Origin of the sequence: Sporosarcina sp. YIM B06819, from assembly GCF_033485175.1 — a bacterium.
Taxonomy (GTDB): Bacteria; Bacillota; Bacilli; order Bacillales_A; family Planococcaceae; genus Sporosarcina.
In genome coordinates, this window is the sequence record NZ_JAWLIQ010000013.1 from 57,672 (window position 1) to 115,342 (window position 57,671).

The 57,671-nt window shown below is 40.6% G+C and carries 64 protein-coding genes and 1 riboswitch (2 of these 65 cut by a window edge); of the genes, 41 read left to right on the top strand and 23 right to left on the bottom strand.

The genetic code is table 11. The annotated features are described in order from the left end of the window. The 8 genes from R2B72_RS10300 to R2B72_RS10335 all read left to right on the top strand — a co-directional run. Positions 1–50, top strand: partial view of a sensor histidine kinase gene (locus tag R2B72_RS10300; protein ID WP_318616427.1) — the 3' end only. The gene continues 1,744 nt to the left of window position 1, outside the view; 50 of the gene's 1,794 nt are visible here — the last part of the coding sequence; its start codon lies beyond the left edge, outside the window; the stop codon is at positions 48–50. Then, positions 43–1,557 carry a response regulator transcription factor gene (locus R2B72_RS10305; RefSeq protein WP_318616428.1) on the top strand — a complete coding sequence of 505 codons (1,515 nt, stop codon included), beginning with the start codon at positions 43–45 and terminating at the stop codon, positions 1,555–1,557. The genes R2B72_RS10300 and R2B72_RS10305 overlap by 8 nt, the downstream gene beginning before the upstream one ends. A gap of 57 nt (positions 1,558–1,614) precedes the next feature. Next, positions 1,615–3,000, top strand: a complete 1,386-nt coding sequence (locus R2B72_RS10310) for a glycoside hydrolase family 1 protein (protein WP_318616518.1) — start codon at positions 1,615–1,617, stop codon at positions 2,998–3,000. A 35-nt stretch (positions 3,001–3,035) separates the two neighbouring features. Continuing rightward, entirely contained in the window at positions 3,036–3,959 is a 924-nt protein-coding gene (locus R2B72_RS10315; protein WP_318616429.1) for an ROK family protein, read from the top strand. 17 nt (positions 3,960–3,976) lie between these two features. Continuing rightward, positions 3,977–4,852, top strand: a complete 876-nt coding sequence (locus tag R2B72_RS10320; RefSeq protein WP_318616430.1) for an ROK family protein — start codon at positions 3,977–3,979, stop codon at positions 4,850–4,852. 377 nt (positions 4,853–5,229) lie between these two features. Next, positions 5,230–5,481, top strand: coding sequence for a phage holin (locus R2B72_RS10325; protein WP_318616431.1), 252 nt, complete (start codon positions 5,230–5,232; stop codon positions 5,479–5,481). Between the two features lie 261 nt (positions 5,482–5,742). Further along, positions 5,743–5,961 (top strand): hypothetical protein, encoded by a 219-nt coding sequence (locus R2B72_RS10330; protein WP_318616432.1) that lies wholly within the window; start codon positions 5,743–5,745, stop codon positions 5,959–5,961. A 249-nt stretch (positions 5,962–6,210) separates the two neighbouring features. Beyond that, the gene (locus R2B72_RS10335; RefSeq protein ID WP_318616433.1) at positions 6,211–6,432 is read left to right on the top strand and encodes a hypothetical protein; all 222 of its coding nucleotides are present in this window, start codon (positions 6,211–6,213) and stop codon (positions 6,430–6,432) included. Here the strand turns inward: R2B72_RS10335 and R2B72_RS10340 are convergent. The 4 genes from R2B72_RS10340 to R2B72_RS10355 all read right to left on the bottom strand — a co-directional run bounded on the left by R2B72_RS10340 (position 6,410) and on the right by R2B72_RS10355 (position 10,671). Further along, the gene (locus tag R2B72_RS10340) at positions 6,410–6,697 is read right to left on the bottom strand and encodes a phospholipase (protein WP_318616434.1); all 288 of its coding nucleotides are present in this window, start codon (positions 6,695–6,697) and stop codon (positions 6,410–6,412) included. The two genes, R2B72_RS10335 and R2B72_RS10340, sit on opposite strands and share 23 nt — an antisense overlap. A gap of 933 nt (positions 6,698–7,630) precedes the next feature. Further along, a complete protein-coding gene (locus R2B72_RS10345) occupies positions 7,631–8,443 on the bottom strand; it encodes a MurR/RpiR family transcriptional regulator (protein WP_318616435.1) in 813 nt (270 codons plus the stop codon). A 3-nt stretch (positions 8,444–8,446) separates the two neighbouring features. Next, positions 8,447–9,130, bottom strand: coding sequence for an N-acetylmannosamine-6-phosphate 2-epimerase (locus tag R2B72_RS10350; protein WP_318616436.1), 684 nt, complete (start codon positions 9,128–9,130; stop codon positions 8,447–8,449). 2 nt (positions 9,131–9,132) lie between these two features. Beyond that, positions 9,133–10,671 carry a PTS transporter subunit EIIC gene (locus R2B72_RS10355; RefSeq protein ID WP_318616437.1) on the bottom strand — a complete coding sequence of 513 codons (1,539 nt, stop codon included), beginning with the start codon at positions 10,669–10,671 and terminating at the stop codon, positions 9,133–9,135. A gap of 379 nt (positions 10,672–11,050) precedes the next feature. Here R2B72_RS10355 and R2B72_RS10360 point away from each other — a divergent pair, with 379 nt between their 5' ends. The 9 genes from R2B72_RS10360 (at position 11,051) to qoxD (ending at position 19,132) form a co-directional block, all read left to right on the top strand. Beyond that, positions 11,051–12,037, top strand: a complete 987-nt coding sequence (locus R2B72_RS10360) for an ABC transporter substrate-binding protein (protein ID WP_318616438.1) — start codon at positions 11,051–11,053, stop codon at positions 12,035–12,037. Positions 12,038–12,055: 18 nt separating this feature from the next. After that, a complete protein-coding gene (locus tag R2B72_RS10365; protein ID WP_318616439.1) occupies positions 12,056–13,042 on the top strand; it encodes an iron ABC transporter permease in 987 nt (328 codons plus the stop codon). Between the two features lies 1 nt (position 13,043). Further along, the gene (locus R2B72_RS10370) at positions 13,044–13,823 is read left to right on the top strand and encodes an ABC transporter ATP-binding protein (protein ID WP_318616440.1); all 780 of its coding nucleotides are present in this window, start codon (positions 13,044–13,046) and stop codon (positions 13,821–13,823) included. Between the two features lie 35 nt (positions 13,824–13,858). Beyond that, a complete protein-coding gene (locus tag R2B72_RS10375; RefSeq protein ID WP_318616441.1) occupies positions 13,859–14,368 on the top strand; it encodes a heme iron utilization protein in 510 nt (169 codons plus the stop codon). A 24-nt stretch (positions 14,369–14,392) separates the two neighbouring features. Continuing rightward, positions 14,393–14,830, top strand: a complete 438-nt coding sequence (locus R2B72_RS10380) for a DinB family protein (RefSeq protein ID WP_318616443.1) — start codon at positions 14,393–14,395, stop codon at positions 14,828–14,830. Between the two features lie 419 nt (positions 14,831–15,249). Further along, a complete protein-coding gene (qoxA, locus tag R2B72_RS10385) occupies positions 15,250–16,137 on the top strand; it encodes a cytochrome aa3 quinol oxidase subunit II (protein ID WP_318616445.1) in 888 nt (295 codons plus the stop codon). 170 nt (positions 16,138–16,307) lie between these two features. Then, positions 16,308–18,266: a cytochrome aa3 quinol oxidase subunit I gene (gene qoxB / locus R2B72_RS10390; protein ID WP_318616446.1), complete on the top strand. Its 1,959-nt coding sequence runs from the start codon at positions 16,308–16,310 to the stop codon at positions 18,264–18,266. Beyond that, on the top strand, positions 18,253–18,849 hold the full coding sequence (gene qoxC, locus R2B72_RS10395; RefSeq protein ID WP_318616447.1) for a cytochrome aa3 quinol oxidase subunit III: 597 nt from the start codon (positions 18,253–18,255) through the stop codon (positions 18,847–18,849). The genes qoxB and qoxC overlap by 14 nt, the downstream gene beginning before the upstream one ends. Position 18,850: 1 nt before the next feature. Then, positions 18,851–19,132: a cytochrome aa3 quinol oxidase subunit IV gene (gene qoxD, locus R2B72_RS10400; RefSeq protein ID WP_318616448.1), complete on the top strand. Its 282-nt coding sequence runs from the start codon at positions 18,851–18,853 to the stop codon at positions 19,130–19,132. A gap of 40 nt (positions 19,133–19,172) precedes the next feature. Here the strand turns inward: qoxD and R2B72_RS10405 are convergent, their stop codons facing one another. The 3 genes from R2B72_RS10405 to R2B72_RS10415 all read right to left on the bottom strand — a co-directional run bounded on the left by R2B72_RS10405 (position 19,173) and on the right by R2B72_RS10415 (position 19,950). After that, positions 19,173–19,406 (bottom strand): hypothetical protein, encoded by a 234-nt coding sequence (locus tag R2B72_RS10405; RefSeq protein ID WP_318616449.1) that lies wholly within the window; start codon positions 19,404–19,406, stop codon positions 19,173–19,175. A 194-nt stretch (positions 19,407–19,600) separates the two neighbouring features. Then, positions 19,601–19,792 (bottom strand): hypothetical protein, encoded by a 192-nt coding sequence (locus tag R2B72_RS10410; RefSeq protein WP_318616450.1) that lies wholly within the window; start codon positions 19,790–19,792, stop codon positions 19,601–19,603. 35 nt (positions 19,793–19,827) lie between these two features. Beyond that, a complete protein-coding gene (locus R2B72_RS10415; RefSeq protein WP_318616451.1) occupies positions 19,828–19,950 on the bottom strand; it encodes a hypothetical protein in 123 nt (40 codons plus the stop codon). A 592-nt stretch (positions 19,951–20,542) separates the two neighbouring features. On the opposite strand from R2B72_RS10415, the gene R2B72_RS10420 reads away from it, so the two are divergent. The 9 genes from R2B72_RS10420 (at position 20,543) to R2B72_RS10460 (ending at position 28,462) form a co-directional block, all read left to right on the top strand. Continuing rightward, the gene (locus R2B72_RS10420; RefSeq protein WP_318616452.1) at positions 20,543–22,261 is read left to right on the top strand and encodes a methyl-accepting chemotaxis protein; all 1,719 of its coding nucleotides are present in this window, start codon (positions 20,543–20,545) and stop codon (positions 22,259–22,261) included. A 249-nt stretch (positions 22,262–22,510) separates the two neighbouring features. After that, complete coding sequence (locus R2B72_RS10425) at positions 22,511–22,744, top strand: DUF2249 domain-containing protein (protein ID WP_318616453.1); 234 nt, start codon at positions 22,511–22,513, stop codon at positions 22,742–22,744. Positions 22,745–22,764: 20 nt separating this feature from the next. Further along, complete coding sequence (locus tag R2B72_RS10430) at positions 22,765–23,091, top strand: hypothetical protein (protein WP_318616454.1); 327 nt, start codon at positions 22,765–22,767, stop codon at positions 23,089–23,091. Positions 23,092–23,122: 31 nt separating this feature from the next. Next, on the top strand, positions 23,123–23,659 hold the full coding sequence (locus R2B72_RS10435) for a DUF2249 domain-containing protein (RefSeq protein ID WP_318616455.1): 537 nt from the start codon (positions 23,123–23,125) through the stop codon (positions 23,657–23,659). A 12-nt stretch (positions 23,660–23,671) separates the two neighbouring features. Next, entirely contained in the window at positions 23,672–24,904 is a 1,233-nt protein-coding gene (locus R2B72_RS10440) for a hypothetical protein (protein WP_318616456.1), read from the top strand. Between the two features lie 23 nt (positions 24,905–24,927). Beyond that, a complete protein-coding gene (locus tag R2B72_RS10445; RefSeq protein ID WP_318616457.1) occupies positions 24,928–25,227 on the top strand; it encodes a metal-sulfur cluster assembly factor in 300 nt (99 codons plus the stop codon). A 56-nt stretch (positions 25,228–25,283) separates the two neighbouring features. After that, a complete protein-coding gene (locus tag R2B72_RS10450) occupies positions 25,284–26,195 on the top strand; it encodes a peptidase U32 family protein (protein ID WP_318616458.1) in 912 nt (303 codons plus the stop codon). Positions 26,196–26,209: 14 nt separating this feature from the next. Further along, the gene (locus tag R2B72_RS10455; protein ID WP_318616460.1) at positions 26,210–27,457 is read left to right on the top strand and encodes a U32 family peptidase; all 1,248 of its coding nucleotides are present in this window, start codon (positions 26,210–26,212) and stop codon (positions 27,455–27,457) included. A gap of 156 nt (positions 27,458–27,613) precedes the next feature. Further along, complete coding sequence (locus R2B72_RS10460; protein ID WP_318616462.1) at positions 27,614–28,462, top strand: glycerophosphodiester phosphodiesterase; 849 nt, start codon at positions 27,614–27,616, stop codon at positions 28,460–28,462. 63 nt (positions 28,463–28,525) lie between these two features. Here the strand turns inward: R2B72_RS10460 and R2B72_RS10465 are convergent, their stop codons facing one another. Continuing rightward, positions 28,526–29,596, bottom strand: a complete 1,071-nt coding sequence (locus tag R2B72_RS10465; protein WP_318616463.1) for an SDR family oxidoreductase — start codon at positions 29,594–29,596, stop codon at positions 28,526–28,528. Between the two features lie 249 nt (positions 29,597–29,845). Here R2B72_RS10465 and R2B72_RS10470 point away from each other — a divergent pair, with 249 nt between their 5' ends. The 4 genes from R2B72_RS10470 (at position 29,846) to R2B72_RS10485 (ending at position 34,358) form a co-directional block, all read left to right on the top strand. After that, on the top strand, positions 29,846–31,069 hold the full coding sequence (locus R2B72_RS10470) for an ATP-grasp domain-containing protein (protein WP_318616464.1): 1,224 nt from the start codon (positions 29,846–29,848) through the stop codon (positions 31,067–31,069). 53 nt (positions 31,070–31,122) lie between these two features. Further along, the gene (locus R2B72_RS10475; protein WP_318616465.1) at positions 31,123–32,157 is read left to right on the top strand and encodes a lipid II:glycine glycyltransferase FemX; all 1,035 of its coding nucleotides are present in this window, start codon (positions 31,123–31,125) and stop codon (positions 32,155–32,157) included. A 256-nt stretch (positions 32,158–32,413) separates the two neighbouring features. After that, positions 32,414–33,115: an aspartate/glutamate racemase family protein gene (locus R2B72_RS10480; protein ID WP_318616466.1), complete on the top strand. Its 702-nt coding sequence runs from the start codon at positions 32,414–32,416 to the stop codon at positions 33,113–33,115. A 100-nt stretch (positions 33,116–33,215) separates the two neighbouring features. Beyond that, positions 33,216–34,358 (top strand): DEAD/DEAH box helicase, encoded by a 1,143-nt coding sequence (locus R2B72_RS10485; protein ID WP_318616467.1) that lies wholly within the window; start codon positions 33,216–33,218, stop codon positions 34,356–34,358. A 57-nt stretch (positions 34,359–34,415) separates the two neighbouring features. Here the strand turns inward: R2B72_RS10485 and map are convergent, their stop codons facing one another. The 3 genes from map to R2B72_RS10500 all read right to left on the bottom strand — a co-directional run bounded on the left by map (position 34,416) and on the right by R2B72_RS10500 (position 35,795). Beyond that, positions 34,416–35,162, bottom strand: a complete 747-nt coding sequence (gene map / locus R2B72_RS10490; protein ID WP_318616468.1) for a type I methionyl aminopeptidase — start codon at positions 35,160–35,162, stop codon at positions 34,416–34,418. Positions 35,163–35,267: 105 nt separating this feature from the next. Next, positions 35,268–35,384, bottom strand: coding sequence for a hypothetical protein (locus tag R2B72_RS10495; protein ID WP_318616469.1), 117 nt, complete (start codon positions 35,382–35,384; stop codon positions 35,268–35,270). Between the two features lie 63 nt (positions 35,385–35,447). Continuing rightward, a complete protein-coding gene (locus tag R2B72_RS10500) occupies positions 35,448–35,795 on the bottom strand; it encodes a DUF4870 domain-containing protein (protein WP_318616470.1) in 348 nt (115 codons plus the stop codon). Between the two features lie 108 nt (positions 35,796–35,903). Next, positions 35,904–36,006: riboswitch (TPP riboswitch) on the top strand. Positions 36,007–36,085: 79 nt separating this feature from the next. Between R2B72_RS10500 and thiT the strand changes: the two genes are divergently transcribed. Continuing rightward, the gene (gene thiT / locus R2B72_RS10505) at positions 36,086–36,643 is read left to right on the top strand and encodes an energy-coupled thiamine transporter ThiT (protein WP_318616471.1); all 558 of its coding nucleotides are present in this window, start codon (positions 36,086–36,088) and stop codon (positions 36,641–36,643) included. Positions 36,644–36,681: 38 nt separating this feature from the next. Here the strand turns inward: thiT and R2B72_RS10510 are convergent, their stop codons facing one another. Further along, entirely contained in the window at positions 36,682–37,416 is a 735-nt protein-coding gene (locus R2B72_RS10510) for a tryptophan-rich sensory protein (RefSeq protein WP_318616472.1), read from the bottom strand. Between the two features lie 267 nt (positions 37,417–37,683). Between R2B72_RS10510 and R2B72_RS10515 the strand changes: the two genes are divergently transcribed. Then, a complete protein-coding gene (locus tag R2B72_RS10515; RefSeq protein WP_412177824.1) occupies positions 37,684–39,486 on the top strand; it encodes a M3 family oligoendopeptidase in 1,803 nt (600 codons plus the stop codon). A gap of 7 nt (positions 39,487–39,493) precedes the next feature. Continuing rightward, positions 39,494–40,039 (top strand): GNAT family protein, encoded by a 546-nt coding sequence (locus R2B72_RS10520; protein WP_318616474.1) that lies wholly within the window; start codon positions 39,494–39,496, stop codon positions 40,037–40,039. 133 nt (positions 40,040–40,172) lie between these two features. On the opposite strand, the gene R2B72_RS10525 is transcribed toward R2B72_RS10520, so the two are convergent. The 3 genes from R2B72_RS10525 to R2B72_RS10535 form a co-directional block, all read right to left on the bottom strand. After that, on the bottom strand, positions 40,173–40,748 hold the full coding sequence (locus R2B72_RS10525; RefSeq protein ID WP_318616475.1) for a carbonic anhydrase: 576 nt from the start codon (positions 40,746–40,748) through the stop codon (positions 40,173–40,175). Between the two features lie 81 nt (positions 40,749–40,829). After that, positions 40,830–40,970 (bottom strand): hypothetical protein, encoded by a 141-nt coding sequence (locus R2B72_RS10530; RefSeq protein ID WP_318616477.1) that lies wholly within the window; start codon positions 40,968–40,970, stop codon positions 40,830–40,832. A gap of 108 nt (positions 40,971–41,078) precedes the next feature. After that, a complete protein-coding gene (locus tag R2B72_RS10535) occupies positions 41,079–42,311 on the bottom strand; it encodes an aminopeptidase (RefSeq protein ID WP_318616478.1) in 1,233 nt (410 codons plus the stop codon). 188 nt (positions 42,312–42,499) lie between these two features. Here R2B72_RS10535 and motA point away from each other — a divergent pair, with 188 nt between their 5' ends. Continuing rightward, positions 42,500–43,318 carry a flagellar motor stator protein MotA gene (gene motA, locus R2B72_RS10540; RefSeq protein WP_318616479.1) on the top strand — a complete coding sequence of 273 codons (819 nt, stop codon included), beginning with the start codon at positions 42,500–42,502 and terminating at the stop codon, positions 43,316–43,318. Further along, positions 43,302–44,060 carry a flagellar motor protein MotB gene (gene motB, locus R2B72_RS10545; RefSeq protein WP_318616480.1) on the top strand — a complete coding sequence of 253 codons (759 nt, stop codon included), beginning with the start codon at positions 43,302–43,304 and terminating at the stop codon, positions 44,058–44,060. Before motA ends, motB begins: the two co-directional genes overlap by 17 nt. 73 nt (positions 44,061–44,133) lie before the next feature. Here motB and R2B72_RS10550 read toward each other — a convergent pair whose 3' ends face one another. Further along, the gene (locus R2B72_RS10550) at positions 44,134–44,355 is read right to left on the bottom strand and encodes a DUF1128 domain-containing protein (RefSeq protein ID WP_318616481.1); all 222 of its coding nucleotides are present in this window, start codon (positions 44,353–44,355) and stop codon (positions 44,134–44,136) included. Positions 44,356–44,424: 69 nt separating this feature from the next. Then, the gene (locus tag R2B72_RS10555; RefSeq protein ID WP_318616482.1) at positions 44,425–45,795 is read right to left on the bottom strand and encodes a sodium:alanine symporter family protein; all 1,371 of its coding nucleotides are present in this window, start codon (positions 45,793–45,795) and stop codon (positions 44,425–44,427) included. A 226-nt stretch (positions 45,796–46,021) separates the two neighbouring features. On the opposite strand from R2B72_RS10555, the gene R2B72_RS10560 reads away from it, so the two are divergent. Beyond that, on the top strand, positions 46,022–46,378 hold the full coding sequence (locus R2B72_RS10560) for a YtxH domain-containing protein (protein ID WP_318616483.1): 357 nt from the start codon (positions 46,022–46,024) through the stop codon (positions 46,376–46,378). Between the two features lie 27 nt (positions 46,379–46,405). Then, on the top strand, positions 46,406–47,392 hold the full coding sequence (locus tag R2B72_RS10565) for a YihY/virulence factor BrkB family protein (protein WP_318616484.1): 987 nt from the start codon (positions 46,406–46,408) through the stop codon (positions 47,390–47,392). 26 nt (positions 47,393–47,418) lie between these two features. On the opposite strand, the gene R2B72_RS10570 is transcribed toward R2B72_RS10565, so the two are convergent. The 3 genes from R2B72_RS10570 to R2B72_RS10580 all read right to left on the bottom strand — a co-directional run bounded on the left by R2B72_RS10570 (position 47,419) and on the right by R2B72_RS10580 (position 51,444). Beyond that, positions 47,419–49,323, bottom strand: coding sequence for a heavy metal translocating P-type ATPase (locus R2B72_RS10570; RefSeq protein WP_318616485.1), 1,905 nt, complete (start codon positions 49,321–49,323; stop codon positions 47,419–47,421). A gap of 385 nt (positions 49,324–49,708) precedes the next feature. Continuing rightward, positions 49,709–51,247: a fumarate hydratase gene (locus R2B72_RS10575; RefSeq protein ID WP_318616487.1), complete on the bottom strand. Its 1,539-nt coding sequence runs from the start codon at positions 51,245–51,247 to the stop codon at positions 49,709–49,711. A 20-nt stretch (positions 51,248–51,267) separates the two neighbouring features. Then, entirely contained in the window at positions 51,268–51,444 is a 177-nt protein-coding gene (locus R2B72_RS10580) for an SE1561 family protein (protein ID WP_318616489.1), read from the bottom strand. A gap of 443 nt (positions 51,445–51,887) precedes the next feature. On the opposite strand from R2B72_RS10580, the gene R2B72_RS10585 reads away from it, so the two are divergent. Then, complete coding sequence (locus R2B72_RS10585; RefSeq protein ID WP_318616490.1) at positions 51,888–53,066, top strand: MFS transporter; 1,179 nt, start codon at positions 51,888–51,890, stop codon at positions 53,064–53,066. 29 nt (positions 53,067–53,095) lie between these two features. On the opposite strand, the gene R2B72_RS10590 is transcribed toward R2B72_RS10585, so the two are convergent. Together R2B72_RS10590 and R2B72_RS10595 are read right to left on the bottom strand one after the other, a co-directional pair. Further along, positions 53,096–53,899 carry a polysaccharide deacetylase family protein gene (locus R2B72_RS10590; RefSeq protein WP_318616491.1) on the bottom strand — a complete coding sequence of 268 codons (804 nt, stop codon included), beginning with the start codon at positions 53,897–53,899 and terminating at the stop codon, positions 53,096–53,098. Positions 53,900–53,946: 47 nt separating this feature from the next. After that, positions 53,947–54,855, bottom strand: coding sequence for a TIGR01777 family oxidoreductase (locus R2B72_RS10595; protein ID WP_318616492.1), 909 nt, complete (start codon positions 54,853–54,855; stop codon positions 53,947–53,949). A 96-nt stretch (positions 54,856–54,951) separates the two neighbouring features. On the opposite strand from R2B72_RS10595, the gene recX reads away from it, so the two are divergent. After that, positions 54,952–55,764 (top strand): recombination regulator RecX, encoded by an 813-nt coding sequence (gene recX, locus R2B72_RS10600; RefSeq protein ID WP_318616493.1) that lies wholly within the window; start codon positions 54,952–54,954, stop codon positions 55,762–55,764. Then, positions 55,754–56,086 carry a YfhH family protein gene (locus tag R2B72_RS10605; protein ID WP_318616494.1) on the top strand — a complete coding sequence of 111 codons (333 nt, stop codon included), beginning with the start codon at positions 55,754–55,756 and terminating at the stop codon, positions 56,084–56,086. The genes recX and R2B72_RS10605 overlap by 11 nt, the downstream gene beginning before the upstream one ends. 237 nt (positions 56,087–56,323) lie before the next feature. Here the strand turns inward: R2B72_RS10605 and R2B72_RS10610 are convergent, their stop codons facing one another. Further along, a complete protein-coding gene (locus tag R2B72_RS10610) occupies positions 56,324–57,307 on the bottom strand; it encodes a metal-dependent hydrolase (protein WP_318616495.1) in 984 nt (327 codons plus the stop codon). 111 nt (positions 57,308–57,418) lie between these two features. On the opposite strand from R2B72_RS10610, the gene mutY reads away from it, so the two are divergent. Next, positions 57,419–57,671: the 5' portion of an A/G-specific adenine glycosylase gene (mutY, locus tag R2B72_RS10615; RefSeq protein WP_318616496.1), read on the top strand. 806 nt of this gene lie beyond the right edge of the window; 253 of the gene's 1,059 nt are visible here — the first part of the coding sequence; its start codon is at positions 57,419–57,421; its stop codon lies beyond the right edge, outside the window.

A 57,671-nucleotide genomic window follows, 5' to 3' on the forward strand; every position in this document is an offset into this window, starting at 1 on the left:
GAACGATTGTGACACTATCCATTCCGGTACAGGGGAACTATCATGTATAAGGTATTGTTGACAGATGATGAAAAGTTAATAACTCTCGGACTTCAGGCATTGTTAGACTGGGAGGATTATGGGTTTGAAATTGTCTATACGGCAGAAAGCGGGGAAGAAGCGCTTGCCTATATACAAGAACATCCTATTGATCTTTTGATTACTGATATTATGATGTTGGAAATGTCTGGATTAGAATTAATAAAAGAAGCGAAAAATATCCAACCTCACATGAAAAGTATTGTGCTAACCGGCTATCAAGAATTCGATTATATTAAAGAAGGTTTACGATTAGGCATCGAAAACTATTTGGTAAAACCGGTGGATGAGGAAGAGTTATTGGTGTCTGTTCAAAATTTAGGCCGTAAGTTGAATTCGGCATCTGAAGAAGTAGTGCATATGCCAAACGAAGATTCGATTACACTGATGGACAATACACTTTGGCGATTTCTTAATGGAGAAATTGAAAAAAATGATTGTCTAGAGCGATTAGCTCTTTATAATATCCAGTTTCACGAGCCGTACTATACGATTTCAATTGTAAGTTTCGAATATTTTCAGGACACTGCAGTGACAAATAGGATTCGAGATTTTATAGAAGAACAATATAACGCCGTCTGTCTGTATAGTCCAAACCAAGAATTGATTGTCATCTTTGGTGGGATGAGTAAGCAGGATGTCATCAACCAAAATCATTGTTTAGTGGATAAACTTAGGAATGGAAAATGGGAAACGGGTTCATTTTATGTATCTATGGGAAGAACGATTACCGCGATAGAAGCACTAGAAGAAAGCTTTTTACTTGCTAAAGAGCATAATCTCATGCAGCTATACTTGGAACCTAACGTCCTTATTTCGGATGGACTAGCTATCAATCGGCAGGAGGAAGTAAAAAGGAAACAAGAATTTAAGGAAAGTTTAGTCAAGGCGCTGTTACATGCGGATGAAGCAGTATTAGATATGATTGATATTTTCTTGGATAGTGTGACAAAGAAGTCGAAATATATTTCTCCACAAGTAGCAAAAAAATATGTTTTGGATCTGATGTCCTATATTCATTATTCGATACAGCCTGATGAATTACCACTTTATACGGCATCCGTTGAACGAATGGTTTATGCGACAGCTATTCAGCAATTGAAAGTGATTTTACAGGAGTACTGTCAGGAATTAATGTTAACAATCCAAAATCAAGGTCATATGCGGAGTCCAATCGTCCAAAATGTCTTGAACTATATTCATACCCATTATGATGAGGGATTATCATTAAAAACATTGGGACAGCAATTCCATGTCAATACGATCTATCTAGGGCAATTATTTCAGAAGGAAGTGGGCGTTGTCTTCTCTGATTATATAAACCATTATCGTCTGGAAAAGGCAAAGGAATTGTTAAAAACGACGCATTTACGAGCAGGGGAAATCGGAAAAAAAGTAGGGTATTCTGATTCGACTTATTTTTATAAGCAATTTAGAAGAGTTGTCGGAATTACGCCGAGCGAATGGAGAAAAATCTAAACGTAAATTACAAGAAACGGGTGATAACATATGGCAAATACGAATGTAGAAAGTAAAATTAGTTATCCATTTCCGGAGAATTTTTGGTGGGGGAGTGCGGCTTCTGGTCCTCAAACAGAAGGAGCAGCTCAAATGGATGGAAGAAAACCGAGTATGTGGGATTATTGGCACAGCATTGATCCAGAAAGTTTCCATAATGAAGTTGGACCCGAAAATACTTCTGATTTTTATCATCGCTACAAACAAGATATAGCACTCATGAAAAAAACGGGTCATAATTCATTCCGAACTTCGATTCAATGGTCACGGTTAATACCAGATGGTGTTGGGGAAGTGAATCAGCTAGCAGTTGATTTTTATGGGCGGGTTATTGATGAACTTATCGCCAATGATATCGAGCCATTTATCAATTTATATCATTTTGACATGCCGATGTGTATGCAGGAAAAAGGCGGGTGGGAAAGCCGGGAAGTGGTGGATGCATATGTGAATTTTGCCACAACCTGCTTCCGTTTGTTTGGAGACCGTGTGAAGTATTGGTTCACATTCAATGAACCGATTGTTCCTGTCGAAGCGAGTTATTTATATCAATGGCATTATCCGAAAATAGTCGATTTCAAACGCGGAGCGCAGGTAGCCCACAATACGATTGTTGCCCATGCTAAGGCGGTCGAGGCTTTTAAAAAAATGAAGGTAGACGGGGAAATCGGGATTATTCTTAACTTGACACCCTCTTATCCGAGAAGTGAAGACGTTGAAGATGTGAAGGCTGCCCATATTGCCGATTTAATTTTTAACCGTAGCTTCCTTGACCCGGTGACAAAGGGTGAATATCCAAAAGACTTAGTTGAGATTTTACGAGAGCGAAACATGCTCCCTACTATAGAAGTAGATGATTTAACAGTCATTAAAAATAATCCAATTGATTTGTTGGGCGTCAACTACTACCAGCCGCGTCGTGTAAAAGCGAAAGAAACACCGATTCCGGATGGGGAGGCATTTATGCCAGAGCATCTATTCGATCCTTATATTATGCCGGGCCGGAAAATCAATCCGCACCGTGGTTGGGAAATTTGTGAAGAAGTGATCTATGATATTATGGTCGATCTGCGTGATCATTATGGCAACCTTCCGTTTTTCATATCCGAGAATGGAATGGGTGTGGAAGGGGAAGAGAAGTTTCGCAATGCTGAAGGGTTCATTGAGGATGATTATAGGATTGAGTTTATCCAGGAACATTTGAAGTGGGTGCATAAAGGGCTTCAGGAAGGTGCCAATTGCCTTGGTTATCATTTATGGACATTTATGGATAACTGGTCCTGGGCCAATGCCTATAAAAATCGCTATGGATTAGTAGAAGTAGATTTACAAAAGGACTTAAAACGAACGGTAAAAAAATCGGGGAAATGGTATAAACAATTATCCGAAAACAATGGTTTTTAAGGCTAGGTAAAATTTTAGAGGCGGGGGAATGAAGGGTGAAAGCCTATATGGTATTCGATATTGGCGGGACTTACATAAAATATTCCGTCATGAACGAAGCGGCAGAAATGTTTGCAAGCGGAAAAGTTCCAACTCCTCAAGTTGGTTTGGAGAGTTTTCTGGAGGAGATTAGTGAAATTGTAAACGGGTTCAAGGCTTCGTTTGATATTAAGGGGATTGCCCTAAGTTCCCCAGGTGCCGTAAATACAAAGACCGGGATTATAGGCGGTGCAAGCGCAATTCCTTATATACATGGTGTCTGTATGACGGATCTAATACGAGAACGGACACGGCTTCCCGTAACCATTGAAAATGATGCCAATTGTGCTGCTTTGGCGGAGGGATGGATTGGCACAGCAAAAGATACGAATTATTACATTTGTATTGTCATAGGGACTGGAATTGGCGGAAGCATCGTTATGAATCAATCTATTTTGCGTGGGGCAAATCTGCATGGTGGAGAGTTTGGCTATATGATTTTGAACGACGCGAGCGGGGCATCAGGAAAAAAGGATCTTCAATCTATTTGGAGTCTAACGGCCTCTACCCGAGCACTCGTTACTGAAGTAGAAACGAAAAAATCACTGCCAACTGGGACATTAACTGGGGAAGAAGTATTTCATCTAGCCGAATCAAAAGATGTAGCTGCTCAAGAAAGTATTACGCAGTTTTATAAAAAACTAGCGATTGGCATTTACAATTTGCAATACTCGCTTGACCCTGAAAAAATTCTTATTGGCGGTGGGATTAGTAAACGCAAGGAAGTCATTGAGGGCATTAATGCTGAATTATCGTTATTAAAAGATGATACTTCAACGTTAACGATTGAAGTTGAAGCTTGTCAATTTGACAATGATGCAAATTTAATAGGAGCTTTGTTTCATTACCTAAAAGTCCATGAACCATCAATAATCTCATAATAGGGAGGCAGCTAACTATGTTTGGTGCGATTGAAGCTGGGGGAACAAAATTTGTTTGTGCGGTGGGTGATGAGAAAGGGAATATTATCGAGCGAATTTCGATTCCTACTACCGTACCGCAAGAAACGATGGCAGAGGTCATCGCTTTTTTTGAAAAATATCAACTAGATGCAATAGGTATCGGCTCATTTGGTCCAATTGATATTAATGAAGAGAGTCCAACTTATGGAATGATTACTTCTACGCCAAAATTACCGTGGCGAAACTATCATTTTGTGCAAGCGATGCAAGATGCTTTTTCAGTACCTATTGGTTTCAATACTGACGTGAATGCGGCAGCTCTCGGGGAATCTGTCAAAGGTGCTGCCAAAGGGCTGGATAGCTGCTTGTACATAACGGTTGGTACTGGAGTTGGAGCAGGTGCAGTCGTTCAAGGAAAGTTACTTCAAGGATTGTCACACCCAGAAATGGGCCATATACTTGTTAGACGCCATCCTGATGACAGTTATCAAGGTAAATGTCATTACCATGGCGATTGCTTGGAAGGTTTGGCGGCGGGTCCAGCGATTGAAGAACGTTGGGGCGAAAAAGGGATTGATTTGGTAGACAGGCAGGAAGTATGGGAATTGGAAGGCTATTACATCGCCCAAGCACTTATGCAGTACATTTTGATTCTTTCGCCCAAAAAGATTATTCTTGGCGGTGGCGTGATGCACCAGCAGCAAGTGTTTGAAGCAGTTTATAAATATTTACCGGAGCTTTTGGGAGGGTATGTTGAATTGCCAGAGCTATCCGAGTATATTGTTAGTCCTGGACTAGGAGATGACGCCGGGATTACGGGTTCGCTGTTGCTTGCTTATCAGGCATTTAATCAGGACTCTTCAAAAATCTGATGATTGCCTAGAACAGTCGTATTAAATAAGTTCAATCTGAGAATGAAGTTTTGTGATAGCCTCATTCCTTTATAGTAATAGCCCGTCATGCAAACATAATAGTTTGTGCGACGGGCATTTTAGTGTTTTTTTGACTTTCTTGGACATTACATCTAATGGAGCTAGGAAAGAGCGGACACTTTGAAAATTAAAGTGAATATAATAGTAATACAGGCCATAGATACCCAAGGCACTATCAAATCCTATTTCGAAAGTTTAAGCGTAGGACAGTGAATGCCAAGAAGACAGAATGTAGTTAGTCGATACAATGCTATTCATAATGTCCTTAACGATTGTGGTAATCGGTCTAACAATTAAATAAAAAAGGAGGGAACATTATGGATGCAGATAGACTAAAACAGTATGTTGCATTATTCGGAGGTTGGTTGTCAGCATTGCTTTTGTATTTAGGGACGCTTAACGTCAAATTTGAGTGGTTTGATCAGGACTCAATAACAGCACTTGAAACCTTGCTAATGGCCACAATACCGTTCGCTGTCGCTATGTATGGTGTATACAAAAATAGCTATCGATTAAGCAAAAAGGCAAAGGAGCAAGAGGAAACGTTAAAGAGACACGGGTTGAAGTAATTGTGAAAGGTACCGAGCCCTGAAACAATTTAATGCGAATTCAGAACCCTGCACCAGAAAGTAGTGCCAACGAGCGACTTCGGACTTGCAGATAATAACGGTAGTAAACCTTCCAGCGCTTGCTAGAGCTAAGCAGGCGCTCTTCGTTTTTTTTACTCATTAAACTCTCATTTTCCTCTCAGGTTGCTTTAATCTAGAAACGTTATTCTATAAATGTAGAACAGCTAAAAGAGATTTCAACAAAAAATGGAGGCTATTACTATGTTAACTAACATTCAAATTAAGAAAGCATTATTTCAAAATCAAATTCATGAAAGGTTTTCATTTTCGGTAAACTACCTCGGGAATGATTTTCAAGGACTCTATCATGAAGGTGTTATCAATTGGTTTAATCCACAGCCTTTAAATAAACTAGGGGTCAAGCAATTGCAACAAATTGAATCCAACGTTTTCGATAAAATGCATAAACTTCTTTCATAATTTCGATGTGCGATGCAAAAGAAAAAGTGATTAAAGCTGCTATACCATAATTAGTCAGGACGTGGATCTTTGCATTCATAAGGTACATGGCCTTGGACAGGAAGAAGAGTGCCCGAAGATACCATTTCGGGCACTCTTTTTCCTGTCCATCTTTATCAGACATGGAGGTTTGTAATATACTATAGAAGAAATTTTGACAAGCCTGGTAAGGATTTTTGAGACCACTTGAGAAAAAGGATTAGATTAAACATGATTTTAATATTTTCACCGATTGTACTGTTAGCATGCTTGGTTATTGCCTCCCTTGGCAACACGTCTTCCGTTACATTAGTCGAAGATTCTTTAAGCCAGATAGCAGGAAATATCGCAAAGCAAGCGGCTGGAATTTTCCACGAAGCCGATGCAGATCCAAGTCGTTATTCTAACTTTTGGTATGGCTACTACCATTTCAATCGAAAAATCTACAAGTAATACATGATTGGAATCTTATATAATTATACAGCAGACATGCGTGTCTTCCTTTTCGGGTATGTGGATTTATATGGGGGCGTAAACGTTGGAGAAATTCACGGTCACATTCACACGCTTCTCTACCCCTACGATAACAATCATCGTGTGCTTTGCAAGCGGCATCGACTTCATTGATAGGTGCGCCTGGACCATTACAACCGGGCCCGCACCAGTTATACCCTGGCAAGATGCAAAAACGAAGCCTTCCATTTCCTCTCTGTGACAAAATAATACCTCCCTTAAATTTCGCGAAAATGTGAACTTACAATAAGCTATTCAATTTTGCAAGAGGTTGTATAAACTACTACCTATGCGTTTAATAATCAAAAAAGCACCCGCTCTAAAACAACTTAAAGTTGTTGTTTTTAGAATCAGGTACTTTTTATTAATGAATCTTTAACCGGTTTAATTTTAAATAATATAAATATTCAAGCGTGTTGATTAACCAAAAATAACTTAATTAACTACTAGGCACTACGTGTACAGTTGCTTCTGGACCGCTTTGGATTGAACGACTTCTATACAATAACCGAGCTATTTTTATGCATAGGGATGCGACTGCGCCGCATCCCTATGCATTTTTTTCGGTAATCGTATTGTGGTCGTTCATCCGCAGCGCTCTAAAAACGCAGATACACGAAGTGATATTGCTTTTGGGGACGAGGGAATAGAGGGTTTCTGAACTAGAGAGGGCTGCCAAAGATACAATTTTGGTGGTAGAATCTTTTACCATGGTCTTCTCTATTTTTATTTTGAGAAGTGTCACATTTTAATAAAGCTTGCAAAAATAAAGTTGGAACACCTTTTACATAGTAAAAGAGTGCCCGAAATTGTATCTTCGGGCACTTACAATCTTTATAGAAAGTCATCTATTCTTTTCTTTCCAAGCAACTGCATTTTTTACTTAAGCATTGTAGGTATGCGATAGGCAACTATTCATAATATGATGACCGAAAAAAGTGCGGCTAGAAATGACGAAGTCGTTTCTAACCATGCTTACTCCTCGAGGGAGGAATGAACTGAAATTCCTCCTTGGTAAGTGTGTCTTGAATATTTCGCCGAAAGCGAGCCGGAAATCATTTAGAGAAAAAGATAGTTTTCAAGCCTTTGCTTACATGTAATTTTTTGCAAGTAAAAGGTTAATCAACAGACGTGATAATTATTGATTGTTGTCTATATATGCTTCAGAGGAAATGGCAGTAACTGTTTTTTTGTAGGTTTCTTTAATATCTTCGTCCTTAAGTAAAAATAAGCTAATCAGGTCAATCAAATAAAGAACGCTCAAATCTAAACCAGTAGATATATACCCGGTACGTAAAGGATGTATCGTCCATAAAACGCTTTCGGATAATTGGGTTAGTGGAGTATCGCCATATGCGGTAAATGAGACGACGGTAGCACCGTTACTTTTAGCTTCTTTTACAGAATGTAATAGATCTCTAGTCTGTCCGGAACGAGAAAATGCTAATAGTAAATCGCCTTCTTGGACTAGTGTACTTCTGATAATCATTAAGTGAGGATCGGTTACAGCTTCTGAAGCAAAGCCCATTCTACTTAAACGATAATTTAACTCTTGCGCAGCAAGACCTGAACTGCCTAAACCAAAGATATATAATTTCTTGCTGTTTTGAATTAGCTGCATGACTTCATCCAAAGCTTCTTTTCCACTAAGTCCTTGAATATCGTCTAAAATATCCTCATATTGTCGCTTTAATTTCGTGTCGACTTTTTCATTGCCTACTTGATATGCTTCCCGAGCTAACTTTATTTTCAATTCGACAAAGTTTTTACAAGCAACCTTTTTGCAAAACCTTGTAATTGTCGCTACTGAAACACTTGTCTTGTCAGCGATATCTTTAATATTACTTTGTGAAGCTTCAATCGGTGAAGAAAGAAAATAATCAGCTAAACCTCTTTCTTTTTCTGAGAAGGAGGAATATCTAGATTGAATCTCCTTCAATAGTGTAATCATGTATTACACTCCTTTGATCTCGTCTACAAACCTGCTAGTAATTTGTTGAGGTCTTGAAATAGCCCCTCCTACGACAACTGAGTGAGCGCCAAGTGACAACACTGTTTTTGCCATTTCAGGTGTAAGGATATTACCTTCAGCAATCACTGGAATGCGAATGTTATTTAATATGATTTTAATGAATTCAAAATCATTCTCATATAGTTTACATCCGCTTGTTTCGTTTGTATACCCATAAAGAGTAGTAGAAACACAGTCGAATCCTAAACGTTCGGCTACAAGTGCATCTTCTAAAGTAGAAATGTCGGCCATTAATTGGATATGAGGATGGTTCACTTTGACATATTCAACAAGAGTTATTAACTTCTCACCATGCGGACGCTGACGTAGCGTAGCATCCAAAGCAATCATTTCACAGCCCGATTCAATTAATTCATCGATTTCTTTTTTTGTAGCTGTGATAAAAATCTCACTATCAGGATAATCACGTTTCACAATCCCGACAACAGGTAAAGAAACTTCTTTTTTGATTGCTTGAATATCCTGCAATGAATTTGCGCGAATTCCGACAGCACCGCCAAGTTGGGCAGCGAGTGCCATTTTTGACATTATAAATGAACTGTGAAGAGGCTCATTCTCAAGGGCCTGGCATGAAGCAACCAGCCCATTTTTTATTTTATTTAACATACTTATTCACCCACAATTTCTGTGATTTCATTTTTAATGATTGTAACATGTGGACCATAAATGACTTGGACACCTTTACCTTTTACTATGACACCTTTTGCCCCTGTCTCTTTCAATAAAGCTTCATCTACTTTAGCTGGATCATTGACGCTAATACGCAAGCGAGTAGCACAGCAGTCAACAGCTGTTAAGTTATCAGCACCGCCTAGGGCTGTAATAATTGTCTCGGCACGATCACTCGAATTATCCATTGTTTTTGTTGGAGATTGGTCTGCGTCTTCACGTCCAGGTGTTTTGAAATTAAACTTCTTAATAAAGAATGTGAATAGGAAGTAATACACAAAGAACCATGGGATACCGATAAGTGGGACGATTAACCAGTTGGTCTTATCGTTACCTTGTAAAATTCCGAATAGAACAAAGTCGATAAATCCACCTGAAAATGTTTGCCCGATTGTAATTTGGAAGATATGAGCCATCATGAAGGCTAGCCCATCCAAAAATGCATGCAAAACATAAAGTAACGGGGCAATGAATAAGAATGAGAACTCAATTGGTTCTGTGATTCCTGTTAAGAATGATGTAAGGGCAGCAGATCCCATTAAACCTGCAACAATTTTTTTATTCTCTGGTTTTGCTGTGCGATAAATCGCGTAAGCTGCTCCAAGAAGACCAAACATCATTGTAATAAAGCGTCCGGACATGAAGCGTGATGTTCCTTCATAGAACTTTTCAACAGTAGGATCAGCAAGTTGTGCAAAGAAGATTCGTTGTGTTCCCTCAACAAGTTGTCCATCGATAATAAGTGAACCGCCTAAACTAGTGGTCCAAAAAGGCATATAGAATATATGATGAAGACCGAACGGTCCTAATAAACGTAGCACAAATCCATAAATAAATGTTCCAATGTAACCAGTTGCTTCTACCAATCCACCCATTTTAAAAATACCAGCTTGAACAAATGGCCAGACTAAGAACATCAATACGCCAAGGAAAATGGATGCGAATGCAGAAATAATCGGAACAAATCGTGATCCGCTAAAGAAACCTAAAAACGGTGGAAGTTGTTTCTTGTTGTAACGATTATGAAGAAGAGCGACTAAAACACCAACCATTACCCCACCAAAGACTCCTGTTTCTAAGGTGTGAATACCAAGTACTAAACCTTGTCCGACAGACGCTGGATTATCAACATTGAGAATGCCTGTGATGGACAATAATGCAGAGACCGTTGAATTCATGACAAGGAAACCTAGCATTCCTGCCAGCCCAGCAGTTCCTTTATCACTTTTGGCTAAACCAACCGCAACACCTATCGCAAACAATAAAGCAAGGTTAGCGAAGATAACGCTACCAGCACTTGACATAATGGTGAAAATTGACTGTAACCAAGACACATCCAAGAATGGATAAGCTTTTATTGTATTGGGGTTAGATAAAGCACCGCCAATTCCCAACAGTAAACCTGCTGCAGGTAAGACAGCAATTGGCAACATAAATGATTTACCGAATTGTTGAGCCTTCTCGAAGAAACTATTCATCATTTGTACCTCCTGTTTGTAAATTATTTTCATGTTTATTATAAAAAAAAGAATCTATAAATGCAAGAAGAATTTAAGCGTTTTCAAATGTTATTCGGATAATATTGAGTATTCCACTCTTTAGCGATCATTATTCTTGATAGTAGAAAAGATCGCACTCATTGAGATATAAATTGCGTTTTCACAGAAGCTCACTGCCATTGTATTGGGCTTTTTGCTAGTTTCCAGGGGAGTGTCATTCATCTTTAATAAATCAGAAAAATAAAATACCATTTGACAAATGAGAATGATAACCGTTATCATTACAACTGTATTGAAAATCATTCTCAATCGTCTAATTGAGAATGATATTACACAGACATATACGGAGGGGTACAATATGAGAAAGTTTTATATGTTTTTATTAGTAGCAGTTCTTGCCTTGCTGACGGCATGTGCAGCGGATGATTCACAAGAGAAAGAAGTAAATCCGAAAGAAAATGCAACGGGGCCAGTAGAGGAAAAGACTGCTAGTTATAGCTTGGAAAACGATGGTGTGGACAAAGCAGAACTTGCTGAGGCTATTAGTCAATTTCCAGCAGAGGTGCCGGAGCGTATTATTTCGACATCAGTGCCATTAACAGAGATGTTGCATTTACTTGGGATTACACCGGTTGGGGTACCGACTTCAACAAACCCGATTCCAGCAGACTTTGATGCAATTGATCGTATTGGCTCACCTATGCAACCCGATCTTGAAGTAGTTACAAATCTTTCACCAGATGTGATTCTCGGGGCAGAATCACTTCGTAGTACATTGGATAAAAATTTAGAAGGCATCGATTTACAAACCGCATATTTACCAACAGATTCATTTGAAGACTTAAAACTTAGCTTTAAAGCATTAGGCACTTATTTCAATAAAACTGAGGAAATGAATGCGGTACTTAGTTCGTTATTGGACAAAGAAAACGATTTGATTGAACAAGCAAAGGGCAAGGAATTGCCAAGTGTAATGCTGATGATTGGCACGTCCGATTCGTTCATGGTGATGAGTGAAAGGTCATACTTAGGAAGCTTGGTGAACAGACTAGGCGCGGATAATATTGCAACTTCTGTAATGAAGGTATCTGAAACGTATTCACCAATTAACATGGAGGATTTGGTTGTTGCAGATCCGGATATTATTCTTGTGTTGGCTTCAGGTGATCATGGTGCATCAGAAGACATGTTTAAGAAAGAAGTAGAGAGTAATGATACGTGGACGAAACTGTCTGCTTATCAAAATGACCGCATTGAAATTCTTGATTATAATGTCTTTGGTGTTACATCTATTAAAAACGCAGAGCAAGCACTCACACAAATCGCAAACTATTTTTATGAATAACAGAGGGGCTATTATGACATGAAGAAATCTAGAAGTGGTGTCATTGTCCTTATCACATTTTTGTTGGTGATTGTTGCTGCAGTGATTGCCATTGGCTTAGGCAGTGTGACCATAGCAGTTCCAGAAATCATCCAAACATTATTCAGTTCGGCATCTAGTACGGTGAATGACACGATTATATGGAATATCCGCTTACCACGTGTACTATTGGCGATGATTATTGGTGCCAATATCGCCATTTCGGGGGCGCTATTGCAGGCTGTTATGGGTAATCCATTGGCGGATCCGGGCTTAACAGGTGTAACAAGTGGAGCTGCAGTTTGTGTGCTCATTATTATGCTGGCAGCACCTGAGTACACACAATTCATCCCCATCGCGGCTTTTGTCGGTGGACTTATTGCAGCAACGATTGTCTACTCGTTGGCATGGAGAAGAAATGGTATTTCACCCATTACAATTATTTTATCGGGCGTTGCGGTGAATGCATTATGTGGCGGCGGTATTGGTTATTTGTCCATTATGTATAGTGATCGTTTGCCTGCTGCTGTCCAATGGCTGAATGGTAGTTTGGCGGCAAAAGGTAATAACGCTTTGTGGATGGTTTTCCCGTATGCGGTTGTGGGTTGGATTTTATCCATCTTTGTGATACGTAAGGCTAATGTCATTCGCATGGGAGATCAAGTGGCATCGAATCTTGGAGAGAACGTTACTAAAATTCGTATACTGTTATCTATACTTGCTGTTTTCCTGGCGGCTATCTCCGTAGCGGCAATTGGCATGATTGGCTTTGTCGGTCTTGTCGTGCCACATATGGCTAGATTGTTAGTAGGTTCTAATTATAAATATTTATTGCCAATGAGTATGGCACTTGGGGCTCTTGTGTTATTGCTGGCGGATACGGGAGGACGAACGTTGTTTGCACCACTTGAAATTCCCGCTGGTATCTTGATGGCTGTCATAGGAGGACCTTATTTCCTATACCTAATGAGAAGGAGTGCATTCTAAGATGTTTACGGTAGAGTCGATTTCCATTCGATATGAGCAAAAAAATGTCATTCGTAACTTCTCTTTTACGGTTAATCCAGGAGAAATTGTTTCGATTATCGGGCCAAATGGTTCGGGAAAATCGACATTGCTGAAGGCTGTGGCGCGGCATATTCCGTATTATGAGGGTTCGGTGGAATTGGAAGGCACCAATTTGAAGGCAATGAGTCCGAAACAAGTCGCGCGTAAAATGTGCATGCTTAGTCAGAAAAACCAAGCACCGAGTGATATGACGGTTATCGATTTGATTGCTTATGGCAGGTATCCCCATAAAAAATGGTTTGAGAAATTAAACGATGAGGATCGAGAAATCATTCAGTGGGCACTTGAAAAAACACATTTGACAGCTTATCAGGATCGCACAGTCGCTTCGTTATCAGGTGGAGAATCGCAGCGTGCTTGGATTGCCATGGCACTTGCACAACGTCCGAAGATTTTATTGTTGGATGAACCGACGACTTACCTCGATATATCTCATCAGCATGAAGTGTTGGAGCTAATCAGAGAGTTAAATCGTGATATGGGCATGACAATCGTTATGGTACTGCATGATCTCAATCAGGCATCCCGTTATAGCGATAATATTGTCGTCGTTCAAGCTGGCGAGAAGGCCCTGTGTGGCAAGCCGAACCAGGTCATGACAACTGATATGATTCGACAAGTCTATCGGATGGATGCAGAAATACAATACATATTGTCCGAGCAAAAGCCTCGAATTCATTTGTTGAGCACTGCTAGATAGGCTTATTAACTTAGAAAAAATGGAGGAGTACAACGATGACAAAAGTGATCGATTTAGAAAAAAACAAAGAGAAATACTTACAGTTTGTAGAGAGCCGTAAAAATTTGATTTTGAATTTATTAGATGATGAAGGCAAGCCATTTACTAGCTGTGCACCTTTTATAAAAAAAGATGGCAAGCTCTATATCTATATTAGCCAGATTGCTGACCACTATCGCTTTATGGAGAACAACGACTTTGTTGATGCATTGCTAGTTGCGGACGAGTCGGCAACGAACAATCCATTTGCGACAGAGCGGGTACGTTGGAGTTGTACGCCGAAGAATATCGGCAACGATGGGCAGGAGGAGATTTTTGAACAGTTTAATACCCAATTTGGTGCTAAATTGCTAGATGTTCTGCGAGGCTTAGACTTTTCGTTGTTTGAATTGACACCTTTGAAAGGGCGCTATGTCGTTGGCTTCGGGATGGCGTTTGACTTGGATCTTGACGGAACTATCTTCACGCATGTTGTGGTAGATAAAAAGAAGACTGTTGAAGCGTAAAATAGCAGAAGGAGCTCATGTAATATGACATATTCTACAGTACTACCTATTTGGAATGCGGCGCGACAACGATTTCTCAAAACAGCACAGGCGTTAACAGCTGAAGATTTAAGCTTACGATTAGGTCAATCTTCGATTGGATACTTGCTTCATCATACAGCGGAGGCGGAGTATATGTTTGCCGAATGGTTTTTCGGTAAAATGCTACCGACAGAGGGGATTGCGAAGCCGTCTTTGACGAGTATTGAACAACTGATTGACCTGCTAATTGCTTCGAACGACCATCTACTGTCAGCTATGGAAGAGCTAACAGAAGAACAATGGCATACTAGTGTAGAGTCACGGATGGGGCAGTCGACACCTTTAGAGGCGATTGGAAGATTAATGTACCATACGGGGATTCATGCAGGACAAATTTCGCTCATCCAAAAAAATGGACAGAGCCAAACCGAACAAGGTTAAAATGCTTTAATATTAAACTATTTATTTATTATGTAAAACACCTATTTCTTAACAAGAGAAGGGTGTTTTTTTGCTTTGCGTAAAGAAATAAAAGGTGAATAAAACAAGTTCCTACTATTAAAGGGAAGTGGTTAATTGTGCTTTTATAAAAGTGAAAACGTATATAAGTTATAAAATAAATATAAATTTATTTTTTAATAAAATAACTAAAGGGTGTGATATGCTTTATGACCAATATAACCCTGTTATATGAACGATTTGTGACGCGTTTGTGGTGAACACTTTGTGACGTGAGCCTTTGATAATTGTTTTCGCTATTTTATTATATTAAGATGAAATCTGAACCAAGGGATTTCCCTATAACAACACTTTTTGAATATCATTTCTATTCGTATAGAACATAAGGAAGGGGTATATCCATGAAAATGAAATGGACTTTTTTAGGTTTAATGATTGGTCTTCTTGCCATGTTAGCAGGCTGTGAGCCGGTCATGGTATTAGATCCAAAAGGGCCACAAGCCCAAACAATTGCTGACACTATTTGGATATCGATTGCAACGATGGCATTTGTTGTTGTTGTTGTGTTTGGTATGTTGGCATACATCTTAGTGAAATATCGCGCTTCGAAACAAAGTGAAGACTATGAACCCCCGCATATTGAAGGCAATTCAATTGTAGAAGCGATTATTGTTGGGATTCCGGTTTTAATTATTGTCTTCCTTTCTATTGTCACCGTTAAATCAACATATGCAGTTGAGACGACTCCCAAAGGCTATGAGGATCAAAAGCCATTGGTTGTATATGCATCTTCTTCGGATTGGAAATGGCATTTTAGCTATCCAGAAGAAAATATTGAAACGGTGAACTATTTGTATATCCCGACAGATCGACCGTTGGAATTTAGGTTGTACTCTTACGGACCGATTACGAGCTTCTGGATTCCGCAACTAGGTGGACAAAAATATGCAATGTCAGACATGGTAACGACATTACATTTGGCAGCCGATGTTCCAGGTGAATATATGGGAAGAAACTCAAACTTTAGTGGAAAAGGTTTCGCAGAAAATATTTTTGAAGTAGAAGCAATGTCGGCTAAAGAATTTGATAAATGGGTGGAGGAAGTGCAAGAAAAGGCTACCCCTATTACTGAAGACAAGTTTGAGGAATTATTAGAACCAGGACACCTGGGACGATTAACGTTCAGTGGAACTCATTTGGAATTCTCACCTGCTCCAGAAGGACATGAAGGTGGTCATCATCATGAGAAAGAAACCTCTGATGAACCAAGTCATGAACATCATGAATAATTAGTTTGACGCTAACTAGCAAGGTTGGTTGAATAGTTGTATAAATTTAAGCGTGGATGCCCCTAACATGTGGGTATCTACGTGCATTATAACTAATTCAAAAGGATTTGTTGTTCTGACATTCTTTTCAAAAATCAAGAATTTAATTATCTGAAAGGAGTTCTAAAAGTATGGATTACTTTGATCGATTTGCCATACCTCATCCAAGTCCAGCGATTTACGCATCAATGGTGGCCATTGGTCTTACTGTGATTGCGATTCTCCTGGGATTAACATATTTTAAAAAATGGAGTTACTTATGGCGTGAATGGTTGACGACAGTTGACCATAAAAAAATTGGTATTATGTATCTAATTGCTGCACTGCTAATGCTATTCCGTGGTGGAGTAGACGCACTAATGATGCGAGCACAAACAGCTGTACCTGATAACACGCTATTAGATGCTCAGCATTATAATGAGGTCTTTACGACTCACGGGGTTGTTATGATTATCTTTATGGCGATGCCATTTATCTATGCCCTGATGAATTTTGTTGTTCCGTTACAAATTGGAGCGCGGGATGTAGCGTTTCCTCGTTTGAACGCACTTAGTTTTTGGTTGTTCTTTATGGGGGCAATGCTATTTAATATCTCATTCGTTATTGGTGGTTCACCTGACGCTGGTTGGACTTCGTATTTCCCACTTGCAGGCAATGACTTTAGCCAATCCGTAGGAACGAACTATTATCTACTATCGATTCAGATTGCCGGTATTGGTACATTAATCTCTGGTATTAACTTCATAGCGACAATTTGGAGCATGAGAGCACCTGGCATGAAATTGATGAAAATGCCTATGTTCACATGGACAGCTTTGATCACGAATGCGATTGTCGTGTTCGCATTCCCGGTCTTAACTGTGACGTTGCTGTTAGGGACGATGGATCGTCTATTTGGCACTCACATCTTTTCAATGACCAATGGTGGAATGGATATGCTCTGGGCGAACCTTTTCTGGGTTTGGGGACATCCTGAAGTATATATTCTTGTGTTACCAGCATTCGGTATATACAGTGAGATTATTTCTACCTTCTCGAGTCGTAATCTTTACGGTTATAAATCAATGGTCGCTTCGATCGTTATTATTTCGTTCTTCTCATTCTTGGTTTGGATGCACCATTTCTTTACGATGGGGCAAGGCCCACTGTCAAATAGTATTTTCTCGATTACGACAATGGCCATTGCGATTCCAACGGGAATTAAGATATTTAACTGGCTGCTGACAATGCGGAAAGGGAAAATTCGATTTACTGTACCTATGCTTTATACAGTAGGGTTCATTCCAATTTTCACAATCGGTGGGGTGACCGGGGTTATGCTTGGTATGGCCAGTGCCGACTATCAATACCATAATACGATGTTCTTGGTCGCGCATTTCCACTACACAATTATTCCTGGGGTTGTATTCGCGATGTTGGCGGGTCTTACGTACTGGTGGCCAAAAATGTTTGGCTACATGCTTAGTGAAAAAATCGGAAAATGGTCATTCTGGCTTATTGCGATTGGCTTTAATACCACATTCTTCCCGATGTTCTTCACTGGTTTGGATGGACAAGCACGTAGGATGTACACTTACTCTGAGGCATCTGGTTATGGTCCACTTAACTTGCTTTCCTTTGCTGGAGCGGTCGTACTAGCGATTGGATTTGCAACACTCGTCTACAACGTCTATTACAGCACGCGTTACGCTTCACGAGATATCAGCTCAGATCCGTGGAATGCACGTACGCTTGAATGGGCGACACATAGTCCGGTTCCATCTTATAACTTTGCTAGAACACCCCAAGTGGATTCTATTGAAGCGTTCTGGGATCATAAGAAGGAAGGTAAACCGTTATTCAAGGATAAGATCGAGAAAATTCATATGCCGAATAACAGTGGTATGCCTTTTATCATCAGTTGTATTTTCTTTGTATGGGGCTTCTCATTCATCTTTAGTATGTGGATCCCAGTAATCATCACGACCATTGCGATTTTCGCATGCCTAGCGCATCGTTCATTTGAAAAGGATGATGGTTACTATATTTCTGTGCAAGAAGTTGAAGAAACTGAAAAAGATTGCGAGGTGTTAGCTGATGAAAATAGATAATTCACTTCCTCTTGAATATAAAACAGAACAAAATAGGTTGAATATTTTAGGATTCTGGATTTTCCTGGGCGCTGAAGTGATGCTTTTTGCAACGCTTTTTGCAACCTATTTCACGCTGCAACATCGTACGGGAAATGGACCATCTGGAGCAGAGATTTTTGAAATCACTCCGGTGCTCATAGAGACAATCTTACTGTTAACGAGTAGTTTTACGATTGGTCTTGGTGTACATGCCATGCGTATCGGTAAAAAGAAAGCGATGATGTCATTCTTTGCAATTACATTGTTGCTCGGTCTAGCATTTCTTGGTGTTGAAATTTATGAGTTTACCCATTACACACATATTGGAGCAGGTCTTCAAGTGAGTGCCTTCACTGGTATCCTAATGACAACATTAGGGACACATGGAGCACACGTTACACTCGGTCTGTTCTGGGGATTATTCATCATTTTACAAGTGAAAAAACAGGGCTTGACGCCTAAAACGGCCAATAAAGCCTTCATCTTTTCACTGTACTGGCATTTCTTGGATGTTGTCTGGATTTTTATTTTCAGCTTCGTCTATTTGAAAGGAATGATGTAATATGAGCGAATTATTCCCGCGTAAACAGGTAATGGGCTTTGTCTTTTCGATGGTGTTAACAGCCGCTGCACTGACAGTCTATTTTCTAGATGTGTCATTTGCAGTAGGCATGACAATTCTGTTAGTTACTGCATTCGTACAAGCCGCAGTTCAGCTCGTCGTCTTCATGCATGCTGGTGAGACAGAGGATAAACAAGTGATTTACATGAATATCTACTATGCGGTTGCCATAGCCCTTGTTACCGTCTTCGGTACACTACTAATTATGGTTTGGGATATGTAATGTTAGCAATGAAAAAGGAGTGCCATTTGGCACTCCTTTTTCATTGCACGACACGTATTCCTTTATCCGTTTTATCCTGCATTTCTTCAGTTGCGACAAAAAATACCCCCATAAGAAAGATGAAGATAGCCCCCATAATTGTACCGATCCCGATCCCCGTGATTGCACTGTAGTTGCTAATAAAAAAGCCGTATAAAAAAATAGAAATTCCGATGGTAAGTATTGTCCCGCCGGTATATTTAATGATGTTAAGCATAGCTTGTTTAGATTCCATTTTAACCACTCCCTTACCGCTATTATCACCAATGTTCACAAAGTTGTCAAATTTATTTTGGGAATAGATTTCATCCAACCTTTAGATTCGGTATTTTGAATACGGGGTAGTTAAGTAGGGGGCGTATTAATTATGAATGATTAAAAAGATCTCTAGTGCGAGTGAGTACACGCACTAGAGATCTTTGCTTAGTTCTACTTAGCAATACCAATTCTAAATGTTACTTTGTATTTACATTTGTGGAATAATACAAAGCTCTTTTCATAAAAAGGTTTTTGGACATTCTTTTTTCGAGATTGGTAGCCATGCCCTAATTTATATTGGCTAACTTCCTGTTGCAAGTCAACCATCCGTTGTTTTACATAGTCTTGATTAGTTGTATACATGATTTTTCTCCTTAAGGAGAAGTCCAATTAGATTATTAAGGTGTGGCTAGCACCGTTTCTGTTAGCCTTTTTTCACCTAAATTGTGTTGTGACGACTCCGATTTATTTTTACTTGTTAAATTAGTTGTTTGCTTATCTTTCGATTGCGTTATGATCATTTAATTCTCCTCCTTCAATTTTTTTTACGATTACACTGATAGATTCACATTAGCCAACTGGGGATATCCGTTCCCCAATTGACACTATCCACTTTCGAGAGATTCCTTTTTTAATAACTTTCTTTGCTGTTCCATGTTCATCATCACCAGCACTCCTTTTCTTATTATTGTGTTTATATATACAACACGCAATGCGTGAAAACACCAAACTTTCGCAGAGCATTTATCTGAATTCAGATAAATGCACACAAAAAAGCACACGCTTCTTTACATAAGCGTGTGCTCATAGGAAAAGAACGGCAGTCCGCGCCGTTCCGTATTAATTATTTACAGAAAAATAATTAGCGGTTGGGCACGGAATTACTATACAGTTATGTTTTACAGTTACAAATGTAGTCATCTTCCGCACCTCCATTTCTAATTTGAATTTCTAGCTACTTTAGGATATCATTACCTCTTTCTGAATGTCAACACTTTTCTAAAGAATGGGCTATTAATTATTTGGAAAAGTGATTTTAATCACAATTCAGTTATGTGTGTAATGGTAAAATTTGAATATCTATAGAAGGAAAATAGATTGAGGGTGATTACTTTGAAAAGCTTACGTTCAAAAATTTTATCATTAGTACTATCAATGGTTTTATTATGTACACTTTTAATGTCTATTTTTGGTTATTTTATTAATTATAAATCTGTAGTGGATGAGGTAGGAATCGAACTGATTGGCTGTGCAAATGTTGCAACGTTAGTTGTCGATTGGCAAGATGTTGAAGCGCTGAAAAACAATCCGCAAGACGATCAAGCCTTACAAGTCCTTGAAAAGGGGATAACATCATTTATCAATAAAAAAACATGGTTTAAAGATGCTTTTATTTTAACGGTGGATGATGGTAAAGCTACTTTGTTAGCGGTAGATGAACGATTAAAAGCACAGGGCTATCAAGCGGGGGATAGCTACCACTATGACGAGGCTATTGATAGGGCCATTGAAGCAACAAATAGTATGCAACACCAGATGCCTATGTACTCCGAGGTTTACAACTTTGAAAATAGTAAAAGAATGTCAGGTTATTCGCCTATCCTAAATGATAAAAATGAAATTATAGCATTCATGGGGGTGGATTATCATGGTGAAGTCGTAGCGAATCGTACATGGCCACGAGTATGGATTATTGTAAAGGTCGGTGCTGGTGTGTTCGTATTAGCTACTATACTAACATTATTTGTTGCAAATAGAATTGTGCGTCCGCTAGTGCAATTAAGAAATCAAGCTGAAACCTTTGCAAGTGGTGATTTAACGATTCCAATTGATACGTATATGAAAGATGAGATTGGACAACTGGCCAATAGTTTTGAAAAAATGCGTCAAAGTTTGTTGACTATTTTATTACAAGTAAAGAGTTCCTCTAAACAATTATCGGAGTCCTCTAAATTACTGGCAGATCATTCAGAGGGGCATACAAATACAACGGGTATGATTGCTAAATCGTCATTGGAACTGGCGGTTGAATCAGAGAAACAGGTAGAAGAAACGGTAGTCATATCAAAAGCAATTGACGATCTTGAAACTGGTATGGAAAAAGTGAAGGAAAATGCATTTGATGCGAAAGTACAATCAGAGAAATCCATTCAATTTGCAAGGCAAGGAAAAAATGATATGGCTGTGATGGCTAAACAAATGGGCGCCACGAGCAGAAGTATTGAAAATGCGTTGGCGAAGTTTGAAATGCTGACTGTGAAGTCGAAAACAACTGTGGACGTTATTTCAACAATCTTAACCATTTCTAAGCAAACAAATCTATTAGCGTTGAACGCGAATATTGAGGCGGCAAGAGCTGGGGAACAAGGAAAAAGTTTTGCGATTGTGGCAACAGAGGTGAGAGGGCTTGCAGATCAGTCAAAACAGGCAGCTGATAACATAAAAATCATTTTAGAAGAAATTCAGCTTTACATAAAGGAAGCATATTATGCCTTACGTGATGGCATCGAGCAATTTGATATTGGTAAAGATTTAGTACAGCAATCTGGGCATTCGTTTGAAACGATTTATGCAGCGATTGAGGAAGTATTTGAGAAATTAAATTCTACTTCAAAAGTTGTATTTAGTAGTACACAATTAGTCACTCAGATTCATGGAAGCATAGAAAACGTAACGAAAGGAACGGGGCATGTTGCGGCATTGTCCGAGGAATTATCTACCGCGAGCGAAGTACAAGCTACGATGATTTATCAGGAATTACAATCTGTGAGAAAATTATTTACACTTGCCGAACAGCTCCAATCCACTGTTCAACAATTTAAAATTGACTAGGAAAGTATATTTCTTGTTGTGCGAGAAATATACAGGGCACCCCAACAACTAAAGCAGTGATGCTGTGGAAATCACTACTTTCACATGAATAAAACAACTGGGAAATAATTTTAAATTAGTGATATACATCACAGAATAATTTTTACTACAACTTTATACTAATGACTATAAGATGAGTGGGGTTGAAGGTATTCTTTGTCTCATCTTATAGATTGACCACACAATTTGAAATTCTAGGAGGAGTAATTGATGAGTGAATACGCAGCAACAGTAAGGGTTCCAGAATATCCACCACATCTTAAGCATAAAACGATTTTTGAAACGTTCAATAGCTTAAAGCCATCTGAGGCGATGTTGATTGTCAATGACCATGACCCGATTCCTTTACGTTTTCAATTCGATTCCATGCATGAAGGAAAATATAAATGGGAATATATCGAACAAGGCCCTGATACATTCCAAGTGAAAATCGAAAAAATATAGAATGTCTGGAGTTGATTGCGATGGCAAAAGTTAACGTTATCGATGACAGGACACTCAAGATTGAACTGTCCTTGGAAGATGCAATTACGATGGTGCAACAAGCCGCTGGAGAAGTAGCCCGATTTGCGGGTGAAATCATTACCATTTTTGAGGAGATGCCGAAGTTTAACTATACACATTATTGCTTTTATGCATTTGATGATACAGCACAATTATTTGAAAATTTACTTGGGATTGACCCGAAGCAATATAAGACATTTTCCTTGGATGCGCCAGATGCATTCTTCTACTCTTTATATGGGGGAATGGCTAGTTTATATGAAGAAGCAAAAAAGTCTGTATCATAGGAAACTACTATTTTGTAGGAGATGATTCATTGTGAATCAGCAAATAACGAAAATCGTAGAACTAGATGTTCGTCCTCATTTAACAAAAAAGATTGAGCCTTTCCAGTTAATCATGGACACAGTGAAGGAATTAAACGTAGAGGACATTTTTGTACTCCATGCGACATTTAAGCCAACCCCTTTGTTAGGCGTTTTGAAGATGAAGGGCTTTGTCAATAAGGTAGAGCGTAAAGAAAAAGATCATTGGGTAGTATCTTTTGTCAATAAAAAGTATAAGCATCTCCTTGATATAGAAGACGAGTTAATTTCTTCAGCTAAGCCTTCTGATGGAGAAGTCCTGGTGAGTGAGCCTAAAACGATATCACTTGATAATCGGGGATTGGAGCCGCCGCAGCCAATGATGCGGACGTTAGCTGCTTTAGACCGCAGTCATCCGGGTGATCAGGTGAACATTCACAATGATAGAGTCCCCGTTTTTTTGATTGAAGAATTGAATCGATTGGGTTGTCCTTTTACTGTGGATGAACAGTCTGATGGCTCGGTAAAAGTAGCCATTCGTAAGGTGTAAGGGGGGAGGACAATGTTTCGTCTCCCATTTCTCTTTATTATTACGGGGATGATTAGTTTTTTGCTGTTTCACGGAGCCTCAATTTTTGCGCTATTCGATTGGCTTCAGCAGGATTTGCGGGGGCCAAGTGGCTGGTTTTATACCCATGTATTCGTCCTTGGGTGGGCTACGATGTTGGCGATGGGGGCTGTCTATCAACTTATTAATGTTATTTTGCAGTCAACCATTTACAGCAAACGGCTTGGTTACGCACACTATGCCTGTTTCACAGTAGGCCTTAGTGGCTTGTTATATGGTTTTGTAACAATGAAAACGATGTATATCGCTGCCTTTGCGACATTTGCTTTTATTGGAATACTTCTTTTTGCAGTTAATATTGGTGTTACGTTATGGCGTGCAAACAAATGGGATGCCATTACGATTAGTGCGGCTTGTGCAGTCCTTTACTTAGTGCTAACAGGGCTAATGGGCATGTGGATGGGCGTCAATTTCTATACAGGAAATCGAGCGCAACTTCATGAACACCTATTGAGGGCTCATATTTGGTTGGGGACAATTGGTTGGTTTGGCATGCTGATTACCGGATTCAGTTATAAAATGCTACCGATGTTTTATTTGGCACATCATTATCCGACGAAATTACAATGGGCAACTTTGATCACTTGGAATAGTGCGGTGATGTTCGGGGCAATATCTTTTTTGTTAGGGGGAGGTTTTTGGTTAACATGGTTGGCACTCCTACTAGTGATGATTGCACTCATTTTTTATACTATCCATCTACTTCGAATCAAAAAATATCGGATAAAGCTTAATCCAGGCTACGGCATTCTATGGTCAGTCTATGCGGCGCAATTTTTGCTGCTTTTTGTAGGGGGCATGTTGCTATTCACATTAGTATTTCCAGCTCAATTATTGCATCCGCAATTCGTGCTGTTAGCAGGCTGGGTTTATCTTGGCGGTTGGGTGTCGTTTACGATTCTTTGCTATATGTCGAAAATTATTCCGTTTTTGTGGTGGACGCATAAATATGGCAAGCTGGCGGGGAGACCTGGGACACCGTTAATGGCGGATTTATTGGATGATAAGAAAGTACGTATGGGCGTAATTGTGATTGCGCTATGTCTGTTCGTATTATTCACAGCCATTGTTATCGATAGTAAAAGCTTCATCGCGATGGCTGCCTTGATTTTATCAATTTCTTCCGTTCTCTATATGATTTTGATTGGCCGTGTGTTTAGACAGTAAAAAACGAAGAAGGAATGAGCGCAATGGATATGATTGAACGTATTCGTGAGTTACTCAAGCTTGTTTATGATCCGGAGTTAGGGATTAGCATCGTCGACCTAGGTCTAGTCTATGACATTCAATACGAGGCTGATAAAGTGTACATCAAAATGACGTTAACAACTCTAGGGTGTCCGATGCACGATATGATTACGGGTGGGGTTGATTTTATATTGAAAGATCGCCTTGACATAACTGACGTAGAAGTCGATGTTGTGTGGGAACCGAAGTGGTCACCGGATATGATTTCGGATGAAGGTAAGAAAACATTAAGTTACTTTTAGGGACATGTAAGTAATCGATTGTTATATAGTTCATTCTAAAAAGGATGTGTGGGTCAATGATTGAGCTTATTGCAACAGCTGAATCAGTAGAGCAGGGGAAATCGTTGCTAAGTGTGGGCATCGATACGTTGTACATAGGGGAAGATGAATTCGGTTTGCGTTTGCCGAGTTCTTTTTCGCGTGAAGAAATTGAAGAAATGACCTGTTTTGCCCATCAACAGCATAAGCGGATATGTGTTGCTGTAAATGCTTTAATGCATAATGATCGAATAGAAAAAATTATACCTTATTTAATGTTTTTGCAGTCGATTGGTGTGGATGCCATGACAGTAGGTGATCCTGGCGTCATACATTTGTTAAAAAAACATTGTATTGATGTACCGTTCATCTATGATGCACAAACAATGGTGACAAGCGCAAGGCAAGTAAACTTTTGGGCGCAGCGTGGGGCGGTAGGTGCTGTTGTTGCAAGAGAGTTACCTTATGCGGAGTTAGCATCAATTGCACAACAAGTGATTGTTCCTGTTGAAGTGCTCGTTTACGGAGCAACTTGTATTCAACAATCGAAACGGTCATTAGTCGAGAACTATTTTAGCTTTACCCATCAAGATGGACAACAACAGCCGCTTTTTATCTCAGAGCCTAAAAAAGATAACACGCATTACTCGATTTATGAAGATTGTAATGGCACACATATTTTTGCTACGAATGATGTGAATTTATTGCCACTGCTAGACAAATTGGTTGCTACAGGTTTAACGCAGTGGAAATTAGACGGTATTTTTACAAAAGGACAACCGTTTGTGGACATTGCTAGTTTGTTTGTGGAGGCGAGACGGGCATTTGCGGAGCAACGTTGGACGGAAGAAGTGAGGGAACAGTTAAACAATCGACTTTTGGCTTTACATCCTCATGAAAGATCAGTAGACGAAGGATTCTTTTTGAAGGAGCCGAATGATGTCAAATAGGGAGGAGGTTGACAATGGGAATTACGGCGAAGAGAGTGATTACAAAAAAGCCGGAAGTATTGGCGCCTGCTGGAACGCTTGAAAAACTAAAAACCGCTATCCGTTATGGGGCGGATGCCGTCTATATTGGTGGCAATGCGTATGGCTTAAGAAGTCGTGCTGGAAACTTTACCTATGATGAAATGCGGGAAGGTGTGGCATTCGCAAATAAGGCAAATGCAAAAGTGTATGTGGCGGCCAATATGGTTGCACATGAAGGAGATGTTGATGGGGCGGGTGCATTTTTCCGTACGCTTCGAGATATCGGTATTCGGGCGGTCATTGTATCTGATCCAGCTTTAATTGAAATATGCGCGACAGAAGCGCCAGGATTACCGATTCATTTATCGACACAAGCTTCAGCGACGAATTATGAAACGTTGAATTTCTGGCAATCGGAAGGCTTGGAACGTGTTGTTTTGGCAAGAGAAGTCGGGATAGCTGAAATAAAGGAAATTCGTCAAAAAACGGATATAGAAATTGAAGCTTTTATTCATGGGGCGATGTGTATTTCCTATTCAGGTCGTTGTGTGCTATCGAATCATATGTCAGAGCGTGATGCCAATCGCGGGGGCTGCACACAGTCCTGCCGTTGGAAATATGGTTTGTTTGATATGGAGGAGTCGGGTGAACGTCACTCATTGCTTGGCGGTGATACTCTTGAGGAGTTTTCAATGAGTGCAGTGGATATGTCGATGATTCGTCATATTCCTGATTTAGTGGATAGTGGTATTGATAGTTTTAAAATTGAAGGGCGCATGAAATCAATTCACTATGTATCAACGGTGTCGAATGTTTATCGTCGAGCAATTGATGCGTATTGTGATGACCCGGATAACTATGAGTGTAAACAAGAGTGGGAAGACGAGTTATGGAAAGTGGCACAACGGGAGTTAGCGACTGGTTTTTATTATGGAACACCGACGGAGCGTGGGCAGTTATTTGGCAAGCCACGCAAAATTCAAGCGTATAGTTTTATTGGACAAATATTGGCTTATAATGAAGAAACCCAAATTGCGACCATTCAACAACGCAATCATTTTGGGCTAGGAGATGAGGTGGAGTTTTATGGGCCACGGTTTACACACTCACATCAAACGATCGATGTATTATGGAATGAGCATGATGAGCCGATTGAGCGTGCACCCAATGCCATGATGATTGTGAAAACAAAAGTAACAGTTCCTGTAAAATCATTTGATATGATTCGTAAGAAGAAGTGAATGTAGAAGAAAGTATCCTCTGTGCATGTATGCATAGGGGATTTTCACCTTTGAAAAAAGAAAAAATGAGGGTTGCAGGTCTTTATATTTATGTTAAAATATAATTATAGAATGGTTTGAATAGTCAGAAATAAGTAGCGTTGTGAGGTGTTTGGGATGAGGAAGCTTGGAAAAAAGAAATCGAGCTGGTTAGTTGGTTTAGTTAGTGCGTGTTTGCTCCTGCTAGTTGGTTTTAATGAGCATCCTCCTAAGCAGGTAGAGATGACGGGGATGATTAGTGTTGCCCATCGTGGAGCTTCTAGTTATGCACCTGAAAACACACAAGCTGCTTTTCAAAAAGGACTGGAGCTTGGGGCGGATTTTTTAGAGTGTGATGTTCATCTTTCAAAAGATGGCGAACTTATTATTATGCATGATGATAAAGTAGATCGAACAACGAATGGTAAAGGATTCATCAAAGATTATACGCTAGCTGAATTGAAGGAACTTGATGCTGGAGTGGTATTTGATCCTTCTTTTAGCGGAGAAAAGATCATTACACTCGATGAATTGCTGGATGAGTTTTACGGTGAAATTGGGTTGCTAATAGAGATTAAGAAATCGAGTTTATATCCGGGGATTGAGGAAAAAGTGGTTGCATTATTAGAAAAGCACGGAGATGTAAGCGGTATCATTGTCCAGTCGTTTGATATTGAATCAATGAGAAAAATACATTCCTTGCTACCAGAATTACAGATTGCCATTTTGATGAAGCCGTCTACTCTGCTTCCATCCACTAAACGGATTGAAGATTTAACGTCTTTTGCTACTTACATCAATTTTAATGTTTCGTATATTAATAAGCGAATGGTAGATCGCATTCATACATATGGTGGAAAAGTGTTGGTTTGGTCGAAGAAGGATCAACAATTGATTGCCAAAGCATTTCAATATGGGGTAGATGGCATTATTACAGACTTTTCACAGTGGCCGGTTGAAGAGGCTACTTTTATAGCCAGACAGTAGTCAAGAAAAAAAGAAGTATTCCGCAAGATAGTTGGAATACTTCTTTTTTGTTGTGGCTACTAATTAGTTGACATCATCCACACGAACATTGAAATAAGCATCAATAATCATTTGCATCGTCTTGTCGTTCATGTCTAGATGTTGGACAGCTGTTCCTTCGATAAGGCGCTGTGTATTACTGTCGTCAAAGTTGAATGAGCGAGACAAGTAAGCATTGAAAACACTAATCATGCCGTTTAATTGCTGCTCTTCAGTAGTCAATGTCTGGACATCGACATCTTCTATAATGGCTAATTGATTAAAATTGAGTGCATTTTTAATCATGGTTAACAGATCGTAATTCGTTGCTGGAGATGGATTTGTAATGTTGTAAATGACGCCAGCTTCTGCTTTTTTTGCTGCGAGCGCTAAAATGTCGGCAACGTAATTGACAGGAACAAGATTCGATGTCGCATTTTTACTACCGATGACGTGGTAAATGGTATCAGCATTACTTGCTTTTCGTATAACTCGTCGTTTGAATACATCGAGGGCACGCATGAAGCCATAAAGGGTAAATTCAGAATCAGCTTCTCCTGTTTCAGAGTCTCCAACGATGATCGATGGTCGGAAGATGGACACTGCCATTTGGTCGGCATAGGAAAGGACAAGATGTTCAGATTTCACTTTACTTTCTTCGTATGGATTATGGATTTCCGAATTGATGGGATATAACTCTTCTACTCCATGTGATCGTTTCCCGACAGTGTAGGCCGTGCTGACATAAAGGAACTGCTTCACGTGCAATGTTACAGCAAGCTCCAAAGCATGTTCTGTCCCACCGTAATTGACGGTGAAAAGTTCTTCACGTAATTCCTCATCGAATTTCACAAGAGCCGCTATGTGATAAAAAAGATCAACTTTTCCTGTTAGTTGTTGAATTGTCTCCTCTGATAGTCCACAGAACGGCTGTGTAATATCTCCATGTAATAGCTTAATTCTGCTATCAGCTTGTCCAGCAAGATTAGCGACTAGCTTTTCCGCCTTTTCCATATCTCGTACAAGTACGAATAATGTATGATCAGTTGTTTCGAGTAAGTTATTTAGTAATTTACCACCAAGAAAACCGGTGGAACCTGTTAAAAGAATGGTCAATATTGTTCCCTCCATGAATAGAGGTGAGAATAATCTCCCTCCAATTGCTATTCTTATTATCGCATAGTTGGCGTTATAAGTGGAAAATTAGCCTTCAGTAAAATTGACAGTTTCGCTTCATTCACGTAAATTTAAGGGTGGTAGAGTTGTGCTTATCCTTTATTCAACATGGATTTAAGCCTCTTCGAATTTCAAATACATGATAAATCGTTCACATAAATAAGTGCTTTTAGTATGAGGAGGAAAATGATGATGAAAAAAGCAGAGTTTTTGCCGGTCATTCTCGGCTCTGATGATAATGCATATGGTATGGCAAGGGCCTTTCATGAACAATACGGCATCACAAGCATTGTCGTGACAAAAGGGCATATCTTACCGACAATGCATAGTAAAATTGTAGAAAAGAAAATTTATGAGCGATTAGATGAACCAGAAATATTTGTTCAAAGTATGTTAGATCTGCATAAAGAACTGAAGGACCGTGCTGACAAGTTACTTGTCGTTGCGAGTAATGAAAACTACGCAGAACTTGCAATTCGCAGTAGGGCAGCACTCGAACCACATTATGTTCTGCCATTTATCAGCGAAGAGCTAATGGATCAGGTTGTTTATAAAGAACGTTTCTATGAAATGTGTGAAGAACACGGGCTTGATTATCCGGACACGGTTATTTTCAAAAAAGGAATGGATCCAGAAATGGATTTACCGTTCGGTTTTCCAGTCGTTGTCAAACCTTCGGATAGCATGACGTATTTCAATGCGCAATTCGAAGGGAAAAAGAAAGCGTATGTGCTGCATGATAAAGCAGCATTTACAGATGCTATTCGTAAAATCTATTCATCGAGTTATACAGATTCACTTATTATTCAAGATTATATCCCTGGTAACGATACTGTTATGCGCGTCCTTAACGCCTATGTCGATCAAAACGGCAAAGTACGCATGATGTGCCTTGGACGAGTTGTGCTTGAAGATTATACACCTATTCTTATCGGCAACTATGTAGGTATTATCGGGGAAGAAAATCAAGAGATCTATGCACAATATAAAAAATTTCTTGAAGCTATCAACTTCCGCGGTTATGCAAATATCGATTTGAAATATGATAGACGCGATGGCAAATATAAAATATTTGAATTGAATATTAGACAGGGAAGAAGTAGCTATTTTGTCACTACGAATGGCTATAATATGGCGAAATACCTTGTGGAAGACCGGGTTAACAACAGTGACTTACCCGTTGAATACGGTTCGAACAGTCGACTATGGCACGGTGTACCAAAAGACTTGCTTATTAAATATACGATGGATGAAGAACTGAAAGCCCAGGTCATTGATCGGTTTGCCAAAGGACAGGCAGAGCGAACATTGTATTATCCCGCGGATCTTAGTTTTATTCGGAAATTTAAGTTGAATTCATTTTACAAAGATTACTACAAACGTTTTGAAACGCATTTCAAATTAAAGGACTAAGCAAAACGCCGCATATACGTGGCTGACAAGGTTTGCAACTGGAGGTACTGGTAATGGCTGTACTTGATAAATCGAATCTAGCAGATGTGGGGAGGTACGATGACTTCGTCCGCAATTCACCATACGGTTCCATGATGCAAGATCGTTTGTGGGCAGAAGTGAAGGACGATTGGGGAAATGAGTGTGTCTATCTTGAACAAGACGGCAAAATTATCGCCGCGCTGTCCATTCTTATAAAAAGATTGCCGGGCGGTTATTCCATGCTCTATGCAACAAGAGGACCGGTGTGCGACGTCACGGATTTGGCACTTGTTCAGAAGCTGTTAAAAGAAGTAGATGAAGTAGCGAAAAAGTATAAAGCTATCATGCTAAAGTTCGATCCGGAGATTACCTATTCGGACGAGCTGTATGCTCTTTATAAAAACGCAGGCTTTCATTTAACTTCGAAAGACGACGAGCAGGAAAAACTCATTCAACCACGCAAGAACATGATCCTCTATTTGGAGGATCACGATGAAGAAAGTATTATGATGAAGTTTTCGAAAAAGGGACGCAGTACAATTAGAGGTGCTGAGAAAAAAGGTGTCCAGGTTCGTTATTCGCGTAGCGATGAAGATATTGAACTGTTTTATGAGACGTATCGAACGATGTCGGAACGCAATAATATAACGACGCGCTCAGTGGACTATTTCAAGAAAATCCGTGATTCATATGAAGAAGCAAGAGTTTATATTGCTTATCATGAGGAAGACATTTTAGCGGGGGCATTGACTATCAATTACCACGGCAAAATGTACTATCTGTACGCTGGAAGTACGAATGTCAAACGGAATTTGAATCCCAATCACATTATGAATTATGAAATGATAAAATGGGGTATCGAAATGGGTGCTACCCAATATGATTTCGGTGGTTTTTTTGAAGTGTCGGATGGATTGTATATTTTCAAAAAAAGTTTTTGTGATAAAGACGGTCCAACTGAGTATATTGGAGAGATTGACAAAGTATATAAACCGTTGATGTATAACATCTTAGAAAAGGTCATTCCGATGGTGAAGCGTCTGCGTAAGAAACCAAATCAGCAATGACTTGACTTGAATCAGCTGGAAGCTCAAACTCCCTGCTGATTGGGGAGAAATGAAGTTCAATTTCTCCTTGTCAAGCCTCCGGCGGATGTCAGGGATTTTGAGGGGAGTTAATTTAAGAACGCAGTCTAAAATCGCCGCGTCCTGCGGCAACGACTGCATGACCTACTTCCTGTAGGCCCCAATTCAAAATCCCGACGCAATTACGCCAAGGCGCAATTGATGAAGGAAATTTATAAGTGAAGGTTTTGACAAGTATATGGAAAAGAAAACGTTAGGTATCATCGGTGGCGTGGGGCCACTTGCTACAATGTTGATAGGCGAAATGATTGTCCGCTTGACAGAGGCAGAAAAAGACCAAGATCATGTAGATATGATCATTACCAATAATCCACATATTCCCGATCGTACAGCTTTTATATTAGGGGAAAGTGAAGAGGATCCAGTGCCGGTTATCCTATCAGATGCACAACGGCTGACGGTGGCAGGCGCAGAAATTCTAGCTATTCCTTGCAATACAGCGCACTCCTTTTTTGGACAAATCGAGGAGGGAACAAATCTTCCTGTTATCGATATGATTGGGGAGACTGCGGCCAGGGCTGCACAAGGCGGCGCCAAGCGTGTGGGTATTTTAGGGACAACGGGAACGATTACAACGGGCGTATATCAATCGGCCTGTGAACGGTACGGGATGACACCGATTATACCTGATGCGCATATTCAGTCTGTCGTCATGTCACTCATTTATGATGATGTGAAGGCGGGAAAACCGGCTAATAGTGAGAAGTGGTTCATCATTAAAGGTGCGATGGATCAAGCAGGGTGTGATAAAGTAATTCTTGGCTGTACAGAATTATCGGTTGTTCGACAGGAACTTGGCCTTGGCGATGAGTGCATTGATTCGCTACTTGTTCTTGCAGAAACGGCGATTGAAAGATGTGGCCATACCGTTAAAAAGTAAATAAGACGTCTGGAGGCGAATCGTTGCTTCTAGGCGTTTTTATCATTAGTACGGGCAGATGTGATACACTGAAAAGACTAGAGTGAAGGTGGGGATAAGAATGTCCTTCTTAGAAAAAATGGATGATCAGTTCAAAAATAAGTGGAAGTTCGAGCACGAAATGCCAATCCAAACAAAATTGATTCCAGAGATGTTGGCAGGTAAAGATATCGTTGCGGAGTCACCGACAGGTTCGGGTAAGACATTGGCTTTTGTCTTGCCGATTTTACAATTGGTGGATGGCGATAAAAAACAGACGCAAGCATTGATTATGACGCCATCACAGGAGCTGTCGATGCAAATCGTTAATGTCATTAGGGAATGGGTTGAAGGAACAGGAGTCACTGTTACTCAACTAATTGGTGGGGCTAATATGCAACGCCAAATTGAGCATTTGAAAAAAAAGCCGACGATTGTTGTTGGAACACCAGGTCGTTTAGCTGAGCTTGTGAAAGTAAAGAAATTGAAAATGTATGATATTCGTCATATTGTACTGGACGAAGGAGATCAGCTCCTATCACGTGATCACCGTGTAGTTGTCAAAAATATGATTGAAGCAGCAAATCCAGACAGACAAGTCATTGCTGTATCTGCGACTATTACAGAGGAAATCGAAGTAGTTGCCAGTAAATTTATGAATAATCCTGTTCGTATTCAAGTCGGTGCTGAAGAAATGCCGAAATCGGGTAAAGTCGTCCATTCATTTGCGAAGACCGATGTACGAGATAAGACGGACGTCTTACGAGGAATTTCTCATTTAAAAGGAATCCGTGCTCTTGCCTTTATTAATAATGTCGATCAGCTTCGGATGAAAGAAATGAAGCTCAAGTACAACGAGGCACCAATTGCGGTTCTTCATTCCGAAATGAAGAAATTCGAGAGACAGCAAACATTGGACAGTTTCCGTAAAGGTGAGTTACGTGTACTAATCGCGACGGATCTTGCAGCACGTGGGTTGGATATCGAAGGGTTAACGCATGTTATCCACGTAGACGTGCCTCATACGATTGAGCAATACTTACACCGTTCGGGTCGAACAGGACGGGCAGGCGAAGACGGAGAAGTGTTAACGTTGTTGTCCTATGCAGAAGAACGTGATTATCGTAAACTGACTAAAGGTATTAAAACAGTTCAGAAAGTATGGTATAAAGGTCAGCTGACAGAAGGTAACTCGAAGACGGTTGGCAATGTTAAAAAGAAATAATGAAAAAGGGCTCTCCTGTGAATCGGTATGGATTCAGAGGGGAGCCCTTTTGTCGGATTAGATTTCAGTTAAAATAATTGGTGCTCCTTTTGTGACAATTACTGTGTGCTCGATTTGAGCAACGAGGGAATTATCAGGTGTGACGAATGTCCAACCGTCACCTAATTCGATAATATGCTCAGCTTTCTGTGAGATGAAAGGCTCAACAGCTAAAACCATACCTTCTTTTAGCAGTGTTTTATCGGATGGGTCAAAATAGTTTAAAATATGTTGGGGTTCTTCATGGAGAGATTTACCAATGCCGTGACCCGTTAAATTTTTAATAACTGTCAGTCCGTGATTTTTTGCTTCGCGCTCCACAGCTTTACCGATTCTATTAAGACTAGAACCTGCTTTGACATTTTTCATAGCGAGCTCGAAGGCACTTTTTGCCACGTCGCAAAGCTGTTGTTTTTTTTCATCAGGTGTTCCAACAACAAAAGAGATACCTGTGTCGGCAAAATAGCCGCCGTAAGAGCCAGAGACGTCAATATTGACGAGGTCGCCGTCCTGAATAACGCGAGCGCCTGGGATGCCATGGGCAACTTCATTGTTGACACTGATGCATGTATAACCAGGGAAATCGTATTGATCGATTGGTGCAGAAACGGCACCTTTTTCTTCAAAGAGACGTCCACCGAGTTCATCAATTTCCTTTGTTGTTTTACCTGGAACAGTCGCTGCTTTGAGTGCTTCGCGGATTTCCGCAACGATTTTGCCGATTTTTTTTAACGCTTCGATATCCTGTTCAGTTTTTGCAATCATTATGCACAAATCCTTTCTGCCGTTCGTTTTTTCTATATTACACTATATCATATTGCAACGCGGAAAAAAGCCTGCAAACCATTTTAAAGTTTGCAGGTTGGTGAATTACTTTTTGGGAATCCTCACATCTGTACTTTTCTTATTGGTAAGTATTTTTCGTACAATTGGATAGACAATAGGTGCGACTTTAATAGCTGTTTTAACTAATTTACCAAGATTCAAATTCATCCTACTCCTAAGAACAATATTTGTTAGTCAATTCCCGTGTTTCAAGTGTGTTAAACCTTATTTTAATACCTTGACGCCCTGAATGACATTCCAAATCACAATGATAATGAACAGCAGCCCATAGATTAACATGAAAAGAAAGGGGGTTAGCTGCCAAAAACCAAACCCCAAGTCTTCACCGGACATGCCACTTATGCGGGTTGTAAAAGAAAACATTGAAAAAGAAAAAATAATTAATCCTGCAATTAGTAATACAACAGGAACAAGATGTGATACAAGAGATCGTTTAGCATGAAATTTAATTTCTCGGTCATCAGTAACAAAATAAATAATGACTGGTAGAAGTAAAGGGGCTAAAAAAACACTGAAATAGCATAAGGAAGCCAATAGTTTATTATTTTGCAAAGGAATCCCTCCGTTGTCCATCAATTATACTAGGTTAATTAGTATACCTGTTAATTATCTTGCTTAAAGATTCACTATCTTATACAATGAACTAGATAATTGAATAACTCGAACCACAAGGGGGGCCTATTTTGGCTGAGATTGGACGATTTGTCCTGACCCTTCGAACCTGTAAGATTATTCTTGCGTAGGGATGTGGATGGTAATCGTCATATTTATGATGTCCCATTCTATCCGGGATGTCTTTTTTTATGCCCACATTCCTACGCCAACTAGAAGGAGGAAGAAATTTGGATCGTAAACGTCTGCAGTTTTTATTAGAAGTAGCCATTTTAGGGGCAATTTCATTTGTGCTCGATCAAATCGGCTTCAAAATGCCACAAGGTGGCTCGGTTACATTGTCAATGTTGCCGATTATCGTCATGGCATTTCGGTGGGGGATTCTTGGTGGTATGTTGACGGGATTTGTATCCGGTTCTTTACAGGCTCTAATGGGTGGCTATATTTTGAATCCAATACAAGCCACACTCGATTATTTTGTAGCTTACGCACTGGTTGGCGTCGCGGCGGTTACACTTGGTTGGCTGTTGAGTAGCAAAGCGAAAAGTAATAAAGGGTCGATGGTCACGGCGATAGTTGTCGGGACGATTATCGGTGGATTACTCCGCTACCTCATCCATTTCATAGGGGGAATAGTGTTCTTTGGTTCGTATGCACCCGAAGGGCAACCGGTTTGGCTTTACTCACTTGTATACAATGGCAGTTATATGATTCCTGCAATTATCATATCAGCCATCGTCGCCTCGTTATTATTCACATCAGCACCACGTCTACTTCAACCTAAATAAAAATCGCCGTTCTTCTCAAAGGAGGAACGGCGATTTTTCTATTTAGCGGATGTTAGCTGTTTTCTTTTGAAAAAAATAACGGCGGCAATGGCTGCTGTTAGAAACAGTGCTGCAGCTGAAACAAATAATTCATCCACACCGTTTTTCACTGCAATCCCTATAAATGCCCACATGAAGACACTGCTGAGCGCTATATCAGCATGATGGTATAGGAAATGGAATGCAATCGCAGTAGCGAAGGTCAAATAAATGACTGTCCATAATGGATCACTTAGTCCCCAACCAGACCATTCATGTAGTGTCAGGACATAACTGACATTAGCAATAGTCACTACAAAAATCCAACCAAGGTTAATGGCAATCGGAATTCTGCCGAACAATTGGTTGTCTTTCTTTGGATAGGAAAAATAAATGCCCAGTAGCACGGCAAGTAGTAGTGCCATAAAGACAATTGTCCAATTAAAGAAGCCGTAATGCCAAAGCAGAAGCCATACGATATGGAGCAGACAACTAGCTACAAACAGGGTAGCCCTCCAATTTTGTATTGTCTGGTTAGCATTGAGGTTATTGTGTCTAAAGCCGTACAGCCAGAAGCCGAGCAACACATAAATGATTGCCCACAGTGCAAAGGTATATCCTGCTGGCATAAAAAGCACTGGTAACCTATTTGCGATTTCTACGGTTGTGTTTCCGTTAAAAGTTGTACTATTTGCTGCTACATTGACAAGGACAACTGCAATGAGCGAAAGGGTCATCATCATAATTCTATACATATTCAAATCCTCCTATTGAATAGTATACATAGGAAAGGCCGAGCTTGCGAAAGAAAGTATGAAGTTTCCGTCACAATTTAACTTGAATCAGCAGAAGCCCCCTGCTGATTAGGGGAACTCAGACTAAGAACGCCGCGTCCTGCGGGCGCAATTCGAAATTTGGACACAATTACGCCAAGGCGCAATTGATTAATTTCTGCCGAAGTTTCATGTTATAATAAAAGGGTGTTTTTAGAAAATTTAGAACGGTCCAAGGGGGAAATAATGTTGACACAACAAACGTATTCTGAAGTATGGGATCTGGATGTATTTTTCGAAGGTGGAAGTGAGTCGCCACAATTGCGCACGCACCTGGATGATGTGAAGGAAAAGCTCAGTTCATTAGAAGAAGCAGCTCGTGCATTTCAAATTCCAGTGTCAGCTGTTGCGGCAAACGAAGTGGCAAATCTTATCGATTCGATAAAAGATGTGGCGCTAAACATGTCACAAGCAGGTGCTGTTATTGGCTGTTTCCTAGCAGCTAATACAACAGATAAAAAAGCATTAATTCTCCAAGGGGAAACGACTACGCTTAGCGCAAGGTTCTCGACAGTGATGTTGAATATTCAGCAAACACTGGCAAAAGCGAATGAGGATATATGGCAAGAGCTTATGGAATCGGATGAGCTGAAGGAATTTGCATTTGTACTTAATGAGTGGCGCGAAGAAGCTGCTTTGAAATTATCTGAAGAGGAAGAAAGTATAATCACAGCCCTAAGTGTTGATGGTTATCATGGCTGGGGACAATTATATGACTTACTTGTCCGAGATATAAAGATTAAAATCCAAATAGATGGTATGGAAAAAGAACTGTCAGTTGGGCAAGCTAATAATTTAAGTTCACACGCGGATGCTGATGTTCGAAAGCGGGCATTTGAAGCATTAGAAGAAGCATGGGGAGCGAAAGAAGATTTCTTTGCTTCTGCACTAAATCGTCTTGCAGGATTTAGACTTGCGGTATATAAGAAACGTGGCTGGGACTCTGTCTTGAAAGAGCCGCTTTTGCGTAACCGCATGAGCGAAGAAACGCTAGATGCAATGTGGAGCGCAATTAGTGCTAGCAAAGCACCATTTGTAGAATACTTGAACGTTAAAGCAAAAATGCTTGGTACGGAAATGATGAATTGGTATGACATGGATGCACCTGTGACAGCTTCGACGAAGAAGATGGACTACCAAGCAGGTGCACAATTCATCTTGCAACATTTTGGAGAATTTGGTCCTGAGCTAGAAGCGTTCTCAAGAAAGGCATTTGAAGACAGCTGGATTGAGGCGGAAGATCGCCCTAACAAACGACCAGGTGGTTTCTGCACGGGTATGCCGATGTCCGAGCAGTCACGTATTTTCATGACGTATAGTGGGACGATGTCGAATGTTGCAACGCTTGCCCATGAACTTGGTCATGCGTTCCATTCTTATGCGTTACGTCCGGTTCATTGGATGAATCGGCAATATGCAATGGGCGTTGCGGAAACAGCATCGACATTTGCGGAAATGATTGTTGCGGATGCAGCTGTGAAAGCAGCAGCAACGAATGATGAGAAAATTGCATTGTTAGAAGATAAAATTCAGCGTAGTGTAGCATTTTTCATGAATATTCATGCGCGATTTTTATTTGAAACAAGATTTTATGAGGAAAGAAAAAATGGCATTGTTTCTGCAGACAGACTGAACGACTTGATGGCAGAAGCACAGCAAGAAGCTTACGGGGGGGCACTGGACGCAACACATCCACACTTCTGGGCATCAAAGCTCCATTTCTATATTACAAGTACGCCGTTCTATAACTTCCCTTATACATTTGGCTATTTGTTCTCGTTAAGCATTTACGCTAAAGCGTTGGAGGAAGGCCAAGGATTTGAGCAGAAATATATAGCGCTACTACGCGACACAGCGGTAATGAGTGTTGAGGATCTTGCGATGAAACATCTTGGTGAGGATATTTCCCAGCAGGAGTTTTGGGCAAAGGGAGTAGCATTATGTGTGAAAGACGTTGAGGAGTTCTTGGAACTTACTTCGGTAAAAGGGTGAATAGCTATTGATTTTGCTTGAAGGAAAAACTTGTTATTTGCGAATATTGACAGAGGAAGACGCGGCGCTCTTCACGGAATTGCTTACTGCTAATAAAGACTATTGGTCTGTTTTTGAACCACGCCATGAAATGAGTTATTTTAATGTTGCTGTTCAAAGGGAGAAAATTAGAGAGTCCATTTATCAGATGCGAGACAGAAGAGAATATAACTTTGGTATTTTCGATACCAATTCAGGAAGGTTAGTTGGGCATATCTCGCTATACAGTATTAAAAGGCTGCCCTTTTCGAGTGGTTTCGTGGGCTATTCGATTGATGAAAGAGAGATAGGGCGGGGACTTGGAACAGAAGCGGTTCGTCTTGTCACTAATTTCGCATTTGGAAAAATGGCCTTACATCGAGTAGAAGCATTCGTTTCACCTCGCAATATCGGCTCTATGAAAGTTCTAGAAAAGGCAGGCTATTGTCAAGAAGGTTTGATGCGCAAGCTACTCTATATTAACGGTGTTTGGGAAGATCACTATATGTATGCAACAATCGAGGACGATTTTTGAAGGGGTAAGAATACTTTGCGAAAATGGGCAGTAAAGATAAAAAGCCGATACCTGTAAAAAAGGTATCGGCTTTTGTCTAGCTATAGGCGCCAGACGTTTTCATTTCTTGTCTATTTCCCGGGGAATAAGTCGATTAGTTTTTCGTTGCAAAAGCATAGCCATCGACAATTATATCGAGTTTACCCGTATCTGGGTGGGCAACAAGTCCGTGAATCGGTACTGTTGTATCCATTAAAGGGTGATTGCGGACGATATCCACACTCATTCTGACACTTTCTGTCACATCACTAAAACCATGAAGCCAATCTTCCATGTCGACGCCCGAATATTGTAGTGTTTTGAAAAGGTTTTTATCAATTCCTCGATCAACCATCTTATCGATAATTTGATTTGTGTTAATGGAACTCATTCCACAATCATAATGTCCAACGATAAATACCTCATCAGCTTGTAATTCATAAATAGCCAACAGCAAGCTTCGCATAATTCCACCAAAAGGATGGTTTACAATCGCGCCAGCACTTTTAATGATTTTGGCATCTCCATTTTTTAAGTTCATAGCTTTAGGTAACAATTCAGTTAGCCTTGTATCCATACAAGTCAAAATAACGATATGCTTGTCCGGAAATTTTGTTGTCGCATACTGTTCATATTGTTTCTCGATGACGAATGATTCATTAAACTCAAGGATTGTAGAAAGAATTGTCATAGTATAACCTCCAGTAACTTTGATTAGTCCTATATTACAGAAAAAGATGCAAAAAGAAAAGAGCTGCCTAGATGGCAACTCTTAAAATTTGTTTTCTGGTTTTGGATCAATTGTTACTGAGCTGCTAGAATCGAAAGCGCTCGAAAGATAGTGCATCGTAAACGCTGCTGCCAAACCGAGGCAGACTGCATAACCGATGACTGTAGTGAACATTAAGCCCATGTATAAGACCCCTCTCTACAATGATAGTTAGCCTCAGCTCTCATTATACAGTATAAAGTCTTTTTTTTTAAGGGGTAATTTAAATTAAGTCATGAATTGTGAAGTTTTTTAGAAGGCCCAATTGCCTGCACGGAATACTGGCTCAGTAGATCCATCGTCGTAGACTCCATCAATATCCATTTCTTCAGAGCCAATCATGAAGTCGACATGAGTGATACTTTGATTCAAACCGTGCTGTACAAGCTCTTCCCGGGACATCTGTTTGCCGCCCTCGATACAAAAAGCATAAGCACTGCCAAGCGCAAAGTGATTCGAAGCATTTTCATCGAACAGTGTATTGTAAAATAAAAGTCCCGATTGTGAAATAGGCGATGCATGTGGCACAAGTGCGACTTCACCAAGATGTTTGGCACCTTCATCTGTATCGATTAGACGTTGTAAAACTTCTTGACCTTGTTCAGCTGAAACATCTGTTACACGTCCATCTTTAAAGGTGATTTTGAAGTTATCGATGATGTTTCCGCCGTAACTTAATGGTTTTGTGCTAGATACATAGCCATTGACGCCAGTTTTTAATGGCACAGTGAAAACTTCTTCAGTTGGCATATTCGCCATGAATGTATGTCCTTTTTCGTTGACACTGCCTGCACCACACCATAGATGACCTTCCGGTAACTCGACTGTTAAATCAGTTCCGGGTGCTGTGTAGTGAAGTTTATGGAAGCGCTTGTTATTTAGGTAATCAACTTTAGCGTGTAAGTTGTTGTCGTGGTCAATCCAAGATTGAACTGGATTGTCTTGGTCTGCACGAACAGCTTTGAAAATAGCCTCCCATAATGCAGACACTTGTTCATCTGCTGGAAGATCAGGGAAAACTTTGGCAGCCCATGCTTCGGAAGGTGCTGCAATAACTGTCCAGCTAATTTTGTCAGACTGGACATATTGACGGTACTTATCGAGAGCCTGACCAGCGGCTTTTTGGAAATCGGCAATGCGTAAAGGGTCAATCCCTTTTAAAAGATCGGGACTTTGAGAAACGATGCTCATGAATGCCGCGCCTTTTTCTGCAAGTTGTTCGCGCTCCATTACTTTCCATTCTGGAAATTCACCAAAAGAATCAGCTGGCGCTTTTTCATAACGTAAACGGGAAATGACATCATCAGCCCAGTCTACAAATACGTGACGAGCTCCTGAATCATAAGCCTTTTCTGTGATGACGCGAACGAATTCGGCTGCTTCAATTGAAGCGCTGATATAAAGATATTGGTTTGGTTGAATATTGACGCCTACGTTTACTGCAAGTTCTGCATAGCGGGACAATTGTTGTTCAAAAATCGACATGAATGATTGCTCCTTTCCTTACTATTCATAATAATACCAAGATAACTATCTTGCCTGCAACGTAAACATTATTTGACAGGTTAAGACGGTTGACTAGAACTTACTACATTTATTCTATGGCTCTTCCTAAAGAAATTAAGAAATATGCCGAAATAAGAAGAAGAATGGAATTATTGGAGGTTCAATGTATGGATGTATCAACAGTTTTTGGGCTAATCATAGGTATTGTTGCACTTTTGGTGGGAATGGTTATGAAAGGTGTTGCACTAGGCAGCTTGTTTAACGTAGCAGCCATCCTCATCATCATAATGGGGACGATTGCGTCTGTTGTTATCGCTTTCCCGATGAATGAATTGAAACGTGTACCTAAACTTTTTGGTGTGATTTTCAAAGAGCAAAAACTTGCATCGGATGCTGATATTATCCGTATGTTTTCCGGCTGGGCGGACGTCGCTCGACGAGAAGGATTATTATCGCTCGAGGCAAAGACGGACGAGATACAAGATCCATTTTTAAAAAACGGCCTTGGTTTAGCAGTTGATGGACAAAATGCCGATTATATCCGGGATGTTCTGAGTGAAGAAGTCGATGCCATGGAAGAGCGTCATTCAGCCGGATCTCTTATTTTTTCACAAGCAGGCACATATGCACCTACACTAGGGGTTCTAGGAGCAGTTATTGGACTAATCGCAGCACTTAATAATATGAATGATATTGATGCGTTAGGAGCTGCAATAGCCGCTGCGTTTGTAGCCACATTACTTGGTATATTTACCGGATACGTTCTTTGGCATCCATTTGCCAATAAGTTGAAACGTAAATCGGCTGATGAAGTTCGTCAAAAAAAGATGATGGTTGAAGGAATCCTCTCTGTTCTTGAAGGGGAAGCACCACGTGTGATCGAGCAGAAGCTAGCATCTTATCTATCAGCTAATGAGCGACTTAAATTAAATGCTAAAAATGATGATGGTAAGAAGGAGGCGAGCCGGTTTGCGGAAGAGACGTAAGAAGAAACAAGAAGCTCATCATGTTAATGAATCCTGGCTTTTACCATATGCCGACCTTCTGACTCTTCTTTTCGCGCTTTTCGTGGTGCTATTTGCATCTAGTTCAGTGGACGAAGCCAAATTTAGCAAGATGTCATCAGTTTTTAATCAGATTTTTGATGGTGGCTATGGCATGATGGATAATGCGACACAAACAACTGTGCCTATACCAAAAGATTCAATCGGTTCTAACGAGGAAAATACATCCTACTTGGAAGATCAAAAGTCACTTAGCGAAATTCAGGGAAACTTGGATGAGTATATTGCAGTGAATGAGTTGGAAAATCAATTTGCAACAAAATTGACGGATGAGGGATTGCTTATCACAATAAGAGATAGTATTCTTTTTAGTCCAGGTAAAGCGACAATCCGTGAAGAGTACAAATCGATTGCTGGCGACCTTACTGACCTACTCGTATTTGATCCGCCTCGCCAGATTGTTATAGGTGGACATACCGACAATGTCCCCATGTACAATTCTGAATTTCAATCAAACTGGGAACTTAGTGCGATTCGGGCCGTGAATTTTTTAGAAATTCTCGTTGAAAATGACAAAATTGATCCACTACTCTTTAGTACAAAAGCGTATGGGGAAAATTTACCGATCGCATCAAACGACACAGCAGAGGGCCGGGATAAAAATCGGAGAGTAGAAGTACTTATTCAGCCACTTGTGCTCAAAGATGGAACTTCATTTGAATAGTAAATTCATCAAAAAAATTCACCCGTAGAAATATCTACGGGTGAATTTTTTTGAATTCAATCTACTCATCTAGTTATTTTCTTAATGAACCAAGCTCTGCAACAATGGCTTGCATTTCATTAGGTGTAATTGTGTCACGTTTCATGACCATTTCGTACATATAGTGCAAATCTTCATATTGTGAGGTACTAAAATTCTCCGCTTTCATTGCATCAACATTGACCATACGAAGTTTTTCTTTAATCTGTTCAATCATATACATAACGTTTTCTGGCGTTGGGTTAGATAAATCCATGAATGTTGTCCACCTTTCATAAGCTTGGAACTTATCATTTCATTAATCCAACGGAGTGTCAACTGAAAGTTAAGCGGCTTTCTTTGCATCGGCCTTTGCTGCTTCCTCTTCTTTCATTTTTACATGGAAACGTTTTGTTTCATAGACGATAACACCAGATAAGCCAAGCAGTCCGATTAAGTTCGGAATTGCCATGAGCCCATTCATGACATCAGCGAATGTCCATACAATGTCGAGTGTTGCTGTTGCCCCTACGAAGATAAAGCCGACAAAGGCAATACGATAAAATCGGACATACTTTTGATTTGGCACGAGGTATTGGAAACATTTCTCGCCATAGTAACTCCAGCCTAAAATGGTGGAAGAGGCAAAGAAAATTAGGCCGATAGCAACGATGTATGGCCCAGCACTACCAAGGAAAGTACCGAATGCTGCGGCAGTAAGGTCACCTGCTGAAATCGATGGATCTTTCCATTGTCCAGACATAACAATCGTTACACCTGTAATTGAACAAATAATAATAGTGTCAAATAGTACTTGTGTCATTGAAATAAGTGCTTGACGTCCAGGAAGATCCGTTCTGGCAGCCGCAGCGGCGATTGGAGCAGAACCAAGGCCGGCTTCATTGGAGAATAGACCACGGGCAACCCCGAAACGAATAACGGTACCGATAGCTCCACCCGCGAGTGCCTGTCCACTGAATGCATCTGAGAAAATGAGTCCAAATGCAGCAGGAACCAGGTTAAAGTTCATGACAACGACAATGGCACCTGCGATAAAATAGAACAATGCCATGATTGGAACGAAAAATGCTGTCACTTTACCAATTGATTTAATACCACCGAGGATAACTAACGCTCCGAAAATGAGGAGACCGATACCCGTAGCCCAGTGTGGAACATTGAAAGTAAGCTTCATGACGTCGGCAACTGCTTTTGCTTGCGTACCATTCCCAATACCGAATGCTGCAAGAGCACCGAATAGGGCGAAAAGGATACCGAGCCATTTTTGTTTCAATCCATGCTCAAGGTAATACATGGGTCCGCCGGCCATTTGGCCTTGTGAATCTTTTACGCGGTATTTAACAGCTAAAATAGCTTCTCCGTATTTTGTTGCCATCCCGAAAAACCCGGCTAGCCACATCCAGAAAATTGCTCCTGGCCCCCCCATGACTACGGCTGTTGCTACTCCGACGATATTTCCGACTCCGACTGTTGCAGCCATAGCTGTCATAAGTGCTTGGAACTGTGAAATATCTCCGTCTGCTTTTTTATCATGGTTTTTTGAAAAAACTTGTCTTAATGAATACGGTAAAAGCCGTACTTGAATAAATCCTAGTCTGAATGTCAAGAAAATACCTGTTCCAACGAGTAGTATAAGAAGTGGCGGCCCCCAAATAATTCCACCAATCTTATCTAAAAAACCTTGTACTGCGTCCATTCCCTTACCCCCTTTGTGAGTTTGACAGTTCTTTAACTAAATTTTAGTAGAATGCTTTTTGTAAACGCCCCCTTTCGCTGTATTAAATAAATAGTCCTAATGTTAATATTCCGAAAGTTTACAACTTTCGTCAAGTCTTTTTTTTATTAACTGACTATATTGTTTGTTTATCTTTGCTTCAGGGTATAATGATGTATGCGAATTAGTTGAAATTGGAGGGTTTAACATGAGTAATAGTAAATTTGGTAAATTTATTATTCTGGGAGCGCTTGTCGGTGCAGTTGCAAGTATGTTTGACAGAAGTACGCGTGAACAGGTGACAATAAAATCGAAGGGGCTTGTCTCCGAAATCGCTTTTTATTCAAAAAACCCGGATATCTTAAAATTCAAGGTGCAAGAGAAAACAGACAAGTATCAATCGCTTTATGAACAGTTAGCAGGAGATGCCGCATACATTAAAGCGCAGGTTGAAGAGTTAAAAACGTTAACACCGCAAGTGAAGGAGCTTGTGATGGATACAAAAGAAACATTTATCGAGTCGAAGGATGAATATAAAGCAATTGTAAATGAGGCACAAGAATAACTGGATTTTGAAGGGAGTGATGACAATATGCAAGAAAAAGAACGTTTTACTCCTGACAAGAAAAAAAGTAAAGTTAGACAAGAAATTGATCGTTTTGTAGGTGAAACGGCGTTTTTAAAGTTTTACGATGATGTCGTAGAAGGGGACCTTGATAAGTTTGATATCACGACAACCCAAGGGTTTTGGAAAGAGCTACTGATTCGTATTAAGAAAATAGATGTGACTGGATTAGCTTCTCAGTTAGCTTTCTTTTTTCTGTTATCTCTATTCCCGTTACTAATTTTTTTAATTACATTACTGCCATTTCTGAATATTGATGATACCCAAGTCTTTTTATATATTCGAGAGTATGCACCTGCGAGTGTTGCTATGCTCATTGAGGATACATTGGCAGAAATCCTGACGAATAGGAATGGTGGTTTACTGTCGGTCGGTGCACTTGCTACAATCTGGTCTGCATCTAAGGGGATGAACGCGCTTACGAAGGCTTTAAATCTGTCTTATTATACCGCAGAGACACGCTCCTACGTCGTCACACGTGCGCTGTCATTAGTATTTACGGTGTTATTGATTGTTGTCTTTCTCATTGCACTTATTTTACCGGTATTCGGGAGGCAAATAGGTATTCTTGCATTTTCGGTTTTTGGATTAGAGGAAGGATTTCTCGCTATATGGCAAAGCTTGCGTTGGAGTATACCACCTGTTCTTATTTTCCTCGTATTTGTAACCGTTTATTGGGTAGTTCCGAATATAAAACTCCGTTGGAAAAGTGTTATTCCGGGGGCAGCGTTTGCTACAATAGGATGGATTTTGACTTCGTTTGTATTTTCATTTTACGTCGGAAATTTTGGGAGCTTCTCGAGTACATACGGCAGTATTGGAGCGATTATCGTTCTGATGATGTGGTTGTATTTCTCTGGAATTATTTTGATGCTCGGCGGACAGCTTAACGCGGTTATGTCAGAGCGGGAATCGATAAAATTGATGAAGAAAAAAGGCGATGCGACCATATAAATGGTGTGCATTGCCTTTTTGGGGTTTCAATCAATTCGATTGAGCATTCGCAGACCATTTAAGATAACAAGAATTGTACTTCCTTCATGACCGATGACGCCAAGAGGTAAATCAACAACTTGCATAAAGTTTGAAACGATAAGAATGGTGATGACCACGATAGAAAAAATGACATTCTGTTTGACAATTCGCTGCATTTTACGGGATAGCTTGATGGCATAAGCAATGCGCGTTAAATCATTTCGCATCAGAACGATATCTGCAGTTTCGAGTGCAACATCAGTCCCTTCGCCCATCGCAATGCCAGATGTTGCGGTTGCCAGTGCTGGGGCGTCATTGATGCCGTCTCCTACCATGGCGACATTTTTGTATTCAGTAAGAAGCCGTTTTAGATGGTCGACTTTTGTTTCGGGTAAACATTCAGCGACGTAAGAATCGAGCCCGGCTTCTTTGGCGATGGCAGCTGCTGTTTTTTCGTTATCGCCGGTTAGCATCACGGTTAATATACCTGCATTTTTCAGGTCTTTAATAGCCTGAACAGCTTCGGAACGTAATGTATCTTGTAAAGCGGCAGCAGCAATGATTCCCTTGCTATCTTTCATAAAAATAACGGTTTTTCCTTCATCTGCTAGCGCCAAAGCGATGCCTTGTTGAAATTCTTGCGCTAGTTTATTGCCAACAAAACGTGGGTTACCTACAAGGTATTCTCCGTTATCCGTGAATGCTCGGATTCCATGACCTGGGACGTCCTCGATTTGAATATTACGTGACAATGGTATCGCTTTGTCGGCCGCATAATTTGTAATGGCAACGGCGAGAGGGTGATTCGATTGGGATTCGATACTTGCCAGCAATGCCAATACTTCATCCGGATTTACGCCATCACGAACAAGGAAGTCAGTGACGACAGGTTTACCATTGGTAAGTGTTCCTGTTTTGTCGAAGGCAATCGTTTTAATGGAACCAAGGTGTTCAAGATGAACGCCGCCCTTGAACAGCACGCCTCGTTTCGCCGCGTTAGAGACCGCTGCGAGCGTTGCAGGCATGATGGATGCGACTAGGGCACAGGGAGACGCAACAACGAGTAGGACGATGGCACGGTAAATCGTCGTCGTCCAATCCCAACCGAATAGGTAGTGGGGGAGGACCATCATGAAAAGTACCGTAAAGATAACGCCTTTGACATACGTACCCTCGAATTTTTCGATGAATTGCTGGGAAGGTGACTTTTCACTTTGTGCGCTTTGGACGAGCGTAATGATTTTATGGAAAAGTGTTTCAGAGCTCGGTTTGGTCATCTCCATTTGGATAGCGCCACTTAAGTTGACGGTGCCTGCAAATAATTCATCACCCGTTTCTTTTGTAACGGGAATTGATTCACCATTAATGGCTGACATATCGATAGATGTAGTGCCGTAAGTGATGGCACCATCGGCTGGAATCCGTTCGCCAGGTTTGACGAGGAGAATGGATCCGACCTTTAGTGTAGCGGTTGGCACTTTGATTTCGGTTCCGTCTTGTTTAATAAGCCAAGCTTCCTCTGGCTGTAGCTCCATGAGTGCTGAAATTTCCTTATGGCTTTTGTTCAATGTGTACGTTTCAAGAGCACCACTAATTGCGAAGATGAAAATCAAGATGGCACCTTCTGCCCAGTAGCCAATAATGGCAGACCCGAGTGCCGCGAAAACCATTAGCATTTCGACGTTTAACGCTTTGTTTTTGATTGTTTCTTCGATGCCTTCCTTCGCTTTGGCAAATCCACCGATTAAAAAAGCAATGATGTAAAGGGTAACGGAAAAGGTATCTGTGTCATTGTTCCTCATCAACCATGCGATGCCAATCAAGATACCGGAACTAATGGCAGCGATGAGTTCGAGATGTTCTAACCAATTGATAGATGTGTTTTTTTGTTTTTCACTGATAATTGTCATATGAAAACCCTCCTTAATTGATAATGAGTATCACTTTCATAACTCTATATAAAGTACAAAAGTCGGTTCCCCTGTTAGGGAACCGACTAATTAATATAAACTATAAAGTAATAATTATTATTGTTTATAGTATATCATGTCGAAAGGGAAAGTGTTACAGATTAGCTTGAGGAGGTGGAGTTGCAATTAGAATCCGCTGGGGCATTTAACAGGCGAGTGCCAGACACCGTTTTCCAATCTCATGGACTTTTCTATGCGCTAGCACAAACCTTGAACAAGGTGTAGTGGTGTCAGGCGCTCGGTTACAGCACAAAAATGCACCACACTCCGAGCATACAAAAATGCCCTGCATCCGGAAATAGCTCCGATGCAGGGCATTATTCGTTTAGCTAAACACTTTCTCTTTAAATTGTGCTAGTTTTTCAAGTGATGATTTATCAACGTCGGCATGTAAGCTGTTGCCGTGTGAGTCCATTGTGACAACCGCGGTGAAATCTTCGACACGAAGATGCCACATTGCTTCAGGGATTCCGAATTGGAGAAGGTCAACGCCTTCAACAGCTTTGATGCAGTCTGCATAATATTGTGCAGCTCCGCCAATTGCGTTTAGATAGACGCCGCCGTGTTCTTCAAGTGCAGCAAGTGTTTTAGGACCCATGCCGCCTTTACCGATGACCGCACGAATACCAAATTTCTTCATAATATCGCCTTGGTATGGTTCTTCGCGGGCCGAAGTTGTTGGACCTGCTGCTTTGATTTCATAGCCGCCATCATCTTTTTTCAATACAACCGGACCGCAGTGGTAAATGATGTGCCCGTTTAAATCGACCGGTGATTCATTTTCGGAAAGATATTTATGAATTGCATCGCGACCTGTAAACATGCGACCCGAGATTTTAACAACATCTCCGACTTTTAAGTCTCGGATTTGTTCTTCAGAAATTGGTGCAGTCAGCTCTACTGTACGAGCAGATGGTTGCTCCTCTTCTTGTGTGTCCTGTTGTGTGAAGGCAATTTTTTCACCTTCGTTATAATGCCAGTTTGTAATTTCACCAGATGTTGCATCGATATCAATTGCCATCCGACGATATGCCCAGCAGTTATAAGCGACAGAGACGAAGAAGCTTGCTGGGAGACGGTGCATGACCCCTACTTTACAACCAAGAAGGGTTGCTTCGCCGCCGAAGCCCATTGTTCCAATACCAAGTTTGTTTGCAGACTCTAGAATATATGCTTCAAGCTCTGCTAATTGAGCATCTGGATTCACATCGTCCACTGAACGGAATAGTTGTTCTTTTGCCAAGTCATAACCAGAAGCGCGGTCGCCACCAATGCCAACGCCGATGAAACCAGCTGAACAGCCTTGTCCTTGTGCTTGATAGACAGAGTGTAAAACACATTTACGGATGCCATCCAAGTCGCGTCCGGCGCGCCCAAGACCTTCAAGCTCAGTAGGTAGGCTATATTGAATGTTTTTATTCTCACAGCCGCCGCCTTTAAGGATGAGTTTTACTTCGATATGGTCTTGCTCCCATTGTTCAAATTTCATGACAGGAACACCTTCACCGAGGTTGTCGCCGCTATTATCACCAGTTAAAGAATCAACGGCATTTGGGCGTAGTTTCGTCTCTTTTGTCGCTTGAACAATTGCTCGCTTGATGGCAGCTTTGATTTCAAGCTGGTTGACGCCAACAGGTGTTTTGATTTTGAATGTTGGCATGCCTGTATCCTGACAGATAGGCGACATTTTTTCGTCGGCCATATTGATATTTTGGGCAATCGTATCAAGGCTCATCGCCGCACGCGTACCCGCATCTTCCTGCTGTCTTGCTGCAAGGATTTTCCGACGGACGTCTTTTGGAAGATTTGTTGACGTTTCACAAATGAGGTCATACATACTTTTCTCGAATTGTTCTATGTACATGCTCAGTTCCCCCTATATAATTAATTATTTGATTTTATCTTTTCGACTTGTTCTTCAAGTTCGTCAATCATACTGATGAGGCGGTCGATTTCTTGTAAATCAGCTGTTTCAGGTTCAATTGTATCAAGGGTTTCAAGGAATTGATGGAAGCGTGATTTCAATCCATCAACCTGGTTAAGATCTTGTGGTTTGTCCAATCCGTACACCTCTTTTCATTACTGTAATCGTAAACGAAAAAAGAGGATTTTTCAACTTACTGTGGCCATTAGTGCCAATATGTAATAGAGCTTTAGAAATAATTAATAAATAAATTTAACTGAATCTTTACAATTGGTGAACTACGTGCTATGATACTTGTAATCAAATGAAAGGGAGGGCGTAGAGTAGAGGCGAATCGAATCCTGTTGTGAAGGAGGGGATCCGTAAGTGTCCACCGGCTAGATGCCGAAAGACGACTACGACTTATGTTAATGGAAAATGATAACGAAGGTTCAATTCATACGTAAAGGCTCAGCCGTAATCTGATTATCAGATATGGACTGGGCCTTTATTGATGTCAAATATATCAAATGCCGTCATTTCGTAGTTCCCGTATGCTAAAATCATACAAGGATTAGCATAATTAGGGAGCGTTAGAACTATGGATAATTTTTCGCAAGTAGAGAAGAAACGTTTTTGGATACTGGTCATCATCGTGTCAATCTCAGGATTTTCGCAAGGGATGTTATTGCCGCTCATTTCAGCCATTTTCGAACGCGACGGTGTGTCGAGTGCGTTGAATGGATTGAATGCGACAGGCTTATATATAGGGACGCTTCTTGTATCCCCATTCATGGAAGCACCACTACGCCGTTTTGGCTATAAACCAATCATCATCGGTGGTGGGATACTTGTTTTTGTGTCATTACTCTTATTTCCGTTATGGAAAAGTGTTGTGTTTTGGTACATATTAAGATTATTGATAGGCATTGGTGATCATGCACTGCATTTTTCTACACAGACATGGATTACGAGTTTTTCATCTCAGCAACGACTAGGTCGTAATATTGCGATATACGGTTTGTCGTTTGGCACAGGATTTGCGGTAGGACCGCTGTTTGTGCCGCTTGTCAATATTTTTGAAGGATTGCCTTTCATTGTTTCAGGTATTCTTTGTATGTTCGCATGGTCGCTTGTTTTCAGATTGAAAAATGATTTCCCGGATGTGATAAAGGGGAAGGCAGCTGAAGAACGATTCTTTACACGTTTCAAGGCAACGATTACTGTTGCCTGGCTCGCATTTCTTGGTCCATTCGGCTATGGATTTTTGGAATCCTCTCTCAATGCGATGTATCCCGTGTACGCATTAAGAAGTGGCATAGATCTTACATCTATCTCGTTTATTTTAGTGTCATTTTCCTTTGGCGGTATGGTTTCACAACTACCTCTTGGGATATTGTCCGATAAAATCGGCAGGCGTCCGGTCTTTCTCATGGCACTTGGCGGAGGTGCGGTGTCTTTTTTCGTGGCAAGTATAGTGGAAACATCTACAATTGCCGTTATGTCGCTGTTTTTCATAGCTGGTCTTTTCGTCGGCTCTATTTTTTCGCTCGGTATTTCGTATATGTCTGAATTGACACCAAAGCAATTGCTACCAACAGGAAATTTATTATGTGGCATCTTTTTTAGTATCGGCAGCTTGACGGGGCCATTTCTAGGCGGTCTTTTTCTTGAAAAGGAAGCAAATTTTAGCTTTTTATTGCTCATCTCAATATTCTTGGGGGCCTTGTTCGCAATTTCTCTAATAGGGAGAATAAAATCTAACAGTCCAGTGGCATAAGAAAAGCGTCCAAAGTCGGACGCTTTTCTTTACCTTAAAATCGAATGAATGTTTTCATATTCCAACACCAAATCATCGAGTGAATGGAAAGAGTAACCGGCTTTCTTGGCGTCGCGGATAAAATCAGGCAATGCTTGTGCATTATCAGGTGATACCGTGTGCATTAAAATGACGGCACCAGGATGAAGCTGGGTCATCAATTCATTGTACGCAAAATCACGACCGCGGGGCTTATCTCTATGCCAGTCAATGAAGGCAACTGACCAGAAAATATGGCGGTAGCCCAGTTCGTTACCTTTGGCGAGCACGTTGTCATTAAATACGCCTGCTGGTGGTCTTGTATAGACTGTACGTTTTACGCCGGTAAGTTCATATAAAAGTTTGTCGAACTTTCTCCAATCATTCTCCATACCTTGCTCAGATAGAGTCGTCAGGTTCGGGTGATCATACGTATGGTTTCCAATGCCGTGACCGTCTTTTATCATTCGTTTGACAATGGGTGTTGCGCTTTTTAAATAATGTCCAGTCAAAAAAAATGTTGCAGGAACATCTTCTTTTTTCAACGTATCTAAAATACTTTCCGTGTAGCCATTCTCGTAACCGTTATCGAACGTCAAATAGGCAATTTTTTCATCGGGCTTCCCTTTGTAAATAGCACCATGCTTATCGAGCATCGAATCGAGTGCAGCACCTGCATTTGGTGGGACACCATCCGTTGCTTTTTTAAATCCCCAGTGAAATTCCTCTGCTGCTGTAGAGAAGGGATTGAATATAAATCCGGCTAAAATGATACACGCAGCCAATAAAATTCCAAGGCCATGCCGTTTGAACATAAAAAACGCACCTTCCTTTTTTCGTAGGATGTGCGTTAGGCGATAATTTATACGTCTTCTAGTAGGATGTTTTTTAACGCCGATTCAAGATCAGGAAATTTGAATTCAAAACCGTTGTCGGCTAACTTTTTGGGTAAGACATGTTGTCCTTCGAGGACGAGTGCACTTTTTTTGCCAAGCACTGCCTTCATGACAAATGAAGGGACGGGGAACCAATGTGGACGATGTAGCACGGAGCTAATTGTTTTGCCAAAGTCGTCCATCCGTTTCGGAAACGGTGATGTCGTGTTGACTGGACCTTGTATGTGATTGTTGTCAATGGCAAATCTGATTGCCCGAACGACATCATCTATATGTACCCAGGATAGCCATTGTCTGCCGGAACCAACTTTACCGCCTGCAAATAATTTGTAGGGCAATACCATGGGCGGCAGGGCTCCGTCACCTTTTCCAAGAACAACGCCAAAACGCATGAAGACGGCCCGTGTACCTTCAGATTCAACTAATGCCGCTCTCTTTTCCCAGTCTGCTACTGTTTGTGCAAGGAAATCATCGCCAATCACCGTGTCTGCTTCTGTATAGAATGTGCTTTCTGAAGCTGGGTAAATACCAATCGCACTTGCATTGATGAGGACAGAAGGTTTGGTTGATAAAGCAGAGATGATGCGCAACAACTCATCTGTCGCTACCATTCGACTGTCGTAAATTTGTTGTTTATGTTCAGCGTTCCAACGCCCTGCATTAATTGACACACCAGCAAGATTGACGAAAGCATCTGCTGAGCCAATCGCTATTTCTGGAGTAGCCCCTTCCTGAAGCCACTGAACGTAACTGATGTTAGCAGCTCCTTTTTTATCTTTCCTCGACAAGATGACTACGTCATGCCCTTCATTGACAAGGAAATCTGTTAACTTTTTTCCGATAAAACCAGAGCCACCTGCAATGACAATCTTCATACTTTCAACACCTCCGAATAGTATTCTATACCCCATTAAGCTGAACCTGAACGCAAGAACATGTATACTGATAGAGAGTAGGGGGTTATATGAAAAATGCCTATCATTACGAAGATAACACAACAGAAAAAAGATAACGAACGATACAATATTTTCCTTGATGAAAAGTATGCCTATAGTGTCCATGAATCTGTACTTGTTAAATTTGGCTTAACTAAAGGAATGGTGCTGGAAGACTGGTCCATTGATGATATGGTTTATGAAGACGAAATTCGCAAAGCGTTTAATCGTGCGCTCCATTATCTCGGTTTTAGAATGCGCAGCGAGTTTGAAGTAAAGAAAAAGCTGTTGGACCTTGAGTATGGTGAAGCCATTGTGAATGAAGCGATTATCAAATTGAAAGAACTAGGCTTTTTGAATGATGAAACATTTTCAGAAGCTCTCCTGCAAACAAAGAAGAATTCATCGAGTCAAGGTCCAAGGGCCATTCAGCAGGAGATGCATAAAAAAGGGATTGAGAAGGAGTTGCAAGATAAAGTGCTTGAATCGTATCCAGAAGCGGAACAGCTACAAATTGCAACCAAGCTCGCAGAAAAGGCAGCCAATGCCAACCGTTCTGTAGCCCCATCACAATTGAAACAAAAAATCCAAAATGCCTTGCTACGTAAAGGCTATTCATTTGATATTATTAAACAAGCGCTTGATAACGTCGACTTCGAGCGGGAAGACGATGAATGGACAAGCATCACTGAGTCAATGGGGGAGAAGGCATGGCGTCGGTATAGTTCAAAGTTTAGTGGGCGCAACTTACATAACCGAGTGAAACAGGCGATGTACCAAAAAGGTATTCCGTTTGACCGGATAGATGCATTTATTGAAAAGAAGGAGAATGAGGAAGATGGAGAATGAAAAAAAATATAGTCAGATGACAGAACATGAGTTACGTACGGAAATCGGCAAGATTATGGAAAAGGCACGAAAAGCTGAGCAACTTGGCATGGTGAATGAGTATGCGGTTTATCAACGCAAAGCAGTTATGGCACAATCGTATTTAATTGACCCGGCGACCATCGTCAAGGATGAAATTTACCGTATTGATGGAGACGAGGGAGTCTTTTTCCATGTGGATTACTTAAAAGGACGATTTGCTTGGGGGTATAGACTAGGCGGCGAACGCGCAATGGAGGCATTGCCAATTGCGATGTTGAAGACGGTTAAAGAAGGAAAATAAAAAAGGCTATAGCACAGCCTTTTTTATTGTCTAGACACCGGGCTCCAGATGCTCGGAGGCTCACAGGAGATGAGTTACGCAGTGGGGAAGGATTGAACTGCATCCTTCCTTGTTGCCAATCGAACTGCGGAGGGTTCGATTTGCCGTATTTCTGTGCTTTTTGCAGAAATTAAGGCACATATTCAGGATACGGCGTACTTAGACTGCGTTCCTTTATTCAAGCGCCCTACGCTTTTCTCATGAATTCGGAGCGAAATTCAATTTTTTTCGCAGCTTATCCTCAGAGAAAATCCAGCCTGTATAGGAATTAACGATGTTGAGTTCTTTATCGACATGTGCAACTGCGACAAAGGGATAATACCCTTTGCTCCGGTAGCGCAAATCGATGAGGCGTACTTCGCATAAGTCACCAACGCTTGTGACGGACCAGCGATAAATCGGAGAAAACGATATGAATGCCTCGATATTTTTATCACACATAGCTACGTCAATTTCAGGTGATTTTGGCATGGGCATTCGTTCAAATCGGTCATAAATATTAACGGACCTTCCGTAAGCTCGCCCAACATAATGACATGTCTCAGAGGATGCAGCGATTCTCCATTGGAAAAAACGCATCGTTGGTGCAATGATAATTTCCGTTGCATCGGGAACTGTATTGTGAACGGCTTTTTTTACTGCGGATTTAATCGCAAAGCGCAGTAGATAATAAAAGAAAATGACCACGTAGGTTGCTAAAATTGTATAGACTGGATTGGCGCCAAATCCCCAAAAAATGATGGCGATGGCGTGTAAGGTGAAGATGATAGGATCGAATGTATTGATGACTCCGATAGCGACCCATTTGTTTGAAAAGGGTCGTAATGCTTGTGTACCATACGAATTAAAAATATCGACGAAGACATGCAGAAAAACGGCGAGAAATGTCCACGCCCATAGGTGAATGAAGTTAGCACCGGGTGTTATAAAGGATAACAATATCGTGATGATGAGCGGCCATAATAACACTGCGGGGATGGAATGTGTAATTCCCCGATGATTCCGAATATAGACGGCGTTATTTCTTAATTTTAAAACGGTGTCGACATCTGGGATAAGCGAACCGACGATGACGCCTGCCACGACAGCACTTAACGTAGCGGTGTCGGTTGAAACGACAGGGTCTGCTAGTGCTAGACCGCCGAGTGCAATACCCATGACAATATGTGTTCCAGTATCCAAGTGATCACTCCCTCAGCCTGAGATTAACGGCAGGCATAAAAGTACGTTGCTATCTAATAAGTATATACCCTTTTCCGATTAACAGTAAGCATATGTGATAAGGAGTAAATCATGCAGATTATTAAGAAAAAAGAAGAATTCCGCGAATCCCTTCTTTCCTGGTATCATCGTGAAAAAAGGGATTTGCCATGGCGTAATACATCAGACCCTTATTATATATGGGTTTCTGAGGTTATGTTGCAACAAACAAGAGTTGATACGGTGATCCCTTATTATGAGCGATTCATCGACAGTTTTCCAACGATGGAAGCACTTGCAGATGCAGATGAAAATGATTTGTTGAAAATGTGGGAAGGACTAGGTT

Excerpts from the sequence above, each read along its gene's own strand:
- R2B72_RS10305 (WP_318616428.1), top strand. The coding sequence starts at position 43 with ATGTATAAGGTATTGTTGACAGATGATGAAAAGTTAATAACTCTCGGA.
- R2B72_RS10320 (WP_318616430.1), top strand. The coding sequence starts at position 3,977 with ATGTTTGGTGCGATTGAAGCTGGGGGAACAAAATTTGTTTGTGCGGTG.
- R2B72_RS10325 (WP_318616431.1), top strand. The coding sequence starts at position 5,230 with ATGGATGCAGATAGACTAAAACAGTATGTTGCATTATTCGGAGGTTGG.
- R2B72_RS10330 (WP_318616432.1), top strand. The coding sequence starts at position 5,743 with ATGTTAACTAACATTCAAATTAAGAAAGCATTATTTCAAAATCAAATT.
- R2B72_RS10335 (WP_318616433.1), top strand. The coding sequence starts at position 6,211 with ATGATTTTAATATTTTCACCGATTGTACTGTTAGCATGCTTGGTTATT.
- R2B72_RS10345 (WP_318616435.1), bottom strand. The coding sequence starts at position 8,443 with ATGATTACACTATTGAAGGAGATTCAATCTAGATATTCCTCCTTCTCA.
- R2B72_RS10350 (WP_318616436.1), bottom strand. The coding sequence starts at position 9,130 with ATGTTAAATAAAATAAAAAATGGGCTGGTTGCTTCATGCCAGGCCCTT.
- R2B72_RS10355 (WP_318616437.1), bottom strand. The coding sequence starts at position 10,671 with ATGAATAGTTTCTTCGAGAAGGCTCAACAATTCGGTAAATCATTTATG.
- R2B72_RS10360 (WP_318616438.1), top strand. The coding sequence starts at position 11,051 with ATGAGAAAGTTTTATATGTTTTTATTAGTAGCAGTTCTTGCCTTGCTG.
- R2B72_RS10365 (WP_318616439.1), top strand. The coding sequence starts at position 12,056 with ATGAAGAAATCTAGAAGTGGTGTCATTGTCCTTATCACATTTTTGTTG.
- R2B72_RS10370 (WP_318616440.1), top strand. The coding sequence starts at position 13,044 with ATGTTTACGGTAGAGTCGATTTCCATTCGATATGAGCAAAAAAATGTC.
- R2B72_RS10375 (WP_318616441.1), top strand. The coding sequence starts at position 13,859 with ATGACAAAAGTGATCGATTTAGAAAAAAACAAAGAGAAATACTTACAG.
- R2B72_RS10380 (WP_318616443.1), top strand. The coding sequence starts at position 14,393 with ATGACATATTCTACAGTACTACCTATTTGGAATGCGGCGCGACAACGA.
- qoxA (WP_318616445.1), top strand. The coding sequence starts at position 15,250 with ATGAAAATGAAATGGACTTTTTTAGGTTTAATGATTGGTCTTCTTGCC.
- qoxB (WP_318616446.1), top strand. The coding sequence starts at position 16,308 with ATGGATTACTTTGATCGATTTGCCATACCTCATCCAAGTCCAGCGATT.
- qoxC (WP_318616447.1), top strand. The coding sequence starts at position 18,253 with ATGAAAATAGATAATTCACTTCCTCTTGAATATAAAACAGAACAAAAT.
- qoxD (WP_318616448.1), top strand. The coding sequence starts at position 18,851 with ATGAGCGAATTATTCCCGCGTAAACAGGTAATGGGCTTTGTCTTTTCG.
- R2B72_RS10405 (WP_318616449.1), bottom strand. The coding sequence starts at position 19,406 with ATGGAATCTAAACAAGCTATGCTTAACATCATTAAATATACCGGCGGG.
- R2B72_RS10410 (WP_318616450.1), bottom strand. The coding sequence starts at position 19,792 with ATGTATACAACTAATCAAGACTATGTAAAACAACGGATGGTTGACTTG.
- R2B72_RS10415 (WP_318616451.1), bottom strand. The coding sequence starts at position 19,950 with ATGATCATAACGCAATCGAAAGATAAGCAAACAACTAATTTAACAAGT.
- R2B72_RS10425 (WP_318616453.1), top strand. The coding sequence starts at position 22,511 with ATGAGTGAATACGCAGCAACAGTAAGGGTTCCAGAATATCCACCACAT.
- R2B72_RS10430 (WP_318616454.1), top strand. The coding sequence starts at position 22,765 with ATGGCAAAAGTTAACGTTATCGATGACAGGACACTCAAGATTGAACTG.
- R2B72_RS10440 (WP_318616456.1), top strand. The coding sequence starts at position 23,672 with ATGTTTCGTCTCCCATTTCTCTTTATTATTACGGGGATGATTAGTTTT.
- R2B72_RS10445 (WP_318616457.1), top strand. The coding sequence starts at position 24,928 with ATGGATATGATTGAACGTATTCGTGAGTTACTCAAGCTTGTTTATGAT.
- R2B72_RS10450 (WP_318616458.1), top strand. The coding sequence starts at position 25,284 with ATGATTGAGCTTATTGCAACAGCTGAATCAGTAGAGCAGGGGAAATCG.
- R2B72_RS10455 (WP_318616460.1), top strand. The coding sequence starts at position 26,210 with ATGGGAATTACGGCGAAGAGAGTGATTACAAAAAAGCCGGAAGTATTG.
- R2B72_RS10460 (WP_318616462.1), top strand. The coding sequence starts at position 27,614 with ATGAGGAAGCTTGGAAAAAAGAAATCGAGCTGGTTAGTTGGTTTAGTT.
- R2B72_RS10470 (WP_318616464.1), top strand. The coding sequence starts at position 29,846 with ATGATGAAAAAAGCAGAGTTTTTGCCGGTCATTCTCGGCTCTGATGAT.
- R2B72_RS10475 (WP_318616465.1), top strand. The coding sequence starts at position 31,123 with ATGGCTGTACTTGATAAATCGAATCTAGCAGATGTGGGGAGGTACGAT.
- R2B72_RS10480 (WP_318616466.1), top strand. The coding sequence starts at position 32,414 with ATGGAAAAGAAAACGTTAGGTATCATCGGTGGCGTGGGGCCACTTGCT.
- R2B72_RS10485 (WP_318616467.1), top strand. The coding sequence starts at position 33,216 with ATGTCCTTCTTAGAAAAAATGGATGATCAGTTCAAAAATAAGTGGAAG.
- map (WP_318616468.1), bottom strand. The coding sequence starts at position 35,162 with ATGATTGCAAAAACTGAACAGGATATCGAAGCGTTAAAAAAAATCGGC.
- R2B72_RS10510 (WP_318616472.1), bottom strand. The coding sequence starts at position 37,416 with ATGTATAGAATTATGATGATGACCCTTTCGCTCATTGCAGTTGTCCTT.
- R2B72_RS10525 (WP_318616475.1), bottom strand. The coding sequence starts at position 40,748 with ATGACAATTCTTTCTACAATCCTTGAGTTTAATGAATCATTCGTCATC.
- R2B72_RS10530 (WP_318616477.1), bottom strand. The coding sequence starts at position 40,970 with ATGGGCTTAATGTTCACTACAGTCATCGGTTATGCAGTCTGCCTCGGT.
- R2B72_RS10535 (WP_318616478.1), bottom strand. The coding sequence starts at position 42,311 with ATGTCGATTTTTGAACAACAATTGTCCCGCTATGCAGAACTTGCAGTA.
- motA (WP_318616479.1), top strand. The coding sequence starts at position 42,500 with ATGGATGTATCAACAGTTTTTGGGCTAATCATAGGTATTGTTGCACTT.
- R2B72_RS10550 (WP_318616481.1), bottom strand. The coding sequence starts at position 44,355 with ATGGATTTATCTAACCCAACGCCAGAAAACGTTATGTATATGATTGAA.
- R2B72_RS10555 (WP_318616482.1), bottom strand. The coding sequence starts at position 45,795 with ATGGACGCAGTACAAGGTTTTTTAGATAAGATTGGTGGAATTATTTGG.
- R2B72_RS10560 (WP_318616483.1), top strand. The coding sequence starts at position 46,022 with ATGAGTAATAGTAAATTTGGTAAATTTATTATTCTGGGAGCGCTTGTC.
- R2B72_RS10565 (WP_318616484.1), top strand. The coding sequence starts at position 46,406 with ATGCAAGAAAAAGAACGTTTTACTCCTGACAAGAAAAAAAGTAAAGTT.
- R2B72_RS10570 (WP_318616485.1), bottom strand. The coding sequence starts at position 49,323 with ATGACAATTATCAGTGAAAAACAAAAAAACACATCTATCAATTGGTTA.
- R2B72_RS10575 (WP_318616487.1), bottom strand. The coding sequence starts at position 51,247 with ATGTACATAGAACAATTCGAGAAAAGTATGTATGACCTCATTTGTGAA.
- R2B72_RS10585 (WP_318616490.1), top strand. The coding sequence starts at position 51,888 with ATGGATAATTTTTCGCAAGTAGAGAAGAAACGTTTTTGGATACTGGTC.
- R2B72_RS10590 (WP_318616491.1), bottom strand. The coding sequence starts at position 53,899 with ATGTTCAAACGGCATGGCCTTGGAATTTTATTGGCTGCGTGTATCATT.
- R2B72_RS10595 (WP_318616492.1), bottom strand. The coding sequence starts at position 54,855 with ATGAAGATTGTCATTGCAGGTGGCTCTGGTTTTATCGGAAAAAAGTTA.
- recX (WP_318616493.1), top strand. The coding sequence starts at position 54,952 with ATGCCTATCATTACGAAGATAACACAACAGAAAAAAGATAACGAACGA.
- R2B72_RS10605 (WP_318616494.1), top strand. The coding sequence starts at position 55,754 with ATGGAGAATGAAAAAAAATATAGTCAGATGACAGAACATGAGTTACGT.